General features: G+C 64.8%; 51 protein-coding genes (2 of these 51 only partly in view). 28 read left to right on the top strand and 23 right to left on the bottom strand.

The features are described from left to right. From FXN65_RS16720 to FXN65_RS16700, 5 genes are all read left to right on the top strand, one after another. Positions 1-183, top strand: partial view of an AAA family ATPase gene (locus FXN65_RS16720; protein WP_151134489.1) — the final stretch only. The gene continues 735 nt to the left of window position 1, outside the view; only the last 183 of its 918 coding nucleotides appear in the window; its start codon lies beyond the left edge, outside the window; the stop codon is at positions 181-183. Beyond that, the gene (locus FXN65_RS16715) at positions 183-1,130 is read left to right on the top strand and encodes a DUF58 domain-containing protein (RefSeq protein ID WP_151134487.1); all 948 of its coding nucleotides are present in this window, start codon (positions 183-185) and stop codon (positions 1,128-1,130) included. Before FXN65_RS16720 ends, FXN65_RS16715 begins: the two co-directional genes overlap by 1 nt. Next, positions 1,127-3,115 (top strand): transglutaminase TgpA family protein, encoded by a 1,989-nt coding sequence (locus tag FXN65_RS16710; protein ID WP_151134485.1) that lies wholly within the window; start codon positions 1,127-1,129, stop codon positions 3,113-3,115. Before FXN65_RS16715 ends, FXN65_RS16710 begins: the two co-directional genes overlap by 4 nt. Before the next feature lie 54 nt (positions 3,116-3,169). Continuing rightward, positions 3,170-3,931, top strand: coding sequence for a CHAD domain-containing protein (locus tag FXN65_RS16705; RefSeq protein WP_151134483.1), 762 nt, complete (start codon positions 3,170-3,172; stop codon positions 3,929-3,931). A 117-nt stretch (positions 3,932-4,048) separates the two neighbouring features. Then, entirely contained in the window at positions 4,049-4,846 is a 798-nt protein-coding gene (locus tag FXN65_RS16700) for an acyl-CoA thioesterase (RefSeq protein ID WP_151134481.1), read from the top strand. A gap of 79 nt (positions 4,847-4,925) precedes the next feature. Here the strand turns inward: FXN65_RS16700 and FXN65_RS16695 are convergent, their stop codons facing one another. From FXN65_RS16695 to FXN65_RS16685, 3 genes are all read right to left on the bottom strand, one after another. Beyond that, positions 4,926-5,285 carry a DUF962 domain-containing protein gene (locus FXN65_RS16695; RefSeq protein WP_151134479.1) on the bottom strand — a complete coding sequence of 120 codons (360 nt, stop codon included), beginning with the start codon at positions 5,283-5,285 and terminating at the stop codon, positions 4,926-4,928. Positions 5,286-5,414: 129 nt separating this feature from the next. Further along, the gene (locus FXN65_RS16690) at positions 5,415-6,896 is read right to left on the bottom strand and encodes a methyl-accepting chemotaxis protein (RefSeq protein WP_151134477.1); all 1,482 of its coding nucleotides are present in this window, start codon (positions 6,894-6,896) and stop codon (positions 5,415-5,417) included. Between the two features lie 106 nt (positions 6,897-7,002). Further along, positions 7,003-7,809: a TatD family hydrolase gene (locus tag FXN65_RS16685; protein WP_151134475.1), complete on the bottom strand. Its 807-nt coding sequence runs from the start codon at positions 7,807-7,809 to the stop codon at positions 7,003-7,005. A 231-nt stretch (positions 7,810-8,040) separates the two neighbouring features. On the opposite strand from FXN65_RS16685, the gene FXN65_RS16680 reads away from it, so the two are divergent. Together FXN65_RS16680 and FXN65_RS16675 are read left to right on the top strand one after the other, a co-directional pair. Continuing rightward, the gene (locus tag FXN65_RS16680; protein WP_151134473.1) at positions 8,041-9,462 is read left to right on the top strand and encodes an MltF family protein; all 1,422 of its coding nucleotides are present in this window, start codon (positions 8,041-8,043) and stop codon (positions 9,460-9,462) included. Between the two features lie 101 nt (positions 9,463-9,563). Next, entirely contained in the window at positions 9,564-9,998 is a 435-nt protein-coding gene (locus FXN65_RS16675) for a DoxX family protein (RefSeq protein WP_151134471.1), read from the top strand. Between the two features lie 45 nt (positions 9,999-10,043). Here the strand turns inward: FXN65_RS16675 and FXN65_RS16670 are convergent, their stop codons facing one another. From FXN65_RS16670 to thpR, 3 genes are all read right to left on the bottom strand, one after another. After that, on the bottom strand, positions 10,044-11,081 hold the full coding sequence (locus FXN65_RS16670) for a lipase secretion chaperone (RefSeq protein ID WP_151134469.1): 1,038 nt from the start codon (positions 11,079-11,081) through the stop codon (positions 10,044-10,046). 54 nt (positions 11,082-11,135) lie between these two features. After that, positions 11,136-12,080: a triacylglycerol lipase gene (locus FXN65_RS16665; protein WP_151134467.1), complete on the bottom strand. Its 945-nt coding sequence runs from the start codon at positions 12,078-12,080 to the stop codon at positions 11,136-11,138. A 210-nt stretch (positions 12,081-12,290) separates the two neighbouring features. Further along, positions 12,291-12,821 (bottom strand): RNA 2',3'-cyclic phosphodiesterase, encoded by a 531-nt coding sequence (gene thpR / locus FXN65_RS16660; RefSeq protein WP_151134464.1) that lies wholly within the window; start codon positions 12,819-12,821, stop codon positions 12,291-12,293. A gap of 197 nt (positions 12,822-13,018) precedes the next feature. Here thpR and FXN65_RS16655 point away from each other — a divergent pair, with 197 nt between their 5' ends. Further along, the gene (locus tag FXN65_RS16655) at positions 13,019-13,327 is read left to right on the top strand and encodes a class I SAM-dependent methyltransferase (protein ID WP_151134461.1); all 309 of its coding nucleotides are present in this window, start codon (positions 13,019-13,021) and stop codon (positions 13,325-13,327) included. Between the two features lie 12 nt (positions 13,328-13,339). Here the strand turns inward: FXN65_RS16655 and greB are convergent, their stop codons facing one another. From greB to FXN65_RS16640, 3 genes are read right to left on the bottom strand one after another with little or no spacing between them, the layout of a single operon-like run. Then, the gene (gene greB, locus FXN65_RS16650) at positions 13,340-13,837 is read right to left on the bottom strand and encodes a transcription elongation factor GreB (RefSeq protein ID WP_151134458.1); all 498 of its coding nucleotides are present in this window, start codon (positions 13,835-13,837) and stop codon (positions 13,340-13,342) included. 34 nt (positions 13,838-13,871) lie between these two features. Further along, a complete protein-coding gene (locus FXN65_RS16645; protein ID WP_151134455.1) occupies positions 13,872-16,376 on the bottom strand; it encodes an ABC transporter permease in 2,505 nt (834 codons plus the stop codon). Then, entirely contained in the window at positions 16,376-17,059 is a 684-nt protein-coding gene (locus FXN65_RS16640; protein ID WP_151134453.1) for an ABC transporter ATP-binding protein, read from the bottom strand. The genes FXN65_RS16645 and FXN65_RS16640 overlap by 1 nt, the downstream gene beginning before the upstream one ends. Positions 17,060-17,069: 10 nt before the next feature. On the opposite strand from FXN65_RS16640, the gene FXN65_RS16635 reads away from it, so the two are divergent. The 3 genes from FXN65_RS16635 (at position 17,070) to FXN65_RS16625 (ending at position 19,049) form a co-directional block, all read left to right on the top strand. After that, entirely contained in the window at positions 17,070-17,675 is a 606-nt protein-coding gene (locus tag FXN65_RS16635) for an arylesterase (protein WP_151134450.1), read from the top strand. A 56-nt stretch (positions 17,676-17,731) separates the two neighbouring features. Then, positions 17,732-18,013: a hypothetical protein gene (locus FXN65_RS16630; protein ID WP_151134447.1), complete on the top strand. Its 282-nt coding sequence runs from the start codon at positions 17,732-17,734 to the stop codon at positions 18,011-18,013. A 73-nt stretch (positions 18,014-18,086) separates the two neighbouring features. Further along, the gene (locus tag FXN65_RS16625; protein ID WP_151134444.1) at positions 18,087-19,049 is read left to right on the top strand and encodes a L,D-transpeptidase family protein; all 963 of its coding nucleotides are present in this window, start codon (positions 18,087-18,089) and stop codon (positions 19,047-19,049) included. Positions 19,050-19,232: 183 nt separating this feature from the next. Here FXN65_RS16625 and oprI read toward each other — a convergent pair whose 3' ends face one another. After that, entirely contained in the window at positions 19,233-19,484 is a 252-nt protein-coding gene (oprI, locus tag FXN65_RS16620; protein WP_003448337.1) for an outer membrane lipoprotei OprI, read from the bottom strand. A gap of 453 nt (positions 19,485-19,937) precedes the next feature. Here oprI and FXN65_RS16615 point away from each other — a divergent pair, with 453 nt between their 5' ends. Further along, on the top strand, positions 19,938-21,212 hold the full coding sequence (locus FXN65_RS16615) for a hypothetical protein (RefSeq protein WP_151134441.1): 1,275 nt from the start codon (positions 19,938-19,940) through the stop codon (positions 21,210-21,212). A 20-nt stretch (positions 21,213-21,232) separates the two neighbouring features. Next, positions 21,233-21,517: a GNAT family N-acetyltransferase gene (locus tag FXN65_RS16610; RefSeq protein ID WP_151134438.1), complete on the top strand. Its 285-nt coding sequence runs from the start codon at positions 21,233-21,235 to the stop codon at positions 21,515-21,517. Between the two features lie 59 nt (positions 21,518-21,576). Here FXN65_RS16610 and FXN65_RS16605 read toward each other — a convergent pair whose 3' ends face one another. After that, on the bottom strand, positions 21,577-22,650 hold the full coding sequence (locus FXN65_RS16605; protein ID WP_151134435.1) for a 3-deoxy-7-phosphoheptulonate synthase: 1,074 nt from the start codon (positions 22,648-22,650) through the stop codon (positions 21,577-21,579). 168 nt (positions 22,651-22,818) lie between these two features. Beyond that, positions 22,819-23,229 (bottom strand): PilZ domain-containing protein, encoded by a 411-nt coding sequence (locus FXN65_RS16600; protein WP_151134432.1) that lies wholly within the window; start codon positions 23,227-23,229, stop codon positions 22,819-22,821. Between FXN65_RS16600 and FXN65_RS16595 the strand changes: the two genes are divergently transcribed. From FXN65_RS16595 to cysB, 5 genes are all read left to right on the top strand, one after another. Beyond that, the gene (locus tag FXN65_RS16595) at positions 23,228-23,614 is read left to right on the top strand and encodes a thioredoxin family protein (RefSeq protein WP_151134429.1); all 387 of its coding nucleotides are present in this window, start codon (positions 23,228-23,230) and stop codon (positions 23,612-23,614) included. The two genes, FXN65_RS16600 and FXN65_RS16595, sit on opposite strands and share 2 nt — an antisense overlap. Further along, entirely contained in the window at positions 23,615-24,568 is a 954-nt protein-coding gene (locus FXN65_RS16590; protein ID WP_151134426.1) for a putative 2-dehydropantoate 2-reductase, read from the top strand. It begins immediately after the preceding gene. Between the two features lie 13 nt (positions 24,569-24,581). Next, positions 24,582-25,487, top strand: coding sequence for a 5'-nucleotidase (locus tag FXN65_RS16585; protein WP_151134423.1), 906 nt, complete (start codon positions 24,582-24,584; stop codon positions 25,485-25,487). 44 nt (positions 25,488-25,531) lie between these two features. Next, entirely contained in the window at positions 25,532-26,032 is a 501-nt protein-coding gene (locus tag FXN65_RS16580) for a universal stress protein (protein ID WP_151134420.1), read from the top strand. A 119-nt stretch (positions 26,033-26,151) separates the two neighbouring features. Continuing rightward, on the top strand, positions 26,152-27,126 hold the full coding sequence (gene cysB, locus FXN65_RS16575) for an HTH-type transcriptional regulator CysB (RefSeq protein WP_151134418.1): 975 nt from the start codon (positions 26,152-26,154) through the stop codon (positions 27,124-27,126). Positions 27,127-27,272: 146 nt separating this feature from the next. Here the strand turns inward: cysB and FXN65_RS16570 are convergent, their stop codons facing one another. Together FXN65_RS16570 and FXN65_RS16565 are read right to left on the bottom strand one after the other, a co-directional pair. Further along, positions 27,273-27,626, bottom strand: a complete 354-nt coding sequence (locus FXN65_RS16570) for a hypothetical protein (RefSeq protein WP_151134415.1) — start codon at positions 27,624-27,626, stop codon at positions 27,273-27,275. Between the two features lie 3 nt (positions 27,627-27,629). Then, positions 27,630-28,364 (bottom strand): phosphoadenylyl-sulfate reductase, encoded by a 735-nt coding sequence (locus FXN65_RS16565; protein ID WP_151134412.1) that lies wholly within the window; start codon positions 28,362-28,364, stop codon positions 27,630-27,632. 194 nt (positions 28,365-28,558) lie between these two features. Here FXN65_RS16565 and thrH point away from each other — a divergent pair, with 194 nt between their 5' ends. After that, positions 28,559-29,176, top strand: coding sequence for a bifunctional phosphoserine phosphatase/homoserine phosphotransferase ThrH (thrH, locus tag FXN65_RS16560; RefSeq protein ID WP_151134409.1), 618 nt, complete (start codon positions 28,559-28,561; stop codon positions 29,174-29,176). Between the two features lie 130 nt (positions 29,177-29,306). Here thrH and pabB read toward each other — a convergent pair whose 3' ends face one another. After that, positions 29,307-30,656 (bottom strand): aminodeoxychorismate synthase component I, encoded by a 1,350-nt coding sequence (gene pabB, locus FXN65_RS16555; RefSeq protein ID WP_151134406.1) that lies wholly within the window; start codon positions 30,654-30,656, stop codon positions 29,307-29,309. Between the two features lie 166 nt (positions 30,657-30,822). On the opposite strand from pabB, the gene FXN65_RS16550 reads away from it, so the two are divergent. The 8 genes from FXN65_RS16550 to FXN65_RS16515 all read left to right on the top strand — a co-directional run bounded on the left by FXN65_RS16550 (position 30,823) and on the right by FXN65_RS16515 (position 42,524). Next, entirely contained in the window at positions 30,823-33,537 is a 2,715-nt protein-coding gene (locus tag FXN65_RS16550) for a LuxR C-terminal-related transcriptional regulator (protein WP_151134403.1), read from the top strand. Beyond that, the gene (locus FXN65_RS16545; RefSeq protein WP_151134400.1) at positions 33,534-36,245 is read left to right on the top strand and encodes a helix-turn-helix transcriptional regulator; all 2,712 of its coding nucleotides are present in this window, start codon (positions 33,534-33,536) and stop codon (positions 36,243-36,245) included. The genes FXN65_RS16550 and FXN65_RS16545 overlap by 4 nt, the downstream gene beginning before the upstream one ends. Before the next feature lie 229 nt (positions 36,246-36,474). After that, positions 36,475-36,927, top strand: a complete 453-nt coding sequence (locus FXN65_RS16540; RefSeq protein WP_151134397.1) for a DUF6160 family protein — start codon at positions 36,475-36,477, stop codon at positions 36,925-36,927. Positions 36,928-37,015: 88 nt separating this feature from the next. Further along, positions 37,016-37,777: a C39 family peptidase gene (locus FXN65_RS16535; RefSeq protein ID WP_151134394.1), complete on the top strand. Its 762-nt coding sequence runs from the start codon at positions 37,016-37,018 to the stop codon at positions 37,775-37,777. 37 nt (positions 37,778-37,814) lie between these two features. Further along, on the top strand, positions 37,815-38,819 hold the full coding sequence (locus tag FXN65_RS16530; protein ID WP_394351243.1) for a transporter family protein: 1,005 nt from the start codon (positions 37,815-37,817) through the stop codon (positions 38,817-38,819). 24 nt (positions 38,820-38,843) lie between these two features. After that, the gene (locus tag FXN65_RS16525) at positions 38,844-40,430 is read left to right on the top strand and encodes an outer membrane protein transport protein (protein WP_394351304.1); all 1,587 of its coding nucleotides are present in this window, start codon (positions 38,844-38,846) and stop codon (positions 40,428-40,430) included. Beyond that, the gene (locus FXN65_RS16520) at positions 40,430-41,587 is read left to right on the top strand and encodes a MalM family protein (RefSeq protein ID WP_151134388.1); all 1,158 of its coding nucleotides are present in this window, start codon (positions 40,430-40,432) and stop codon (positions 41,585-41,587) included. The genes FXN65_RS16525 and FXN65_RS16520 overlap by 1 nt, the downstream gene beginning before the upstream one ends. A 187-nt stretch (positions 41,588-41,774) precedes the next feature. After that, complete coding sequence (locus tag FXN65_RS16515; protein WP_151134385.1) at positions 41,775-42,524, top strand: class I SAM-dependent methyltransferase; 750 nt, start codon at positions 41,775-41,777, stop codon at positions 42,522-42,524. A gap of 138 nt (positions 42,525-42,662) precedes the next feature. On the opposite strand, the gene FXN65_RS16510 is transcribed toward FXN65_RS16515, so the two are convergent. Both FXN65_RS16510 and FXN65_RS16505 read right to left on the bottom strand, forming a co-directional pair. Further along, on the bottom strand, positions 42,663-43,331 hold the full coding sequence (locus tag FXN65_RS16510; protein ID WP_151134382.1) for an SCO family protein: 669 nt from the start codon (positions 43,329-43,331) through the stop codon (positions 42,663-42,665). 36 nt (positions 43,332-43,367) lie between these two features. After that, positions 43,368-45,251, bottom strand: a complete 1,884-nt coding sequence (locus FXN65_RS16505; protein WP_151134379.1) for a multicopper oxidase family protein — start codon at positions 45,249-45,251, stop codon at positions 43,368-43,370. A gap of 323 nt (positions 45,252-45,574) precedes the next feature. Here FXN65_RS16505 and FXN65_RS16500 point away from each other — a divergent pair, with 323 nt between their 5' ends. Beyond that, complete coding sequence (locus FXN65_RS16500) at positions 45,575-46,285, top strand: lipoate--protein ligase family protein (RefSeq protein WP_151134376.1); 711 nt, start codon at positions 45,575-45,577, stop codon at positions 46,283-46,285. 599 nt (positions 46,286-46,884) lie between these two features. Here the strand turns inward: FXN65_RS16500 and FXN65_RS16495 are convergent. The 6 genes from FXN65_RS16495 to FXN65_RS16470 form a co-directional block, all read right to left on the bottom strand. Then, on the bottom strand, positions 46,885-48,114 hold the full coding sequence (locus tag FXN65_RS16495) for a DUF3422 domain-containing protein (RefSeq protein ID WP_151134373.1): 1,230 nt from the start codon (positions 48,112-48,114) through the stop codon (positions 46,885-46,887). Positions 48,115-48,294: 180 nt separating this feature from the next. Then, positions 48,295-50,439, bottom strand: coding sequence for a methyl-accepting chemotaxis protein (locus tag FXN65_RS16490; protein ID WP_151134371.1), 2,145 nt, complete (start codon positions 50,437-50,439; stop codon positions 48,295-48,297). 47 nt (positions 50,440-50,486) lie between these two features. Beyond that, positions 50,487-51,812 carry an alginate export family protein gene (locus FXN65_RS16485; RefSeq protein ID WP_151134368.1) on the bottom strand — a complete coding sequence of 442 codons (1,326 nt, stop codon included), beginning with the start codon at positions 51,810-51,812 and terminating at the stop codon, positions 50,487-50,489. A 314-nt stretch (positions 51,813-52,126) separates the two neighbouring features. Continuing rightward, positions 52,127-54,187, bottom strand: coding sequence for a phenylacetic acid degradation bifunctional protein PaaZ (gene paaZ, locus FXN65_RS16480; protein WP_151134365.1), 2,061 nt, complete (start codon positions 54,185-54,187; stop codon positions 52,127-52,129). A gap of 136 nt (positions 54,188-54,323) precedes the next feature. Continuing rightward, complete coding sequence (locus tag FXN65_RS16475) at positions 54,324-55,559, bottom strand: OprD family porin (RefSeq protein ID WP_151134362.1); 1,236 nt, start codon at positions 55,557-55,559, stop codon at positions 54,324-54,326. Between the two features lie 33 nt (positions 55,560-55,592). Next, positions 55,593-55,883 carry the end of a cation acetate symporter gene (locus FXN65_RS16470; RefSeq protein ID WP_151134359.1) on the bottom strand. The gene runs 1,356 nt beyond the window's last position, so the window shows 291 of its 1,647 coding nt (coding positions 1,357-1,647); its start codon lies beyond the right edge, outside the window; the stop codon is at positions 55,593-55,595.

Raw genomic sequence — 55,883 nt, 5'->3', positions numbered from 1 at the left:
GCGCTGCTGTCGGCTGCCCGTGCCTGGGCGCTACTGGCCGGGCGCGATTACGTGATTCCCGAAGACGTCCAGGCCGTGCTGCCCTCCGTCGTGGGGCACCGCCTGCGCGAGCGCGCAGATCCCTCAGGTCATGGCGGTGGCGCGCTGGTGCAGTGGTTGCTGCGCGAAGTGCCGGCGCTCTGATGCTGGAAGTCCAGGTCGATCGCTGGCTGGCCCGGCGCATCCCGCCGGCCAATCAGGTGCGGCTCGACCAGAGGCGCATCTTCATCCTGCCGACCCGTGCCGGCGCCGCCTTCGGCGTGGCGCTGGTGCCGATGCTGCTGGTGGCGATCAACTACCAGAACAGCCTGGCCTATGGGCTGACCTTCCTGCTGCTGTCGGTATTCCTGGTTGCCATTCTGCATACCTTCCGCAACCTGTCGGGGCTGAACCTCAAGGCGGCGGGCGGTGCCCCGGTATTCCTCGGCGAACAGGCGCACTTCCACGTCACGCTGGAAAGTACCCGCCGCGAACACCAGGCCATTGCCCTTGGTTGGCCACCTTTTCCCCTGCAGGTTCAGGACGTGGCGGCCAGGGGCGCCTGCGACGTGGAGCTGCACCTTCCCACCGAACGCCGTGGCTGGCTGCGCCCCAGGCGCCTTCGGGTAGAAAGCCGCTATCCCCTCGGTTTGCTGGTGGCCTGGAGCTGGGTGGACCTGGATCAGGCGCTGCTGGTCTACCCACGCCCGCTGGAGGGCGACCTGCCGTTGATGCCAGGGCGTGGCGAAGATGACGGTGATGACGGCCAGCACGTGCTTGGCGCCGGAGCGGACGACTATCAGGGATTGCGCGCCTACCAGCCGGGCGATTCGCGCCGGCGCTTGCACTGGAAGGCCTACTCGCGGGGGCAGGGCCTGTTCGTGAAGGATTTCGCCGCCCTGGCCGGACGTGATCTCTGGCTCGACCTGGACCCGTTGAGCGGTGACCTCGAAGAGCGCCTCGGCCTGTTGTGCCATTGGGTGTTGCAGTTGTCCGCCCGTGGCCAGCCCTTCGGCCTGCGACTGGGGGCGCAGGAGTTGGCAGTGGATTCCGGGGACGCCCACCGCGAAGCCTGCCTGCGCGCCCTGGCCCTGTTCGGGACGCCGCGATGAAAGCCAGCCTGCTCATCACCCGCATCGGCCTGATCTGGCTGCTGGTCGCCCAGGTGCTGGTGATCCTGCCACTGCTGCCGCACCTGCCGCTGTGGATCATCGCCATGTGGCTGGGGTGCGCCGGCTGGCGCATCCAGATTTTCCGCATGCGCGCCCAGTACCCCAGCGGTCTGGTCAAGACCGGGCTCATCCTCGCCGTGGCCCTCGGGGTATCCCTGTCCCGGGGCACGCTGGTGGGGCTGGATGCGGCTGTCGTGCTGCTGGTGGCGGTGTTCATCCTCAAACTGGTGGAGTTGCGCAGCCAGCGCGATGCGCTGGTGCTGGTGCTGCTGGGATTCTTCACCCAGGTCACCGCGTACCTGTTCAACGACGGTATGCTCGCGGCCCTCTACAGCCTGCTCCCCCTCTGCACCTTGCTGGCCGCCCTGGTGGGGTTGCAACAGAGCCGCTTCGCAGAGCATCCACTGGTACCGCTGAGGGCCGCCGGCAGCCTGCTCCTGCAGGCCGCGCCGCTGATGCTGCTGCTGTTCCTGTTCTTCCCGCGCCTGGGCCCGCTCTGGTCGCTGCCATTGCCGAACGACAAGGGCGTCACCGGCCTGGCGGACGCCATGAGCCCGGCGGACGTCGCCGAGCTCAGCCGTTCCGGTGAGCTGGCCTTCCGTGCCAGCTTCGAGGGCACGGTACCGCCCATGAGTCAGCTCTACTGGCGCGCGCTCACCCTGGAGCGCTTCGACGGCCGCCGCTGGTCGCAAACCCTGGGCTCCCAGTTCGGTCCGGCGGCCGATTGGCGCAAGGAGGGCGAGCCGCTGCGCTACAGCATCGTCATGCAGCCCAGCGGGCGGCCCTGGCTGTTCGGGCTGGATGTGGCCGAGACCCGCGAGCCGGACGTGCGCAGCCGGGCAGATTTCCGCCTGGAACGACGCCAGCCGGTGGATCGCACCTTGCTCTATCAGGTCACCTCCTGGCCGGGGGCGGTGCGCGAGCCGGCGGGAAACCCGGCGGCATTGCGCCGGGCCTTGCAATTGCCGGAGCAGGGCGAACCCCGTACCCGGGCCTGGGCAGCCGAGCTCAAGCGGCAGCATGCGAACCCGCAGCAACTGGTGGACGCGCTGTTGGCGCATTTCAATCGTGAGCCCTACGTCTACACCCTGAAGCCGCTGCCTCTGGGGGAAGACAACATCGACGCCTTCCTCTTCGATACCCGACGGGGCTTCTGCGCCCACTATGCCGGCGCCATGACCTACGTCCTGCGCGCGGCCGGCATCCCGGCGCGTGTGGTGGCCGGCTACCAGGGCGGAGAACTGAACCCCGCCGGCAACTACGTGCTGGTGCATCAGTTCGACGCCCATGCCTGGGTGGAGTACTGGCTGCCGGAGCGCGGCTGGATCAGCGTCGACCCCACCTTCCAGGTGGCGCCGAGCCGCATCGAACGCGGCCTGGAAGAGGCCATATCCGGCGAACAGAGCTTCCTTGAAGGTTCGCCCCTGTCCCCCCTGCGCTATCGGCAGGTGTCCTGGCTGAACCAGGTGCGCCTGGCCTGGGACAACCTCAACTACGGCTGGCAGCGCTGGGTGCTGGGTTATCAGGGCGAAGCCCAGGTGGAACTGGTACAGCGCTGGTTCGGTTCCCGGGACAGCCGCGTCCTTGGCGTCGGGCTGGTAGGGGCCGGGGCGGTGCTGATGGCGTTACTGGCGCTGTTCCTGTTCGCGCCCTGGCGCCGTGAGCGCGACCCGCAGTTGCGCCAGTTCCAGGCATTCGAGCGCCTGCTGGCGCGCCATGGCGTGTCGCGCGGAACCGGAGAGGGGCCGCGCGCCTTCGCCGAGCGCGCCAGTCGCGAGCTGCCTGGGCAGGCCGGGCAGATCCGTGCCTTCGCGGCTGCCTTCGAAGCCAGCCGCTATGCCGCTCACCAGGGGGCTGACCCGCAGCGGTTGCTGACAGCGTTGCGCAAGTCATTGCCCTGGCGCCTGCGACCTGTACGCGGATGATCCATGCTGAGTAATGCGCTGCCCGTCCGGGCCCGATTTCTGGAGAGACGCTAGATGGCCGCACTGCTGGACGACCTGATCGCTCAGGTCATTGCCCTCGAGATTCGTCTGCGTGCCTGTACCGAACGTCTGGTGGCGCGTACCGATGATGAGGCTTTGCACGACCTGCGGGTGGCGACGAGGCGATTGCGGAGTCTGTTGCGCCCGTTGCGTGGCCTGGCGGCGGTGGATGTGCTGGACCAGGCGGCGGCCGACCTGGCGAGGCTGAGCAGCCCGTTGCGGGATCTGGAAGTGCTGATCATCGAACTGCGCAGCCATCGCCTGGAGCGCCTGGTCCCGGCTCGCGAGCTGGCGCTGAACAGCGGCTATGCGCAGCTCCTTCTGGCGCCGGAGTTGACGCGTCTGTTGCAGGTGCTCGAAGCCTGGCCTCACCTGATGCGGGCGTATGATCGCGAAGGCCTGGTGACGGGGCTGCAGAAGAAGATCGAGAAATTTCTCGGCAAGAGTCGCCGGCAGGTCGAGCAGGCCCTGCGCGCGCCAGGCCATGATCGTCATCGTCTGCGCTTGCTGATCAAGCGGCTGCGCTATGGGCTGGACGTCTACCCGGATCGGGTCGAACTGTCCTCGCGGACCCGGCAGCTGCTGGTGGGTGCGCAGACCGCCTTGGGCAATTGGCACGATCATGTCCAATGGCTGGCCCGCGCGGAAAAAGAGCCGGACCTGCGGCCGCGGGTCCGCGCCTGGCAGGTCGCCATGCATGCCGCCGAAGTCCGTTCGGACCGGGTGCTGGAGAAGTTGCAGCGCCGCCTTGGTTGACCCGGCCTTGGCCGTTCTCCCCTTTGCCTTGGCGTGGCAGCCCTGCGCCGCGCCTTTCGGGCCGGCGAGGCAATGCCCTAAGATCGCCGCCTGGGCGTTTGACTACAGGGATTTCAGATGAATTTTTCCGAATTGATCCAGGCCGCTCGCCGCTATCCGGGCGAAATGGTTGTGCCTGCTACTTGGGGGCAGGGGCGTGCGGTATTCGGCGGCGTGGTCGCCGCGCTGGCATTCGAAGCCATGCGTGCCAAGGTCGAGCCGGGCAGGCCAGTGCGCTCCCTGGCCATGACCTTCGTCGGTCCATTGGAGCCGGAGGTGCCGGCCAACTTCGAGGCCGAATTGCTGCGCGAAGGCAAGGCGGTGAGCCAGGTGTTCTGCCGCGTGGTACAGAAGGGCCAGGTTGTGGCGCTGGTGCAGGGCAGTTTCGGCGGTTCGCGCCAATCGGTGGTGCAACTGGAAGCCGAGCCCGCGCCCGAGATGAAGCCGGTCGCCGACTGCTTCGAGCTGCCCTTCATCCCCGGCGTTACCCCGGAATTCACCCGCCACCTGGCCATGCGCTGGTCCATTGGCGGCCTGCCGTTCTCCAACAGCCGCGAGCGCGATATGGGGGGCTGGGTACGCTTCCGTGGCGATGTGGTTAAAGAGGTGGTCACCGAATCCCATCTGCTGGCCCTGGTGGATGCCTGGCCGCCAGCTACCGTGCCGCATCTGCCGTCCCCCGTGCCGGGCAGCACCCTGACCTGGACCATCGAGTTCGTGCAGCCGCTGCCGAAGCTGGATACCCACGACTGGTGCAAGTACCGCGCGCGCATCGAACATGCCCGTGATGGCTACGGCCATGCCGCAGCGGCGCTGTGGAGCCCCGAGGGCGAACTGGTCGCCATGAGCCGGCAGACGGTGGTGGTATTCGGCTGAGTCCTTGCCGACGATTCATCGCGGCGAACGACATTCCGGTGACGGGTGGATGACGCTTTTTTTCATCCACCCGGACTGATCAGCGCTTCTTGTTGCGCCAGTTGCGCCACCACTGGCCACTGAGCAGGAAGCGCGGGAAGGTGACGAACTGCTCCACCAGCAGCCGGCCGATGGCATCCTTGCGACCGCTGAAGGGTTCCGGCTGCACGGCTTCCAGCTTGTGGCCGCGGGCCTGCAGCGCCAGTGAGGCGAGAATGCCGATCACCCCCAGCACCAGCGCGCGGAAACTGAAGGTGAACAGGCCGTTCGCCAGGCTCAGTGCTGCGACGATGAAGATCGGCACCGCAATGATGTGCAGGATCAGGTTGGCGGGGTGCTGGTGGTTGTCGGAATAGGTCCGCCATTGCCACGCATGCAGATTGGGTAGTCGCTTGCCCATGACCGTCTCCTTGGGGGGAATGACGGCAGCATAGTCCGGCCCTTGCGGACCGGCGAATGCCTTCTTCCTATGGAGCGGATAGCCGCAAACCGAGAGGTTTTTGGCCTCGCAAGGCGCAGCAGATCCGGCTCAGGCGCGCAGCTTGAGCTTGCGAATGGCCTGTGAAAGCTCGCTGGCCAGCCCCGCCAGTTCATTGCTGGTAGAGGCGGACTCCACGGTCTGGCCGACGGTGAGCTCGGTGACGTCGCGAATGCCCACCACGGCGCGGGTCATTTCTTCGGCCACCTGGCTCTGTTGTTCGGCTGCCACGGCGATCTGGGTATTGCTCTCGCGCATCTGTGCCACCGCCCCGGTAATGGCGGCCAGGGCGGCGCCGGCCTCATGGGCAGCCTGCACGCAGTCGTCGGCCTTGATCGAACTTTCCCGCATGAATTCCACGGCGTCGCGGGTGCCGGACTGCAGCGCAGTGATCATGCTGGTGATCTCGTCGGTGGAGTCCTGTACGCGCTTGGCCAGGTTGCGCACTTCATCGGCCACTACGGCGAAGCCTCGGCCCATTTCCCCGGCGCGGGCGGCCTCGATCGCGGCGTTCAGCGCCAGCAGGTTGGTCTGTTCGGCGATGCCGTGGATGACGTTGACCACGCCGCTGATCTTCTGGCTGTCCTCGGCCAGCCGCTGGATCATTTCCGCGGTCTGCTGCACGCCGGAGGAAAGCCCGGAGATGGACTGTTCGACACGCTCCACCACGAGCTGTCCGGCGCCCGCCAACTGGTCGGCATTCTGCGATTGGTCGCGGGTGTCGGCGGCGTGCTGGGCGATGTGGTGGACGGTGGCCGACATCTCGTTGATGGCGGTGGCGGCCTGGTCGGTCTCGCTCTGTTGCCCGAGCATCCCCTGACGCACTTCACCCATGCTGGTGGCCAGCCGCGCGGCGCCTTCATCGAGGCGGGCGACAGCCTGGGCAACTGTGCTCACCACGCGCTCATAACCGGCCTGCATGGCGTTGAAGGCGCTGGCCATCTGGCCCACTTCATCCCGGCTGTCCAGCGGCACGCGGGCGGAAAGGTCGCCGCTGCGTTCGACGTGGAGCATCACGTCCTTGAGGGTATTGAGGTGGCTGAGCAGGAAGCGGATCAGCAATTGCGAGGCCGCCAGCAAGGCGACCATCAGCAGGAATACGGAGATCGCGTATTCCACGAGACGGGCACCGAATAGCTGGATCAGGCTTGGGCTGCTGGCCAGGACCGCGACACGCTGGCCATCGGCGCGATCGAATACCTGGGCGCCGGTGACGGGGTCATTGCCGAACAGCCCATCGTGTTCCAGGGCAACCCAGCCGCTGGCCTTGACCAGGGCCTGGCCGCCGGGCAATTGCGGTGCGCTGCCGGCGTCGAAGGCGAGGATCCGGGGCGAGGAGGGCAACGCCTGGCCGGCGGGCCAGGAACGCAGCAGCTGTGCCTGGGCTGCAGCTGCCGCGCGAGCATCCTCGGCGCGGCCCTGCTGCTCCAGGAAAAGGGCATGCAGGACCAGCAGGAGGGTGGTGAAGAAGGCCACCGCATTGACGGCCCAGAACTTGTATCTGAGGGAAATATCGCGAATCCAGGTACCCATGATGTTCTTCTTATGACTCGGACGGTGTTGGCAAGGTGCCAGCATTTTCTGACGGAAATTTCCTACCGAAGTTGATCCGAATCAAGAGGGCACTGGAAAGCCGCCTTCAGTCGATGGCTGGCAGGCCGAAGAAGGCGCGGGCGCAGGCGGTGGTGTGGCGCGCCAGCTCTTCCTGGCTCTCGCCGCGATGAAGGGCCACCTCCCGCAGCACTTCGGTGAGGAAGGCCGGCTCGTTGTGTCCGTGCCTGGGTTTCGGCCGCAGGCTGCGCGGCAACAGATAGGGGGCGTCGCTCTCCAGCATCAGGCGGCCGCGGGGAATGGCGCGCACCAGATCGTGCAGGTGGATGCCACGGCGTTCGTCGCAGATCCAGCCGGTGATGCCGATGTGCAGGTCGAGGTCCAGGTAGCCGTAGAGGGCGCGCTTCTCGCCGGTGAAGCAATGCACCACGGCGGCGGGGAGGCGATCACGAAACTCCCGCACGATGGCCAGCAGGCGTTCGTCGGCGTCGCGCTCATGGAGGAACACCGGCTTGCCCAGCTCGGCGGCCAGCGCGAGCTGCTCTTCCAGCGCCTTTTCCTGTTGCGGGCGTGGCGAGAAGTCGCGATTGAAGTCCAGCCCGCATTCGCCTACCGCACGCACCCGCGCTTCACCCAGGAGCACTCGAAGTTGGCGCTCGCAATCGCTGTTCCAGTCGCTCGCCTCGTGTGGGTGGACACCGGCGGTGCTGAACAGTCGCAGACCGCTTTCGTCCAATTGTTCGGCGGCCAGGAGGGCCTTTTCGCTGTCCTCCAGATTGGTGCCGGTCAGCACCAGTTGGCAGACGCCGGCTGCGTGGGCGCGCTCCAGCAAGGCGCGGACATCGCGGGCAAGGCTGGGATGGGTCAGATTGACGCCGATGTCGATGAGTTGCATGGTGCTACCTCGGATTGGAGCAGGGCAGCATAACAAAGCTCGAAATAATTCAAAAAAACCAATACTTACAGGAACTTGGCGGCGCATATTGAAGTCAATGCCACGCTTTGGCTGGCATCGGGGGCGAAGCTGTGACACTCTCCGCGCCCCTCGCTGACCAGCCAAGGATTCGCGGCGCAGCCCTGAACGCTCATGCGCGCGCTGACGCCAAGCCCCGTCCCTGGAGATCCGATGACGCGACCGCTGCTGATCCTGTTCTGCCTGCTCGCGTTGCTGCCCGCCGCGGCGAGCGCGCGTCTGGCGGGCCCGCCGGAAGTCTGGCAGCAACCGGCCGAAGCCCGTGACCTGGCGCAGATCCGCCGCAGTGGTGTGCTCAAGGTGCTGGTGAACCAGAGCCGCAACAGCTCGGGTGAGGTCAAGGGCGAACAGGTAGGCGTGGAATATCACCGCGTCCGCGCTTTCGAGCAGTACCTCAATCGCAATGCCCGCGACGGGCGCGAAATCAAACTGAAGCTCATCCCCAAGGCGAAGGACCAGCTACTCCCGGCACTGCAGCGCGGCGAGGGTGACCTGGTGGCGCCCGGCGAGTTGATGTACCCGGGCGTGGGCGCCGCCGTCAGCGCCAGTGCGCCGCTACGCAAGGACGTGCCGCTGGTGCTGGTCAGCCGCCAGGGACAGCGTCGTTACCAGCACCTGGAACAACTTTCCGGCCGCAGCATCGCGCTGCCGGTGGGCAGTGCCGCTGGTGAGGCGCTGCGCCAGGTCAACGAGAAGCTGGCCGGGCGCAAGCTGGCGCCCATCGTCATCGAATGGGTCGACCCGACCCTGGCGGTGGAGGATGTGCTGGAGATGGTCCAGGCCGGCATCTTTCCGCTGACGGCGGTAGAGCAGCCGATTGCCGAGCGCTGGGCCAAGGTGATGCCCAAGCTGCGCCTCGACAAGCATCTGGTGCTGGACCGGCAGGGCGACATGACCTGGTTCGTTCGCCGGGACGCACCGACCCTGCGGGCCAGCGTCGACCGCTTCCTGGCCGAGTACCGGGCTCCGGACGACCAGGATGCCGCCTTCCAGCGTGTCTACCGGCGTCTCTACAAGGTCCACAACCCCCTCGCGCACAGTGAGCGCCAGCGCCTGGAGCGCGTGCGCCCGGTGTTGCAGCGCTACGCCGACCAGCATGATTTCGACTGGCTGAACCTGGCGGCCCTGGCCTACAAGGAATCCAGCCTCAATCCGGCGGCCAGGGGCGCCAGCGGGGCCACCGGCCTGATGCAGATCACCCCTGGGGCGGCGCGCAGCGTCGGCGTGGGGAATATCCAGAAGCTGGATAACAACGTGCAGGCTTCCACCAAATACCTGGCAATGTTGCGGCGCAGCTTCTTCTCCAGCGCCCAGCTGGAAGAGCGCCAACGCATGGCCTTCGTGCTCGCCGCCTACAACCTGGGGCCGCAGCGGGTCCAGGGTATGCGCGCGGAGGCCCGGCGACGCGGCCTGAACCCCAACCAGTGGTTCTTCCAGGTGGAGCGAATTGCCGCCGAGCAGGCCGGGATGGGGGTGGTCAGCTATGTCAACAGCGTGAACAAGTACTACCTGGCCTTCGATCGCGAGCGTTATCTACTGGAACCTTCGAAAAAGGTCACCAAGGGGCGTAAATAATCGAATTATTCGATTTTTGCGCTGAGAATTTTCCGATTTTAATATCAAAAAATTCTACTAAGCTTGTGCTCATCTACTCCCACAACGCAAGGAACACCTCGATGAGCAACCCGATCAAACCCATTCTCGCCACCAACGCCGGTTATGGCATCACCCTGTTGCGCGTCATCACCGGCCTTACCTTCATGGCCCACGGTTCGCAAAAACTCTTCGGCATGTTTGGCGGTTACGGTCTGGCGGGCACCGGTCAATGGATGGAAAGCATCGGCCTGACCCCGGGTTACCTGATGGCCCTGATGGCCGGCAGCGCCGAGTTCTTCGGCGGCCTGGCCCTGGTGATCGGCTTGCTGGTGCGCCCGGCCGCGGTGGCGCTGATCGTCGCGATGGTGGTGGCGATCTTCAGCGTGCACTGGGCCAGTGGTTTCTTCATCACCAACGGCGGTTTCGAGTACGCGATGATCCTCGGCCTGATCAGTGCCACCCTGCTGGTGGAGGGCGCCGGCAAGATGTCCCTGGACCGCAACCTGGGCAACTGAACCTGTTAAAGAGAAAGGCCCGCTTCGGCGGGCCTTTCTGCGTTTTCAGGGCTGCTTTTTCCTGGCTGCCGCGAGTTCGGCGGCGGCCTGCAGGCGCAAACGCTCCTGCGGATTGAATCCTTCTTCCTCCAATTGGGCGATGGCCGCTGCCTTGTCGCCCTGGCTCAGTCCCTCGCTGGCTTCGATGCGAGACCTCTCCTTCAGATACGTCTGCAGCCGCTGTTGCCATTGCAGGCGTTGCTGGTCGAGGGCTTCCAGTCGAATAGTGGCTTCGGCGCCGACCAACTGCTGGCGGAGCTGGCGAATCTGTTCCGGAGTACCACCTGATTCCCTGAGCGCGCCGACCTGGACCCGAAGTTCAGCCTGCAGCTGGCTCGCCGCCAGGGCTTGCAACTCGTCGGGCAGGGTGCTGCGCAGCTGGTCGATGGCAGCAGCCTTGGTCGCCGGCTCCAGGCTGCTGTCCCGCTGGATGGCCAGGCGCTTCAGGGTGAAGGCGTTGTAGGCCTCCTCAAGGGCGAAGAATGCCTGGTGGGCATCGATGCTGAAGATCCGCCCCCGCAGCGCCTGCACCGCTGCTTCGCGTTGGCGCAGGGCATTCAGGTCGGCGAGCAGTGGCATGTCGCGCTCCAGTTGCACGAGCTGGCGCTTGTAATCGAGGTACTGGTCGAGCAACGCCAGGGCCTGGCCTTCCGCCGGGGCGTTCAGTTGTTCGGCTATGTAGCCGCGCAGCCGCCGGATGCTGCCGGTCAATGGTTCTTCGCCCTGGGTGCTGAGGAAGTAGTCGAAGATCCGCCGAATGTCTTCGGTGATCAGGAGACTGCCGCTGGAATCGAGATGGAAACGACCGTCCACCGCCGTTCCAGACAGTGAAGCCGGCATCGTCCTTGTGCCGATTGCCTCCGTTGATGGTGCGCGTGGTTCGCTCCGGCTGGCTGGCAGTGGCGCCGGGGGAGCAGACATGGCGCTGCTCATGACTGCAGGAGCCATGCTGGACGCCGCCGGGGCGGGTTTGCCGCCCCATTGCAGCAGGATGGCCAGGGCGCCGGCGAAGGCGATCGGGAGCAGCAGCAGGAGTCTTCTCACAGGGGCTCTCGGCAGGCAGGGGAAGTGCGGGGCCGAAGGCCCCGCGGGCAGGGCTCATAGGCCGTCGTTCTTCAGCCGGTTGGCCTGTTGACGATAGACGGTGACCGGATCGGTTTCGAACAAACTGGTCAGCCCCAGGGTCTGGTTGACCTCGTCCAGGTGATTCATCCGGTAGTCGTCGCGGATCACCTTGCCCATGTGCGAGCTGCAACGCCCCACGAGTCCGTCGTTGGCTTCGCTGCCGAAGGTCAGGGAACTGGCGCCGAGCATGGCATCACTGACATCCAGTACGTTGGTCAGTGGGCTGGTGCCACTCCAGGAGTAGTAGCGCACGCCGTTGACCTGGTAGGCACCTTCGCCGCAGGCCGTAGTGGGCAGGCCCTGCGGGAAGCGTGCGTTGAAGGCTGCCGCGCCCTGGCTGTTCAGCGATTCCAGAGAGCCGAGGGCATTCTGCTCCAGGTCGCTGCTGCTGCCCGAGAGGAAGTTGATCAGTGCCCCCAGACCGTTGACGATGCCTGCAAGCAAGACCTCGCCGGCCGAGCCCGGCGGCACGTTGCGGATGAAGTCGGCAGCGGCCGAGCCCTTGTGCGGAGCGCCCACGCTGGTGGCCGATGCGACCAGATCTGGCCTTACCGCCGCCACGTAGCGAATGGTCGGGCCGCCATGACTGTGGCCGATCAGGTTGACCTTGGGGCTGCCGCTGATGGCGACGATTTCTTCCACCTGTTCCAGCAGCTCTTCGCCGCGGGCTTCGGTGGTGTTCAGTTGGCTGACCTCGGTGACGTAGACGCGCGCGCCATCGCGGCGCAGCGCTGAGGGAACGCCATACCAGTAGTCGACGCCGAGGATGCTGTCGAAACCAAGCATGCCGTGGGTGAGGACGATGGGGTAGCGGGTCTGGGTATAACCGCTGGAACCGAACCAGAGTGCCTGGGCCTGTTCCGAGGCGGCGAGCCCGGCGGCAAGGCAGAGGGCGAGCAGGGTCTTGTTGTTCTTCATGTGCGCTCTCGATGTTGTGCGTGGGTGGGCCTGTCTGCATTCCCTGGCATGGCCACGCCCCTCCTGGGCGTGCACTTCAAGCAGGGCCGAGGGCAGGAACCATGCCATTCAGCACATGTCGCGGATGAGCGCTCTGGATCGGGCTTTTCGCGGAGGTTTACATCCGTTCACCCGAAGATGTCTGCCACTTCGCTGTTACGCGGCGAAACGTCAGGCTGGGGCCGGAGGCCGCAATGGCCAGTGTCCGAGGGCGTGGTAGCGCGTGCCTTTGGCGGTGTTTTCCGAGGCGTAGAGGGCGAATTCGGTCGCCGGCCAATCAAAGGTTGGGGTGGGAGTCGAGGGCAGTCTTGGGCAGTGCCGGGCCAGGGTCAGGTGCGGTTTGAAATGACGTGTCTCCAGGTTGAAGCCCGAGATCAGCAACTGCTCGCGGAGGCTGCGCTCCAGGTCGGCCAGGGCTGGCGGGACCTGGCTCGGGGCCAGGTGCAGCAAGCCGTTCTTCCAGCGCGCCAGGCGGTCCAGGTGCAGGATGAATGTCCTGGGGGTCAGGCTTGCGGCCAGTGCTGCCAGGGCTTCCACCTGGCCGCGGGGTTGCGAGCCGAGGAAGGCGAGGGTGAGGTGCAGGTTCTCCGGCGCGACCGGCTTGCCTTCGACCGGGTTCTGGGCGCGCCAATCAACGATCTCATGGGCCAGTTGGGGGCAGCAGGGAATGGCGAAGAACAGGCGCAGCGGCGGAGTGCTCATGGGCGTCTCCCAAGGCGAAATGGTCGCCTTGACAGTATTGCGCGGGCTTCTCTAGGATGTCGCCCCATGCGCCGATTTAGTCAGCTACTTGCGGGGCGCGGAAGTCATCAGAGGCTTCTAAATACCGCTAAAACGCTGGTTCGGTGTCGCCTCTCACCGCTGCCCAGCGGGACCCAACGAGGCGGAGACATGACACCATGACCTGTCCCCAACCCCTGCTCCGACTAGCCCCGATCACCACTGGGCTGGCATTGCGCAATCCGCGAATCCTGCTCGGCGGCTCCCACCAGCCGACACTCCTGCGTTATCTCGAAGGCTGGCCCAAGCGTTGGGGCCGTCCACGCAACTTCCTCATCCAGTTCGCCCATGAAGGTGAATCACTCGCCCGTTTTGCCAGTGACAGTTTCGACATGGCCGTGATCCAGGCGCCGTCGGCCGAAGCGCTGCCGGAAGTGCTGGGTCAACTGGTGCGGGTGGCGCGGCAGGGGCTCATCACCCGCCGCTGATATCCGGCGGCGTTACGGGTAGTCGATCTCGACCACGTACCAGGTCTTTTCCCCGGTGGGCGCGTTGACCCGTACTTCGGCATCCAGCGCCTTGCCCACCAGGGCGCGAGCGAGAGGGGAGTCGATGCTGATCAGGTTCTGCTTCAGGTCGAATTCATCAGGCCCGACGATGCGGTAGCGGGCCTGCTCGCCATCGTCGTCTTCCAGCGTCACCCAGGCGCCGAAGTAGACCTTGCCGGGATCGGCCGGTCGATCACGCACCACCTTGAGGTTCTCCAGCCGCTTGGTCAGGAAGCGTACGCGGCTGTCGATTTCCCGCAGCATCTTCTTGCCGTAGGTGTACTCGGCGTTCTCCGAACGGTCGCCCTGGGCAGCCGCTTCGCTCACGGCCTGGGTGACCTTGGGCCGGCGCACGTGCCACAGCTCGTGGAGTTCGGCGCGCAGGCGGGCTTCGCCTTCCGGGGTGATCAGGGGGGTGCCGGCGGTGCGGGGCGGGCGATAACGGCTCATGGCGGTCCTGCGGAAATTCGGGAGGCAAAGCCTATCAAGCTTCGCGCAGGACCGTCAGTGGGCTGGCGTTGAGTGCGCGGCGAGTGCCCATCACGCCAGCGGTACCCACCAGCACGGCGCCCAGCAGCGGCAGCATCAGCAGCCAGGGATGGGGTTGCCAGCTGAGGTCGAAGGCGAAGCGGTAGAGCAGGGCGCTGACCAGTTCGCAGCCGAGCGCCGCCAGCACGCCGCTGCAAGCGCCGAGCAGGGCGAACTCGGCGCGCCGCGCCTTCATCAGCAGCTGGCGCTCGGCGCCGAGGGCACGCAGCAGCGCGCCCTGACGGATGCGTTCGTCCAGGGTGGATTGCAAGCCGGCGAACAACACGGCCAGGCCCGCTGCAAGCACGAAGAGCAGCACGAACTCCACGGCCAGGGTGACCTGGGCGAGTATGCTGCGCAGCTGCGCCAGGATCGCCTCCACCTGCAGCAGCGTGACCGCCGGGAAAGCGCGGGACAACTCCACCAGTTCGCGGTCATGGCGCGGCGGCAGGTAGAAACTGGTGAGGTAGGTGACGGGAAGGTCGGCCAGGGTATCCGGGGCGAAGATCATGTAGAAGTTCGGCTGGAAGCTGTCCCAATCCACCTCGCGCAGGCTGGTTACCTGGGCGTCGCGCTGCAAGCCGCCAACGCTGAAAGTGAGCCGGTCGCCCAGCTTGAGGCCAAGGCTTTCGGCAAGCTTGGCTTCTACCGATACGCCGGGCAGTCCTCCGCCGTGGAGGTCGCTCCACCAATGTCCGGCCACGAGGCGATTGTCGCTGGGCAGCTGGGCGGACCACGTCAGGCTAAGGTCGCGCTGAACCGCGCGTTCGCCCTGGGAGTCCTTGCTCACCAGTTGGCGCACGGCCTCGCCATTGATCGCGGTGAGACGGCCGGGCACCACCGGGTAGAGCGGTGCGGGATGGGGCGACAGACTGGCGAGGCGGCTGGCGAAGGCGTCTTTCTCGGCCGGCAGTACATTGAGGGCGAAATGGTTGGGGGCGTTCTCCGGTAACTGGTTCTGCCAGGTGTCCAGCAGCTCCCCGCGCAGCAGCGCGATCAGTGCCATGGCCAGCAGGATCAGGCCGAAGGCAAGGGATTGTCCGGCCGCCGCCAGTGGGTGGCGCAGCAGTTGGCCGAGGCCCAGGCGCCAGGGCAGGGCGGCGCTGGCCAGGAGCCGGCGCAGGCCTTTCAGTCCGGCCAGTAGTGCGCCACCCAGAAGCAGGGCCGCGATCAGGCCGCCGCCGAGCAGGGCGAGGGTCAGTTTCAGGTCCAGGCTCAGGCGCCACATGATCAGCCCGAGGGCCAGCAGCGCGGCTCCATATATAAGCCAGGCGCTGGGTGGCAGTGGCAGCAGATCGCGGCGAAGGACTCGCAGTGGCGGCACCCGGCCCAGCGCAGCCAGGGGGGGCAGGGCGAATCCGGCCAGGGCCAGCAGGCCGGTGGCGATACCCGCCAGCGCCGGTACCAGTCCGCCGGACGGAATCACTGCCGGGAGCAATCCTCCCAGCAGTTTGAACAGGACCGCTTGAGCGAGCCAGCCGAGAACCACGCCCAGGGCGCTGGCCAGCAGCCCGAGCAGCGCCAGCTGCATGCCAAATAGAAAGAGGGCTTCGCGACGGGACAGGCCGAGACAGCGCAGCAGGGCGCTGGCGTCGTAGCGGCGCGCGGCGAAGCGCGCGGCGGAGAGGGCGACCGCGACGCCCGCGAGCAGTACGGCGGCGAGGCTGGCCAGGTTCAGGTAGCGTTCGGCGCGACCGAGGGCGCCGCCGATCTGGCGATTGCCCTGGCGGGCGTCTTCCAGACGCTGGCTGGCTTCCAGGCCGGGTTCGATCAGTGCCCGGTACTGGTTCAGGGCTTCGTTGGGGCCACTCCAGAGCTCGCGGTAGCGCACACGGCTGCCGGGCTGCACCACGCCGGTGGCTTCGAGGTCACCCCGGCTGATCAGCACTCGTGGGGTGAGACTGTAGAAGTCGCCGGCGCGGTCCGGCTCGTAAGTGAGCACGCGGGTCAGGCGCAGGGTCTTCTGCCCGACGTCGATGCTGTCGCCGGGCTTGAGATCCAGTGTTGCGAACAGTCGCGCTTCGGCCCAGGCTTCGCCCGGTTTCGGGCCACTGCCAACGGTTTCCTCGCCATAGGGCTGGGCGGCACTCTTGAGTTCGCCGCGCAGTGGATAGGCGGGGTCGACCGCCTTGACGCTGGAGAGCTGGATGCCGTTGTCGGCGGCGATCACGCTGGAGAACTCCACGGCGCTGGAGTGCTTCAGGCCGAGTTGACGCCCGCGATCGAGCTGCTCCGCGCTGGCCGGAGACGAACCGCTCAGCAGCAGGTCCGCGCCGAGGAATTCAGTGGCGCGCAGCAACATGGCGGCGTTGAGACGGGCACTGAAGTAGCCGATTGCACTGCTGGCGGCGACGGCGACCAACAGGGAAAAGAACAGCACCCGTAACTCGCCGCTGTGGGTGTCGCGCCACAATTGGCGGGCAGCCATTGCCAGCAGGCGGGCAAGGGGAAGGCGTCCCATCAGGGTTCCACCTGGTCGACGAGACGGCCACCTTCAAGGCGGATCAGGCGCCGGCAGCGATGAGCCAGGCGCTCGTCGTGGGTTACCAGAACCAGGGTGGTGCCGCGCTCCTGGTTGAGCTGGAAGAGCAGGTCGCTTATGCGCTCGCCTGTGTGGCTGTCGAGGTTGCCGGTAGGCTCGTCGGCGAACAGCACGTCGGGTTCGGCGGCAAAGGCGCGGGCAATGGCGACGCGTTGCTGCTCGCCACCGGAGAGTTGGCGCGGATAGTGGCTGAGGCGCTGACCCAGGCCGACCCGATCCAGCAGTTGGCGGGCGCGGGCGCGGGCGTCGCGGTGGCCCTCCAGCTCCAGGGGCAGCATGACGTTTTCCAGGGCATTGAGGTTGTCCAGCAGCTGGAATGACTGGAAGACGAAGCCGACGTGTTCGGCACGGACCCGGGCGCGCTGGTCCTCATCCAGGCTCGACAGGGCGCGGCCGGCCAGGTGCACTTCGCCCGCGCTGGGCAGGTCGAGGCCGGCGAGCAGGCCGAGGAGGGTGGATTTGCCGGACCCGGAGCTGCCGACGATGGCCAGGCTGTCGCCTTTGCCAAGGTTGAGGGAGAGGTCGTGAAGGATGATCAGCTCGCCTTCCGCGCTGGGAACCACTTTGCTAAGGTTCCGCGCATCGAGAATGCTTGCGCTCATGGAGAATCCAATGCGTGCCTGGTTGTTGGGCGGCTGCCTGTCACTGTTGATTCTGGCGCAGGAGGCCATGGCGGGGACCGTGCTGGTCGTCGGCGATAGTATCAGCGCCGCTTTCGGGCTGGAATCCAGCCAGGGCTGGGTCTCCCTGCTGCAAAAACGCCTGGATGAGAAGGGCTTCAAACAGCGCGTGGTGAATGCCTCGATCAGCGGCGATACCAGCGCTGGCGGGGTCTCCAGGCTTCCGAACCTGCTCGCCGAGCACAAGCCGGAGCTGGTGATCATCGAACTCGGCGGCAATGATGGATTGCGCGGTCAGCCGCCTGCGCAATTGCAACAGAATCTTGCCAGCATGATCGACAGCTCCAAGGCGCAGGGGGCGTCGGTCCTGCTGCTTGGCATGCGTCTGCCACCCAATTACGGGGCGCGTTACACCACGGCTTTCGCCAACGTCTTCAGTAACCTGGCCGCCGAGAAACAGGTGCCGCTGGTGCCGTTCTTTCTCGAAGGTGTGGGTGGCGTGCCGGGGATGATGCAGTCCGATGGCCTGCATCCGGCGTTGCAGGCCCAGCCGAAGTTGCTGGACAACGTCTGGCCGACCCTGGAACCCATGCTCTGACGCTTTTCCCGAGGCCCGCTTTCGGCTAATGTTGCGCACCCTCCCTGGAGTCCTCCATGCCGCGCCCCGTCTGGTCCCTGTTTGGCTACAAAGTGATTGAGCCCGACGAGCAACTCGACCTGTTCGCATGCCGCGAAGTGCGCCTGCACCTGGTGGCTCGCCAGCTGGAACTGGGTGGATTCGCCGACCGGACCCTCTGTGGTGGCCTGCTGCCAGCCCAGCCCCGCTGGAGTAATCTGGAGCAGGGCCTGTTGCGTGACCGTCGCCTGTGCACCAACTGCCGCTCGACCCTCGAGGCCCAGCGTCAGGGGCAGCACTCGGTCTGGTCGGGAGCCTGAGGGCTCCCGACACGGCTCGCGCCAGTGTAGAATTCCGAGTCTTTCAATCAGTCAGTTTGTCAAGGATTCCCGGATGTTGCCGCGCTTTACAGCCGTCGCCCGCTCCCTGTCGTTAGCATCCCTGCTGGTGGCGGGGCCCGTCGCAGCCCTCGAGCTGCCCCTGCCTCCGCCCGGCGAAGACATCGTCGGCCAGGTCCAGGTGATCAAGGCCAAGTACGAAGACACCTTCGCCGATATCGGTGTCGCCAATGACCTGGGCTACCTGGAGATGGTCGCCGCCAACCCCGGCGTCGATCCCTGGCTCCCGGGCGTTGGCACCGAGATCATCCTGCCGACCCGCTACATCCTGCCGCCGGGTCCGCGCGAGGGTATCGTGATCAACCTCGCCGAGTACCGGATGTACTACTTCCCGAAAGGGCAGAATGTGGTTCATACCTACCCGCTGGGTATCGGTCGTGAAGGTTGGGGTTCGCCCATCGCGCACACCACCATCACTGCCAAGACTTCCAATCCGGCCTGGTATCCCCCGAAGTCGATCCGCGAAGAGCATGCCGCCGACGGCGATCCGCTGCCCACCGTGGTGCCGCCGGGTCCGGACAACCCCCTTGGTCCATTCAAGTTCAACCTGGGCGTGCCGGGTTACCTGATTCACGGCTCGAACAAGAAGTTCGGCATCGGCATGCGCGTCAGCCACGGCTGCTTCCGTATGCTGAACAACAACGTGCTGGCCCTGGCGGCGATGGCGCCGGTAGGTACTTCGGTGCGCATCGTCAACGAGCCCTACAAGTTTGGCGTCAGCGGCGGCAAGGTCTACCTGGAAGCCCACGCGCCGCTGGATGACAATGGCGACCCGTCGGTGGTGGACAAGCACACTGCCGTGATCAATGCGCTGCTCAAGCGTGAAGAGCTGGTGAATACCATCCGGCTGGACTGGGATGTGGTGCGCGAAGTAGTTGCAGCTGAAGACGGCCTGCCGGTGGAAATCGCCGAGCCCAACTCCGCAGTTGCGGCGACTGTGCCCAATACTGAGCTCTGATCGAACTCCTGCTTCAACGAAGCCCGCTGAGCGATTCGCCAGCGGGCTTTTTCTTTTGCCTGCAACATGGCGTTCATGTAACTCGGAGAGGGAGGCCGGGTCGATTGAAGAGCGTGGTGGAAAATGGCGGGCAATAAAAAAGCCGACCCGTTTGACCGGGTCGGCTTAATAGCCAGAAGGCTATTACTTGCGGCTGGCTTTTTCCAGCATGCGCAGGGCGCGCTCGTTAGCCTCGTCAGCGGTCTGCTGGGCTTTCTGAGCGGCGGCCAGAGCTTCGTCAGCCTTGCGGTAGGCTTCGTCAGCACGAGCCTGAGCGCGAGCAGCTGCGTCTTCAGTAGCAGTCAGACGAGCTTCGGTTTCTTTGGATACGCTGCTGCAACCGGTGGCCAGAACTGCGGCCAGAGCCAGAGCAGAGAATTTCAGAACGTTGTTCATCGTGTTCCCCTTAAGGTGGACATTTCCATAAAGCAATTCCCCGAGCTTGGGAAATTAGCCGGCGTACATACTACCCATAACTTGTAGTAAGTAAACTGACCTTGTGCAAGGCAGGCACATTTTTTTCAGCTTGCCGGCTAGTTCACGAGCAAATAACGAGGTCGCTGATCAAAAAATGGCCAGACTGATTGTTCTTTGATCAGTCGAGTAAGCAAGTGTAGGCCCACGCCGGTCATGTGCGCGGATTCCTCACCATCTTCGGACAGGCGTTACTCCGACCCGAGTACGGATGTTGCCCGCGCTAAAAAAATGCTTGGAAAAGGGAACTTTTTCAGGGATTCGTAAAATATCTTCGCCCATTCAAAGTGTCCGCGTGGTTGTGATTGCTGCCCACTGATAAGCTTGCGCTGCTTCCGATATCCAAGGCGAAGCGCAGACTTCAAGGACGTCACTATGTCGAAGATTCTCAAGTGGGGATTGCTCGCGGTTCTGGCCGTCGGGTTGATCATCAAGTTGTCGCTCTGGTGGTCGGTCAGATCGATCATGGATGACGCTATCAGCAAGTTGTCGCCGGTGATGGATGTCACCTATGGCGGGATTACTTCTTCTTTCGATGGCCGGGTCGGCCTGGAGAACCTCCAGATTCGTATTCCCGCCATTGGCGATAGCCTGGGCGTGCAGCGAGCCGAACTGAAGTTCAAGGGGCTGGGCGAACTCCTCAGCTTCAAGGAGCGCCTTGCCGAGGGCAAGTTTCCCGAACAGATGGCGTTGAGCCTGAAGGGCATTGCCCTGGAAGTGCACGGGCCATTCATGCAGCAGCTCTACAACACGCCGCCTGAACGCAGCCTGTTCACGGCAATGAGCGAAGTGGCCTGCGGCACTGTGCGCAACATTGGCACCGACGAACTTCTGGAGATGGGCTACCGCACCCTGGAAACGGATGCGGAGTTCTCTTACCTGTTCCAGCCGGGCGCGCAGAAACTCAATCTGAACCTGACTTCCGATACCCGCGACATGGGTGAAGTGCGCCTCAGCCTGTCCTTGTCTAACATGCCAGAGACACCGGGCGATCTGCAGGTGAATCCGCCGCACATGTCCAGCGTGATCTTCGAGCTGAACGACAACCAGTATCAGCGCAAGATCCAGCAGTTCTGCGCGGGCAAGCTCGGCCAGTCGCCTGAGGAGTACCTGAAAACCGCAGTGCGGAAGTTCGATACCGTGCTGCGCAGCCAGAAGATCGCACTGGCGCAGCCGATGCTCGATGCCTACGGCCGCTATCTGAAGGACCCGCAGTCGCTGCGGGTGGAGCTGATGCCAAGCGAAGGCATGGCGTGGGATGGCTTGCAGTTCTTCGAGCCCAAGGACGTGATGTCCATGTTGCGTCCGGCGGTGCTGGTGAACCAGGAGCTGGTGCAGTCGGTCGAATTTGCCTGGGTCGATCCGATGGTGGCACGAAACGAACCTGTCGGTCTCGAGAGAGTCACGGCGACCCAGGAAAACGAAGAAGACGGACGTGCCGTGCAGCAGTATGAGTTCGTCAATGTTGCCGATCTGCCGGGATATGCCGGCAAGCGTCTGCAGTTCATCACCTTCGATGGCGCCTATTACCAGGGTGTATTACACAAGGTGGAGAACGGAAAGGCGTATCTCAGCGTGCAATTCGGTTCCGGCACGGCAGAGATGTTCCTTCGGCTGGAAAAGATAGATAAGGTACGGGTAAGGTTTTAGACCCCCTCAGAGGAGTAGTGATGAGCGAGGCAATGTCCATCCACCATGACCAGGCAGGTCATCAGTTCGAGACCACCGTGGACGGTCATCGTGCATACCTGGCCTATATGGACCTGGGTAAACAGACGCTGGACATCTATCGCACTTTCGTGCCGAACGTCCTGCGTGGTCGCGGGATCGCGGCAGCACTGACTGAGTCCGCCCTGGAATATGCCGAGGACAATGGTTACACCGTGATCCCGTCCTGCTCCTACGTCGAGCGCTACATCGAGCGTCGCCAGCGCCAGTCGCAACATAGCGCCTGAGCGGACGCACAATGAAAAACGCCGGGCAATTGCCCGGCGTTCTCGTTTCTGGCTGTCAATCAGCGCTGGCGCTTGGGCAGTACGTCCTTGAGCTTGGCGTGCATGCTGCGCAGTGCTTTCTCGGTGGTATCCCAGTCGATGCAGGCATCGGTGATGGAAACGCCGTACTTGAGCTGGTCGAGATCTTTCGGAATCGACTGGTTGCCCCAGCCCAGGTGGCTTTCCACCATCAGGCCGACGATGGAGTTGTTGCCTTCCAGGATCTGGTTGGCGACGTTGTCCATGACCAGGGGCTGCAGGGCCGGGTCCTTGTTGGAGTTGGCGTGGCTGCAGTCGACCATGATGTTCGGGCGGATGCCGGCCTTGGTCAGCTCTTGTTCGCAGATGGCGACGCTGACCGAGTCGTAGTTCGGCTTGCCGTTGCCACCGCGCAGCACCACGTGGCCGTAGGCGTTGCCCTTGGTGGTGACGATGGACACGCCACCTTCCTGGTTGATGCCGAGGAAGCGGTGCGGGCTGGAGACTGACTGCAGGGCGTTGATCGCCACGGTCAGGCTACCGTCGGTGCCGTTCTTGAAGCCGACCGCGGAAGACAGGCCGGAAGCCATTTCGCGGTGGGTCTGGGATTCGGTGGTGCGGGCGCCGATGGCCGACCAGCTGATCAGGTCCTGCAGGTATTGCGGGGAGATCGGGTCCAGGGCCTCGGTGGCGGTGGGCAGGCCTTTCTCGGCCAGGTCACGCAGCAACTGGCGGCCGATGTGCAGGCCGTCCTGGATCTTGAAGGAGTCATCCAGGTAGGGGTCGTTGATCAGGCCTTTCCAGCCGACAGTGGTGCGCGGCTTCTCGAAGTACACGCGCATCACCAGGAAGAGGGTATCGGACAGCTCAGCGGCCAGCCCTTTCAGGCGGTCGGCGTACTCGTGAGCGGCCTTGATGTCGTGGATGGAGCAGGGGCCCACGACCACGAACAGGCGATGGTCCTTGCCATCGAGGATATTGCGGACCACCTGGCGGCCGTTGGCGACGGTGCCCAGGGCTTCATCGGTCAGGGGAATTTCGCGCTTCAACTGCTCCGGCGTGATCAGGGTCTCGTTGGAGGCAACGTTAAGGTCGTCGATCTGTAAATCAGCCATCGTGCTTTTCATCGGTCAGGGTCGTCAGGTCACGGGTGCCGGCCGCCAGCGATCCCCGTTTGGCGGAGAGCACAGCAGTAAAAACGCAGCGGGGACGGGAACCTTAACGCTTTCCACGCAACCTCGACAATGGCGAATGCGTGCGTAGAACGTGGAATTTGCACGATTTCAGACCGGGGCGAAGTCCGCCGCGTGGAGGGCGATCCATTCCTGCGCCACCTCTTCCGGTACCAGGGCGTGGCCGACGACATCTTCCTGCTGCTTGCGGTACTGCTCGATCAGGCAGATTTGCTCCACCATGCGTGCGCGGAACATGTTCTCTTCGTCGGTGAAAGCGATGCCGATCATGTAGTCGTGCGTTTCCTTGCGGCACCAGGCCACGGTTCCTGAGAAGCGTGCCTGCTCGCCGAGCAGAGGGATGCACAGTTCTATGGCGGTGCCGCGCCGAAACGCGCGGGCGGAGTTGCACGCCACCCCTCCCAGGCTGATATCGTGCAGCCGCTGCAGGGGCAGGTGCCTGCCCTTGCGCGGAACCAGCTCCACGGGCATTTCCGTGGGGTGACGCAGGAACTGACGCATGACCGCGAACTCCCGGAGCCTCGAATCCGGCATTGCCCAAGACACTATAGTGCCCGAGGTGGAATTGTCCGACCTGGATGCCGACCACCGTCTGCTCGAGCTTCCCGGCACTTCCCTGGTGATCTTCACGAGCACGGGCTGTGCCAGTTGTCGCTGGGCCCGTGAGCATCTGCCGGGCGCGGGCCTGCCAGTGGAACGATTGTGCTGGATAGATGCCGGCAATAATGGTGGGCTGGTGCAGCGCTATGAGGTATTCCACCTCCCTGCGTTGTTCGTGGTCCGAAATGGCGATTTCCATGGCGCGCTGCATTCCAGCCTGCGGCGCGATGATCTGATTCAAGCCCTGGACCGGGCGCTGGCCCGGCCGGCAGAGGAGCTTCCCTAGATGAATTCAAGCAAACCACGCATCGGCATCATCGGTACCGGTGCCATCGGCGGCTTTTATGGCGTGATGCTGGCCCGTGCCGGCTTCGACGTGCATTTCCTGCTGCGCAGCGAGTACGACGCCGTGGCCGCACGCGGCCTGCAGCTGAACAGCGTGGTGCACGGTGCCCAGGCACTGTTCCCGGCCCAGGCCTACCGCGACGTTGCCGACATGCCGCCCTGCGACTGGCTGCTGGTGGGGGCCAAGACCACCAGCAACGCCGCGCTGGCACCGGTGATTGCCCAGGCCGCGGCACCCGGTGCCAAGGTGGTCCTGCTGCAGAACGGCCTGGCCGTGGAGGATGAGCTGCGTCCGCTGCTGCCCGAGACCCTGCATCTGCTCGGTGGGCTCTGCTACATCTGCGTGCACCGCTCGGCGCCAGGGGTGATCGAGCATCAGTCCCTGGGAGCGGTGAACCTCGGCTATCACTCCGGCCCGGCCGGTGATGACGTGGAGCGGCAAGCGCTGGCGGAGGAGGGCTCGGCCATGTTCAAGTCGGCTGGCATCGATTCGGCCGCAGTCGCCAACCTGGATCAGGCGCGCTGGCAGAAGCTGGTGTGGAACGTGCCTTACAACGGCCTGTCGGTGCTGCTGAATGCCGGCACCACCGCGCTCATGGGGAACGCCGATATCCGCGAGCTGATCCAGGCCATCATGCAGGAAGTGGTGGATGCCGCCACCGCCGTCGGCCATCGCATTCCGGACAACTTCGCCGCCAAGCTGCTGGCTTCCACCGACCGCATGCCCGATTACCTGCCGAGCATGTACCACGACTTCGTGCAGAAGCGCCCGCTGGAGCTCGGTGCCATCTACGAGGCCGCGCTGGCTGCTGCCGCTGCGGCAGGCTTCGAGATGCCGCGCATTCGCGCGCTCTACCAGGCGCTACGCTTCATCGACGCGCGCAACCAGGGCTGAGAGGCAAACCTCCATGGGCAAGGGATTGGGTGACAAGCTGGTATTGGCGATTTCGTCGCGGGCGCTGTTCGATCTGGACGAAAGTCACCGGGTCTACGAGGCGGAAGGCATAGAAGCCTACCGCCAGTACCAGATCGAGCACGAGGACGAGGTGCTGGAGCCCGGTGATGCCTATCCGCTGGTGGAAAAACTGCTGGGCCTGAACGAACAGCTCGGCCAGCCGCGGGTGGAGGTCATCCTGGTGTCGCGCAACAGCGCCGACACCGGCCTGCGGGCGTTCAATTCCATCCAGCACTATGGCCTTGGCATCTCCCGCGCGGCTTTCGTTGGCGGGCGCAGCCCGGAACCCTATCTGCGTGCGTTCGGTTGCCACCTGTTCCTGTCCACTCACGCCGAAGACGTGCGCCGGGCCCTGCAGAGCGGCTTTGCCTCCGCCACCATTCTTTCCGGCGGTCCGCGCCGGGCGGCGAGCAATGAATTACGCATCGCCTTCGATGGCGATGCGGTGCTCTTTTCCGATCATTCCGAGCGCATCTACCAGACCGGTGGCCTCGAGGCTTTCCAGGCCCACGAGCGCGACTCGGCCCGCGAACCGCTGGATGGCGGCCCCTTCAAACCCTTCCTCTCGGCGCTGAACCGGCTGCAGCAGGAGTTCCCGCCCGATGCCTGCCCGATCCGCACGGCGTTGGTGACCGCGCGCTCGGCGCCGGCCCACGAGCGGGTCATCCGCACCCTGCGCGAGTGGGATATCCGACTGGACGAGTCCTTCTTCCTTGGTGGGCTGGAAAAGGCCTCGATCCTCGAGACTTTCGGTGCGGATGTGTTCTTCGACGATCAGGCCGGGCACTGCGAAAAAGCCCGCGACGTAGTGGCTACCGGGCACGTGCCCCATGGCGTAAGCAACGAATCGCAGTTGTGACTAAGCTCTGGTGAGGCCAGCCATGCAAGGCGGTAGGAGGCCTCATGATTCGTTCCATTCTCTATGCCACGGACCTCGGTCTCTATGCTCCCTACGTACTGCAACACGCTCTGTCCCTCGCCAGGGCCTACAACGCCCAACTCTATGTAGTGCACGCGGTCGAACCGCTAGGCCTGTTCGCCGAGTCGGTGCTGCAGACCTATCTCGATGACGACACTCTGAAAGAACTGCGTGCCAAGGGGCTGGGCACCGTCATGTCGAGCATCGAGCAAAGGGTGCTGGAGGGCTTTCGCGACGAAATGGGCGAAGCTGTCCAGGACCTCGACATGATTCGCGCCGTACGGGTGGTCCAGGGCGATCCGCCGCTGGTCATCCTCGAAGAAGTGCAAAAGCTTTCGGTGGACCTGCTCGTGGTGGGGAGCCACAGCCACGGGACGCCGCTGGAGACTCCGCTTGGCCGCACCGCGGCGCGCCTTGTGCAGTTATCCGAGGTGCCGGTGTATCTGGTGCCGATGCTCCAGCATCGTGGGCGCAACGACTTCTGACCGCCGCTGGTCGCACGTTGGGCAAAGCAGAAAAAAACGTCTAGTTTTATTCAGCAAACCATTAATATGGTTATAAACGCCGTCGACATCCTGCGGCGTAATCGCTTTGAGGATTGCCTATGAAGCTCCAGCAATTGCGCTACATCTGGGAAGTGGCGCACCACGACCTCAACGTGTCCGCCACTGCGCAAAGTCTCTATACGTCGCAGCCGGGCATCAGCAAGCAGATTCGTTTGCTGGAAGACGAACTGGGCGTCGAAGTCTTCGCCCGCAGCGGCAAGCACCTCACCCGTGTCACCCCCGCCGGCGAGCGCATCATCACCACCGCAGGCGAAATCCTGCGCAAGGTCGAGAGCATCAAGCAGATCGCCCAGGAGTTCTCCAACGAGAAGAAGGGCACCCTGTCCATCGCCACCACCCACACCCAGGCGCGCTATGCGCTGCCACCGGTGATCGGCAATTTCATCAAGCAATACCCCGACGTCTCTCTGCACATGCACCAGGGTACCCCGATGCAGATCGCGGAAATGGCTGCTGACGGCACCGTCGACTTCGCCATCGCGACAGAAGCACTGGAGCTCTTCGGTGATCTGGTGATGATGCCGTGCTATCGCTGGAACCGCTGCGTCATCGTTCCTCAGGGGCACCCGCTGGCCAAGCTGCCCAAGCTGACCCTCGAAGCCCTGGCCGAGCATCCCATCGTCACCTACGTATTCGGTTTCACCGGCCGTTCCAAGCTGGACGAAGCCTTCAGCCACCGTGGCCTGACCCCGAAAGTGGTGTTCACCGCCGCCGATGCCGACGTGATCAAGACGTACGTGCGGCTGGGGCTGGGTGTGGGCATCGTGGCCAAGATGGCGGTGGACGCCAAGCTCGACAGTGACCTGGTGGTACTGGATGCCAGCGAACTGTTCGAAGCCAGCGTGACCAAGATCGGTTTCCGCCGTGGCACCTTCCTGCGCGGATTCATGTGCGACTTCATCGAGAAATTCGCCCCGCACCTGACCCGCGATGTCCAGGCCAAGGCCGTGCAGTGCCACAACAAGGCCGAGCTGGATGACCTGTTCCATGACGTGGAGCTGCCCACCTACTGACTGGCATCCCAAAGAAAAGCCCGGCAAATGCCGGGCTTTTCTTTTGCGCTTTCGTAGGGGGGGCGGAGTGGGGCGATACCCATCGCAACCACTGGCCTTTGGGGTTGGCCGCTTCGCGAATGAGTTCGCTCCCACATGGGTGGGATTCAGAGCCGATCCAGGCCGTCGCGATTGGCCAGGTTCCTGAGTTGACCCACTTCCTCGCTCGCGGGCGCAGCGGCGGGGGAGAGTGGCTTCAAAACGTTGCGGACGAAGGCGAGGAACACGGTGTAGACCTGCTCGCGGCCATCGTCGTCACGCACCACGAAGAAAGGTGCGGTATCCACGCCGTAATGCTGCGCCGCCATCCAGCCGGCGCTGGCCGGGTTGCGCTCGTCGGCCACGAGGATGCGGTCGATCCGCCCCAGGTGGCCGTCGCGCTCCAGCCGTTCCATCACATCCTGGCATTTGCGGCAGTCCTGGCCATCGGCCAGGACTTTCTTCACCAGGGTGATGCGCATGGCTCAAGCCTTGCTGATCAGGTTGCCGGCGTGCAGGCCGCATTCCTTCTGGGTGGCTTCTTCCCACCACCAGCGGCCTTCACGCTCGTGCTGGTTCGGCAGCACCGGGCGGGTGCAGGGTTCGCAGCCGATGCTGATGAAACCGCGCTCATGCAGCGGGTTGTAGGGAATCTCCAGCATGCGGATATAGGCCCAGACTTCCTCGCTGGTCATCTGCGCCAGCGGGTTGAACTTGTACAGCGGCTTGTCCGGGGTGGAGAAGGCGCCATCCACTTCCAGCACCGCCACCTGCGAACGGGTGCCCGGGCTCTGGTCGCGGCGCTGGCCGGTGGCCCAGGCGGTCACGGTAGCGAGTTTGCGCCGCAGCGGTTCGATCTTGCGGATGCCGCAGCATTCGCCGTGACCGTCCTTGAAGAAGCTGAACAGGCCCTTTTCCTTGACGAAGGGCTCCAGCAGGCGCGGGTCCGGCGACAGCACCTCGATGGCGATGCCGTAGTGCTCGCGCACCTGCTCGATGAAACGGTAGGTCTCCGGGTGCAGGCGGCCGGTATCCAGGCTGAACACCTTGACGTTCTTGTTCAGTTTCCAGGCCATGTCCACCAGCACCACGTCTTCGGCGCCGCTGAAGGAAATCCACAGTTCGTCGCCGAAATGCTCGAAGGCGAGCTTGAGGATGTCCTGGGGGGACTTGCTGGCATAGCTCGCCGCCAGCTCGGCGACGTCGAAGGGTTGGCTCATCAGGCAGGCTTCCTTATAGGAGTTGGCGCTGGGCGCGCTCTATGGCGCGCATCTTAGCAAAGGGCGGATATGCCACTAAATAACCTTGAGGAAGCACCACTGCTGTTTCTGGGTATAAGCATCGCATTGCGTGGTACCGGGCGAGCGGCTAGAGTGCCGCCTCCAATCAAAAAAGCCATGCGGGGAAATTGCTCGTGGAAATCGCCTGTCTCGACCTTGAAGGTGTATTGGTTCCGGAAATCTGGATCGCCTTTGCGGAAAAAACCGGAATCGAAGCGCTGAAGGCGACCACCCGGGACATCCCGGACTACGACGTGCTGATGAAGCAGCGCCTGCGCATCCTCGACGAGCATGGCCTGAAGCTGTCCGATATCCAGGAAGTGATCGCCACCCTGAAGCCCCTGGATGGCGCCGTCGAGTTCGTCGACTGGCTGCGTGAGCGCTTCCAGGTAGTCATCCTTTCCGACACCTTCTACGAATTCTCCCAGCCGCTGATGCGCCAACTGGGCTTCCCGACGCTGCTCTGCCACCGCCTGATCACCGATGACACTGATCGCGTGGTGGGCTATCAGCTGCGCCAGAAGGACCCCAAGCGTCAGTCCGTGATCGCCTTCAAGAGCCTCTACTACCGCGTGATCGCCGCCGGCGACTCCTACAACGACACCACCATGCTCAGCGAAGCCCATGCCGGCATCCTGTTCCATGCCCCGGAAAACGTGATTCGCGAATTCCCGCAGTTCCCGGCGGTGCATACCTACGAAGACCTCAAGCGCGAGTTCATCAAGGCCTCCAGCCGTCAGCTGAGCCTCTGAGCCTACCGCCCTTGAAAAAGCCCGCGAAAGCGGGCTTTTTTTGCTCCCCTCTCCCTCTGGGAGCTGGGCTGGAGGGGTTGTCTCCCGGCTCGGCGATCCATTTCGCGAATGAATTCGCTCCCACACGGTTTTACTCGCCCATTCCCTCCAGCGTCTGCATCAGCACCTTCACCTTGGTGATGGACTCCCGGTACTCCTCCTGCCAGTCGGAGTCGGCGACTATGCCGCCGCCACCCCAGCAACTGGCCTGTCCGTCCTTCACCAGCACGGTGCGGATGGCGATGGAGCTGTCGAGCTCGCCGCGCACGTCCAGGTAGAGGAGGGAGCCGCAGTAGATCGAGCGGCGGTTGGGTTCCAGCTCGTCGATGATCTGCATGGCGCGAATCTTCGGTGCGCCGGTGATCGAGCCGCCGGGGAAGCTGCCGGTAATCAGGTCCAGCGCGTCCTTGTCGTCGGCCAGGCGACCGGTGATGGCGCTCACCAGGTGATGCACGTTGGGGTAGCTTTCCAGCGCGAACAGTTCGGGCACCCGCACCGAGCCGATGGCGCAGCTGCGCCCCAGGTCGTTGCGCAGCAGGTCCACGATCATCAGGTTCTCGGCGCGGTCCTTGCGGCTGGCCAGCAGCTCGTCGGCCTGGGCGCGGTCTTCTTCGGGGGTGCGACCGCGCGGCCGGGTGCCCTTGATCGGACGGGTTTCCACCTGGCCCTGGCTGACCTTGATGAAGCGTTCCGGCGACAGGCTGAGAATGGCGCCGCCGTCATCCAGGGCCTGGTAGCCGGCGAAAGGGGTCGGACAGGCCAGGCGCAGAGCCTGGTAAGCGGTCCAGGGGTCACCCTCGCAGGGCGCCTGGAAGCGCTGGGTGAAGTTCACCTGGTAGCAATCGCCGGCCTGGATGTACGCCTGCACCCGCTCGATGGCGCTGTTGTAGCGCTCTTTCGTCAGGTTGGCGCTGAACGGCGCCCGCAGGCGGAAGGGGGCGGACGGCGGCGGCTCCGGCTCGCTGAACAGGGTGATCAGGCGGGCGCGCTCGGCGTCTTCGAGGCTGGGGTGGAACACCAGTTGGCTGGTGCGCAACTGGTGGTCGCTGACCAGCGCCCAGGCATAGAGGCCCAGTCGAGCATCCGGCAGTTGCAGGTCGTCGATGGCCTGTTCCGGCAACTGCTCCACCCGACGGCCGAAGTCATAGGACAGGTAGCCGATCAGTCCGCCGACGAACGGCAGCTCGATTCCCGCGGGAAGACCGGCTTCGCCAAGGCTGGCCAGAGCCTTCCGCAGGCGCTGGGCGAAATCGTTGGCCGATTCGCCCGGCATCGCTGCAAATGCTGCCAATGGCCAGGCGCTGAATAGGTCATAGCGTCCACGCTCGGCGACCGGGCGGCCAGCGTCCAGCAGCACGGCGCCCGGCGCTTGGCGCACCAGGGCGAAGCGTTCGCAGGGAGATTCTTGATAGGGAAGGACGTGTAGATGGCAGTCAGGCATAGGGGCGGCGCGGGCAGGATGCAGGAGCGGATTCTAGTCTGCCTGTAGTGTCGATCCTAGAGCCTTTTCTGACGTTTACGTAGGAAAAGCATTCTGTTACTTATGTACCAATCCCACGGAGATGTACCTCCGATCCACAACGATAACGACATAAGGGATTCAGGCAGTGGACGCAGTTCTCAACCCCGCAGCCGGTAGCCGCCAGCGCTCCAAGCTCGTAACACCCCAGGCATCCGCCGATTACCTGCCCAGGTCCCAGGTTCAGGCCGCCCTGGCCGCTCATCCCCATGCTCGCCTGCTGCTGTTCTCGGCCCCCGCCGGGTTCGGCAAGACCACCGCCCTTGCGGCCCTGGCCGAGCAGCGCCGCACCGCCGGGAGCGCAGTGGCCTGGTTCTCCCTGGAGGCCGAGGACGACGACCCCGCGCGTTTTTTCCTGCAACTGCTCAAGACCCTCGGCGAAGCCGCGCCGGGCCTTGGCGACTACGCCCGTGGCTACCTGCAGAACACCATGCAGGTGCCGGTCAACGCCGTGCTGGAAAGCCTGCTGGTGGACCTCGCCCGGCACAACGGTTCGCTCCTGCTGGTGCTGGACGACCTGCACCTGCTGAAAGACCCGGAACTCTTTTCCGCCCTCGGCCGCCTGGTGCGCCTGGCTCCGGCCACCTTCACCCTGGCGGTCGGCAGCCGCTCCCTGCCGCCGCTGAACCTGGCCACCCTGCGCGCCAAGGGCTGGCTGCTGGAAATCGGCCTCGACGAGCTGCGCCTGTCGGCCGAGGAAACCCGCGACTACCTGGCCCGCACCGGCCTGCAGCTGGATGATGCCGTACTGGCGGCACTTCACAGCCATACCGAAGGGTGGGCGATAGGCGTGCAGCTGGCGAGCCTGTGGCTGCGCCACCAGCCCCAGGCCAGCGAACAGATGGAATGCCTGGGCAGCGACCAGGCCACCGTGGGCCAGTACCTGCTGTCCAGCGTCTTCGAACACCTGCCCGCCGATCTGCAGGACGCCCTGCTGGCCCTGGGCATCGCCAGCCAGCTCAGCGGCGACCTGGCCAACGCCCTGACCGGTCGCCACGACGGCCAGGCCCTGCTGGAGCGGCTGGAAACCCTGCAGCTGTTCCTCCTGCCGCTGGATCGCGAGCGCCAGTGGTATCGCTTCCACCACCTGTTCGCCGATTTCCTCCGTAGCCGGCTCAAGGCCCGTGATCCGGAGCGCCTGAAGCAACTGCACTTCAATGCCAGCCTCTGGTTCACCAACCATCACATGCAGAACCTCGCCATCGAGCACGCCAGCCTGGCCGAGGACCCGGAGATGCTCGCGGCGCTGGTGGACGGCTGCGGCCTGGAACTGATCAACCGTGGCCAGTTGAACAAGATCTATCGCTGGCGGCAGAAGGTGCCGGACGAGATCGCCGAGCGTTATCCGACCCTGGTGCTGGCCGACGTCTGGAACCGCGCCACGGAAATGGCCCTGCCCGAAGCCAACCAGATGCTCGACGAGCTGCTGGCGCGCTGGGGCACCGCCCGTGCCGAGACCCAGCTCAGTGACAAGTACCTGGCCACCCTGGCGGTGAAGGCCGCCCTTGCCCTGCAGAAGGACGACCTCGAACTCTGCGTGTCCATCGCGCGGCGGGTCGAGGCCCAGCTCGGGCGCAACCAGGCCTTCCTCGAAGTGGCCATCCTGGTGATCGGCGCCATGGCGCTGGTGACCCTTGCCCAGCCCGACCAGGCGCGGCGCCTGCTGGCCTTGGCGCAGCAGCGCAACCACTTCCTCGAAGGCCGCTACCTGGACATGCAGCTGGCCAACGTGGAAATCCTCCTCGCCCTGGAGCAGGGCCAGGTGAAGCAGGCACAGATGCTCTTCGACCAGATGCGCTCCCAGGTCATGCCGCACCTGGGCGAGAAGTCCCGTGCCATGGCGCTGCCGGTCATCGTCGAGGCCCTCATCGCCTATCAGCAGGGGCGACTCGACGGTCTGGAAGAGCGCCTTGGAGCGGCCCTGACCCATATCGACGTCATCCGTCCGATCGACATCTATGCCCAGGGCATGCTGTTCCTCGCACGCATCCAGCGCATGCAGGACAAGCCCAAGGAAGCCCAGGCCACCCTGGTGCTGATGCAGAATCTCGCCGCGCGCAACCAGTCCTGGCGCTTCTACGCGCGGGCGGTAGCCGACGAGATTTCGCTGACGCTCCAGGAGCCCGGCACGGACCGCATCAAACGGGCCGAACAGCGCTTCAAGGGGGTGGACTGGAACAAGCTGGCCAGCGGCAGTACCCACCAAGGCGCCAATTCGGCGCTCTGGGTGCAGGGCCTGATCCGCGTGCGCCTGCAGCAGGCCCGTGGCCACTTCAGCGAAGCCCTGCACGAAATCACCCAGCTGCGCGGCAAGCTCCAGCCCAACTGGCACGGCTTGCAGCGCCTGCGCCTGGACCTGCTGGCGGCCCTCAGCTACCAGCGGCTGGGCTACCAGGAGCGGGCCCACAGCCTGCTGGTGCAATGTCTGCTCAGCGCCGAGCGCGAAGGTGTGCGCAGCCTGTTCATCGAAGAGGGCGAGGCGATTCGCCAGTTGCTCCAGCAGCTGGAGTCGGCCGAGCGCCAGCCCGCTCTGCAGGGGTTCATCCGCGACCTGCTGGCCTCCTGGCCGGGGCAGGAGGCGCGCAAATCCCTGGACGTGCTCGAAGAGGGCCTCACCGACCGTGAGCGCGAAGTGGTCTGCCTGGCCGCCAAGGGACTTTCCAACGAAGAGATCGGTCAGCAGCTGGCCCTGGCGCTGGGGACCGTCAAATGGCACCTGCACAACATCTACGAAAAGCTCAAGGTGCGTAACCGGACCCAGGCGATCCGGCGTGCCCGCGAGCTGGGGCTGCTCGAACCATGACCGACCTCTGCCTGTCACGTCCGCACCAGATTCCCCTGTTGCGCACCAAGCTGTTCCCGGCCGACGCCGGCGGCCGTCCGGTGTTGCCGCGTCGCGCCCTGATCGAGCGCCTGAAGCTCGCCCGCCAGCGCCGTGTGCTGGTCCTCAGCGCTCCGGCCGGGTTCGGCAAGAGCACCGTGCTCAGCCTGTTCCGCCAGCAGCTGCAGGCCGACGGCGCGCACGTCGCCTGGCTGTCCTGCGATGAGGCCGACAGCGAGCCGCTGCGCCTGCTGCAATACCTGGTCGCTGCCGTCGATGCTTGCTTGCCCGGCTTCGGCGGCAATACCGTCGGGCTGCTGCAAGGCGAGATGAACTGGCCCATAGAAGCGGTGATCGACGCCTTCATCGGCGACCTCAAGCGCATCGACGGCGACCTCTACCTGATGCTCGATGACTTCCATCGCATCCGCCATGTCGCCCTGGATCAGGGCGCGCGCTATCTCATCGAGAACCTGCCGGCCAACGTCCACCTGGTCAGCAGCACCCGCTTCACGCCGCGCATGCTGTTCAGCGAGTCGGAGTCGCTGCTGCTGAAGGCGGAAGACCTGCGCCTGACCCTCGACGAGACCGGAGCCTACTTCCGCGAAGTGCGTCAGCTGCCGCTGTCCGACGGCGAAGTGCGCCTGCTGCACGCCCGCACCGAAGGTTGGATCACCGCCCTGCACCTGGCGAGCCTGGCGCTGGCCCGGCACCCGGACCGCGCGGCCTTCCTCGCCAGCCTGAGCGGTACCGAGCGCAATATCGCCGACTACCTGACCGAGGATGTGCTCGACAGCCTGCCGCAGCCGCTGCAGCAGTTCCTCGACCAGACCTCGGTGCTGGACGATTTCTGCGCCGACCTCTGCAACGCCCTGACCGGGCGCCGCGATGGCCTCGACATGCTGATGCGCTTGCAGCGCGAGCAACTCTTCATCATTCCCCTTGACGAGCAGGGCGAGTGGTTCCGCTACCATCACCTGTTCGCCGAATTCCTCCAGGGCCGGCTGGCGCGACAGACCGACCCGGCGACCTTGCTGCACGCCGCCGCCCGCTGGTGCGAAGCCCACGACATGCCCGACCGCGCCATCAAGTACGCCCTGCGCGGCCGCGACTTCGCCTTCGCCGCCGAGATGCTGGAACGCCAGGGTGCGCGCCTGATCGCCGGCAACCGCGTGTACGGCATTCTCTCGATGCTCAAGGAAGTACCTTCCGAGGTCATTCGCGAGCATCCGGTGTTCCAGATCTTCTATGCCTGGCAACTGGCCTTCGAGCAGCGTTTCGCCGAGTCCGAGGCGCTGATCGAGGAAGTCAGCACACGCCTGCTGCAAGGGCGTGGCAAGGTGATCCACTTCGGCCTCGGCGAGTTGCTGGCGGCCTCCCAGGTGCTCAAGGCCCTGGTGATGCTCTATCAGGACAAGCTCGAAGCCTGCCTCAAGGTCGCGCGCCAGTGGCTCGCCATGGTGCCGGACAACCAGCCGGTGTTCCGCGCCAGCCTGGCCTGTGTGCAGGCGGCGGCCTATGCGCTGATGGGTGAATTCGGCGAAGCCGCCAAGGCCATAGCCGTCGCACGCGACAACCTCAAGCTGGCGGACAGCGAATACCTGCACGTCATGACCAGCCTGATCGAGGCCTTGATCTGCAAGGAAAGTGGCGAGCTGGAACGCGGCCGCGCCATCGCCGAGACCGCCCGCGCGCGGGTGGAGCGGGTGTTCGGCCGGCGCAGCCGGGTGGGCGGACCCTTGGCCCTGGCTTATGCCGATCTCTTGTACGAGCAGGACCGCCAGGCGGCGATCCTCGCCGAACTGCCGCTTGCCACCACCTGGCGTGATGTGGCGACCCCGGTGGAACTGATCAGCCGCGGCCAGTTGGTGATGGCGCGGGCGCGCTTTTTCGCAGGCGAAGCGGAGCAGGCGCTGGTCCAGCTCGACGAATGGTTGGCTGGTCTCCAGGGCGCGGGCTATGAACGGGTCTTCGCCCATGGCATGGCGTGCAAGGTGCAGTTCCTGCTCTGGTTGCGCCGGCCCAATGAGGCCGAGCGCATCTGCCTGCAGCTGCAGCAGCACCTGTCCGTGCTGCCGCTGGCGCGCTACGCCGATGCTCACACGGTGCTGGCCCTCACCGAAGCGCGCCTCGCACTGACCGAGCGGCGTCCCGAACGGGCCCAGGCCAGCCTGGAGAATTGCCTGGTACGGCAGCAGGACGAGCACCAGCGTGACCGGCGCCTGCGCCTGTCGCTGTTACTTTCTGTGGCGTATTGGCGCAAAGGTAACAGCGAAAAGGCCTTCAACCTGTTCCAGAACACCCTGGAAGAGGCCTGGAATCGCGGCTATCGCCGGCTGTTCCAGGACGATGCGTTGTGGCTGCTGCCGCTCTGGGATGCCTGGCGCACCGCCGAGCCCAAGCGCGCCGGCGCCTGGCAAGGGGTGGCCGAGAGCCTGCGCGAGCAGTGTCGCCGGCTCTCCGTTGATCCTGAAACTTTCGATGAAAATCAAGATGTTAGCCACCGTGAGCGGGAGATCCTGCGCTACGTCGCGGCCGGACTTTCCAACCGCGACATCGCCCAGGCCGTGCACCTGTCGGAGGCCACCATCAAGTGGCACCTGCACAACCTGTTCGCCAAGCTCGGGGTGCGTAGCCGCACCCAGGCGGTACTGAAAGGCAAGAGCATGGGCCTGTTGAGCGAGGCCTGAGGTGGGGAGCCCAGCTGCCCTCCATCCCTTGGATGGGCTGGCAGCGGGGGAGGGGCTCAGTAGTTTTGTTCCCAGATCGAGAAGCATGGTGCTTCACGAATCCTCGCCGGATGCACTTAGGGAAGCAGTGTCCGGCCTGGAGATCGGCGTGAGCCGGTCCAACTGCCGATGACAGGAGTCGACGGCAGGCCCTGGGGCAACCCACCTGTGAACTTTGGAGATAAAAAGAATGAAAAGCTTCAAACAACTGGCTCTGGCCGCAGCTGTACTCGCCGCTCCGTTCATGGCCCAGGCCGACCTCAAGGCCATGGACGATTCCGCTCTGTCCGGTGTGACCGGTCAGGACGGCATCAGCATCTCCGGTAGCTTCAACGGCTCCATCGGCAGCATCGTCTACACCGACTCCGAAACCACTGGTGGCACCACCACCGCTGGCAGCCTGCGTCTGGAAACCGTGTCCTTCACCGGCTTCGACATCCTCGACAGTGACCCGCTGAAGATCGACGTGATCGACGGTGGCGCCGGTGGCAACGACAAGCTGCAGATCAGCCTGCCGGCAATCACCGGCCAGCTGTCGGTCGGCGCTATCCGCGTCGGCGACTCCAGCGCCGCCAGCATCGGTTCCCTGGCCATCAACAACATGAACATGTCCGGTTCCACCATCAAGGTCTGGGGTCACTGACAGACGCGTTCATCCTGTAATCCGGAAAGCCCCGCCGACCCCGTCGGCGGGGCCTTTCCCCGCAAAGAGTCGAGAAGTCGGAACGGCAATGATCGAAATCCTGGTTGGCAGTTTGCTCGGTCTGTTCGGCTTCACCCAGGCGGTGGACACCAAGCCGCAACCGCAAGGGGCGGTGAACATCAGCCAGCCCCTTTCGCCCAACGGCCCGTATCGCGAAACGGCCGTGGTCGAGCCGATGAGCCAGCTGCAGTTCCGCAACGTCATTCGCCAGGCCTACGACTACAGCTGCGGCTCCGCTGCGCTGACCTCGCTGCTGGACTATTACCTGGGTCGCAACCTGGAAGAACGCCAGGTGATGGAAGGCCTGCTGCGCTATGGCGAAGCCGACAAGATCGTCGAGCGCCGTGGCTTTTCGCTGTTGGACATGAAGCGTTTCGTCGGCGCCCTGGGTTACAAGAGTGGCGGCTTCCGTGCCGAGTTCGCCGACCTCGACGCCCTTGAGCATCCGGCCATCGTTCCGATCCACTACGGCGGTTTCAAGCATTTCGTGGTGGTGCGCGACGTCTACAACGACCACGTGTTCGTCGCGGACCCCGCACTGGGCAACATCAGTTTCACCCGTGCCCGTTTCGAGGAGATCTGGGACCAGAACGTCCTTTTCGTGATCTTTCCCACGGGCAATGAACCACAGAACGCCATGGCCCTCACCGAGCGCGACCTGCGCCTGGTGGACGATCGCATCGTCAGCCTGCTGGCGTTCCAGGAGTTTCCGCAGATCACCAAATTCACCCAGAACGAAATCGACGAACTGGGTTCGGGGGGCGATATCCGCTACATCCGTCGCAAGTGACACCCGCTCATAACAAGAAAGACCTGGGGATTGCACCATGGGACCAAGGGAATACGCATGGCTGGCCATGCTGGTGCTTTGTACCAGTCTGCCGCTGCACGCCGAGGAAACCTCGGTGGACGATGCGCGTGACGCGCTGAGCAAGAAGGACGACGACGCCGACAGCGCCAAGGCGCTGGAAGAAGTGTTCCAGGCCTCCGAGAAGAGCTACACGCTGCTGAAGAAAGGCGAGCGCACGCTCACCTACGGTTTCGACTACTCGCTGGTACGCGACACCCAGATCGAGACCTTCCGTACCGGCCAGAACGTCTACAGCGTGCTCAGCCAGAGCGAGGCCCAGCACACCTTCACCAACTCCTTCACCTTCGACTACGGGGTGTGGGACAACCTGACCTTCAGCGTGCGCCTGCCGTTCGTGGCCAAGTACGACACCGAGCGCGACCTGAACGTCTACAGCCTCGGCGACATTTCCGCGTCGCTGCGCTGGCAACCCTGGGCGTCCACCCGCGGCCGCCCGGTCACCACGCTGTTCGCCACCCTCGGCCTGCCCACCGGCGAGAGCCCCTACGACATCAACTCGGAGAATGATCTCTCCACCGGTAACGGCTACTACAGCCTCGGCGTGGGCGCCAACATGTCCTACGTGATAGACCCGGTCGTGCTGTTCGGCTCGGTGGGGTACACCTACAACATGCCGGTGCACGACATCCACCAGATGCGCGGCGGGCGCATCCTGCAGGACGTGGAGCCGGGCGACACCATCAACTTCAGCATGGGCTTCGCCTATGCGCTGTCCTACGACGTGTCCCTGGCCACCTCCTACCAGATGGCGTACACGACCAAGCCGACCTACAAGTTCGGCGACGTGAATCTGGAGGGGACCGAGCAGACCAGTTCGATCATGAACTTCTCCCTCGGCCTGCGAACGTCGCCGGACTACATCGTCAACGTCAACGCCGGCTTCGGCATGACCGAGGATTCGCCCGACGTGCTCCTGGGGCTTTCCGTTCCCCTCGACATCAAAGGCCTCAAGGCCCAGTAACCGACGAGCGAACACCTCATGAGCATGCATCTTTCGCCGCTTGCGCGGACGATCGCCGGGGTCGGTCTGTGCTGGGCGGGTCTGGCCCAGGCCCAACTGGCCAACGACCTGACCATCGGCAACCCCAAGGCCATGGCCATGGCCAACGCCATCACCGCCGATTCCTCGGGGATCGACGCCGTGCACTACAACCCGGCCGCCCTGACCAAACTCAAGGGCCGCCAGACCACGGTGAAGTTCCTCACCGGGGTGATGGACATCCGCGCCAGGTTCGAAGCCCCCGAGGACTACGGCTTCCTGGGCTTCGACGACGACCCGGTGGCCAACTCCAGCAGCCGTACCCTGACCCCGGCCATGTACCTGCCCGGCATGGGCGGCATGACCGAAGTACCGGTGCTGTTCGCTCCGTTGGCGGGCTTGTCGATCAATCCGCCGGGCTCCAAATTCACCTTCGCCACCAACGTCTACGCGCCGATGGCCCTGGGTTATTCGCGGGATTCCGACAGCGATCCGGGGCGCTACCAGGGGCGTGAAGTCGCCTTGCAGCGCATCACCTACTTCTCGCCCTCTGTGGGCTACCAGATGAACGACGAGCTGGCGGTCGGCCTGTCCATCGGCTTCTCCCACCAGGCCATGGCGCTCAACCAGGACTTCCGCAACCCGGGCTTCCTCACCGGGCTGACGCGGCTGTTCAACGAATTCCTCTGCCTGCCGGGGATGGGTGAGGTCGTCTCCGGAATCATCAACGTCTGCGGCGGCAAGATCGGCCCCTTCGACACCCTGGCCAACATGGACCTGGACCTGCAGCAATCGCTGTCGCCGACCTGGAACATCGGCGTGCTCTGGGAACCCACCGACTGGTTCGCCTGGGGCGCCACCTACCAGAGCGAGGCGCGCATGCACCTGCAGGGCAAGTACCGGGTGGACTACAGCCAGCAATGGCAGGGCTTCTGGTCCGGCATGCAGTCCTCGCTTTTCGGTCAGGTGTTGAGCCCGCTGTTCCCCCTCGGCAATGTCGACGAGGAAGTCGGCAACGCGTCCCTGGACATGACCTACCCGGACAACTTCTCCACCGGCATCAAGCTCAAGCCCTTCGAGCGCTGGCAGTTCAACTTTGATGTGAAGTGGAGCGGCTACAGCGATTGGAACGAGTTCGAGATCGAGTTCGACCGCGAACTGGACCTGCTGCGCATCGCCAAGAACTTCGGCGGCGGCAAGGCCACCGACCGCAGCATCATCCTCGACCGCGGCTACCGCGATACCTGGAGCTGGGCACTGGGCATGCAGTACCAGTGGACCGACCGCCTTGCGGTGCGTGCCGGCTACGAGTGGCGCCCGTCAGCCATCCCCGACGACAAGGCCGACGTGCTGGCACCGATCGGCGATGCGCACCTGTATGGACTTGGCCTGGGTTATCGGTGGGACAAGGACACCAACATCGACATCGGCTTCAACTACTTCACCACCAAGCAGAGCACCAAGGCCAACACCAGTTGCAACCTCAACTGCACCGGCATCGACAACCTGGTCTACAACCCCTACGCCGGGCAAAACGTCGAGACCTCGGTGAAGGCTTACATCCTGGCCCTGACCTACCAGACGACCTTCTGATGAAAGCGCCCATCCTGCTCCTCGCCCTGATCCTCGCCGGCATCGCCCACGCCAGCAACGGCCGCTACCTGACCTGGATCGACGACCAGGGCAGGGTGCACAACACCTTCGTCGATGGCCGCTACAGCGAGCAGCAGCGCCAGGCCGCCAAACGCATCGCCCAGAGCGACCAGGCGCGCCTCAAGGATGGCGACGGCACGCTCTGGCCCGGCAATGCCAAGGCCGGCGAAAGCAAGCGGCGCTACTTCACCTGGGTGGATGCCAGCGGCAATCTGCAGAACAGCTTCTACGCGGCGGGGCAGGTGGAATCGGGGCAACGCAACTTCGTCCTGCCCAACGGCCAGCGCTCGGAGGAGTACGTCGACTCGGACGTGCTCGAAGGCCGTGGCTATTCGCGCCCGGAGCAGGGGCCGGCGTATTTCACCTGGGTCGACGAACAGGGTCGCACCCACAACTCGCCGGTGCCCGCGCGCGGCAAGGAAAACGGCGACGACGAAGAACGTCCCGGCCCTATCGCCTACACCGAGGCGCGGGAACTGGAGTTCAAGCGCAAGGCCGCGCTGCTGCCTTCCCTGGACGGCCAGCCCACGGCCGCCATGAAGGCCCTGCTGGAAGGCAGCGAAGAGCAGGGCGAGGCGCTCTACCAGAGCCTGGTGGACCGCTGCTGCGGCCAGCTCCCGGATGACGCCTTCACCGAGGTTTCGGTCGAGGAACCGCGCTTCGAGGAGCTGAACAACCTGTCGCCCAGTTTCGATTTCCCCATGGGCCGCAGTTACTACAGCGCCCTGAAACTACCGCGCTCGCAACACAGCTATGGCCTGCGCATCCGCAGCTTCGCCAATCGCCAGGTGGTCTACCCGTCGCTGCTGTTCCTCGATGAAGCCAAGCGCCCGACACGCCTGGTGAGCGACGCCGTCTACCAGCTCCATGGCGAAACCTGGTACCGCTACGCCTTCATCGAAGGCACCGTGCAGGTACGCGCCAACCAGGGCGAACGCTACGTGCTGCTGCTGACCACCGACGAAGACCGCAGCCTGCAGACCCTGGACAACAAACCCTTCAAGCGCCCCCTGCAGGACCTCGCCCTGAGCGAGGCGGGGATGCAGGTGCACGAGCATGCCGACCAGGGCTCGTTCGAGCTGGCCATCGTGAAGTAGCGATGTGGGGATGCCGGGGCACCTACCTGTAGGAGCGGCTTCAATCGCGAAGGACTGCAGCGCAGTCCGTGTTCTGATCCGCCCGCGCGGTTTCGCGAATGAATTCGCGCCCACAAAAGCCCCGTCACTGCTGACAGACCACCCGCGCTATGCTGGCAATCCCAGCGACCCGAAGCAGATTCCTGCCATGTCCGATACCCGCGCGCTCTTCACCCGCCAGTCCGACGCCTATCGTGCCAATCGCCCCACCTATGACCCCGCCCTGATCGCCTGGCTCAGTCAGCAGGCGCCGGACCAGGCCCTGGCCTGGGACTGCGGTTGCGGCACTGGCCAGGCCACCACTGACCTGGCCAGGCACTTCCAGCAGGTGGTCGGCACCGATGTCAGTGCCCAGCAACTGGCGCGGGCCGAGCCGGCGTCCAACATCGACTACCGCTGCGAACCAGCGGAACAGACCTCGCTGGCCGCCGGCAGCGTGTCCCTGACCCTGGTCGCCCAGGCACTGCACTGGTTCGACCTGGACCGCTTTTATGCAGAAGTGCGCCGCGTGAGCCGGCCGGGTGGGTTGCTGGCGGTGATCTCCTACAACCGCTCGACAATCGCGCCACAAGTCGATGCACTGGTCGATCACCTCTATAGCGATATCCTCGGTAGCTACTGGGCGGAGGGGCGCAAGCACGTGGAGCAGGGCTATCGCACCCTGCCGTTCCCGTTCGAGCGCATCGAGGTGCCGCCCTTCACCCTGGATGCCGAGTGGGACCTGGCGCGCCTGCTGGGTTACCTGGAAAGCTGGTCGGCGCTGGGCACTTACAAATCCGCCCACGGCAGCGACCCCCTGGACCCGTTGCGCGAACGTTTCCAGCAGGCCTGGGGCGACCCGGCCAGCACCCGCCGGGTGAGCTGGCCGTTGACGGTGAGTCTGGGGCGGGTGCGCTGAGCAGTGACGAGCTCCTCCCCTGTGGGAGCGAATTCATCCGCGGAAAGGGCGCTGTAGCCGCTCTGGTATTCCCGGCAGGACTGCGTCCTGCATCGCGATTGAAATCGCTCCCACACGTGAAGCCTCCCTGGTTTCGCTTCAAACCCGCAGGCTCGCATCCTTCCCGTCGTGCGACGTGAAGTCCACCGTCCGGTCCACCATGTTGATCACCGCCACCAGCTGCTCGGGCTGGGAGCGCGCCGAGGCCATGGTCCACTGGTCATAGCGGTCATTGCCGATGCGCACCATGCGGATGTGCGTGGTGCGGTCGGCATCCACCACCGGGTCCGGGTCGAAGAAGCCGAGCTTGCGCCGCAGCTTCTCCAGGTCAGCCGGGTCGCCGGTGAGGAACAGCCAGCCCGGCCCGACATGATGGGACTCGGCGTATTCCCTGAGGATCTCCGGCGTGTCCAGTTCCGGCTGCAGCGTGATGGAGTACATGAAGACATTCCTCCCGGCACGGTCGCCCAAGAGCTTCTGGGTGCCGCGCAGGTTGGCGGTCATGGTGGGGCAGAGGCCGCCGCACATCGTGTACATCATGTTGAAGGCCACCACCTTGTCACGCATGAGGTCGTCGTAGAGCTTCACGCGCTTACCCAGGTGCGTGTAGAGCGTGAGGTTGGGGAAGTAGCGGGCGCCGAAGCTGTCGCCCTCGGCGTACTCGGATTCCGGGGCGGCCCAGTTGCGGCCCGCCAGGCCGGTGCCCAGCGCGGCCAGGCCCGCGGCAGCCATACCGGCGCCGAGCAGCAGGTTTCTGCGAGTGTTCATCTGGCATCTCCAGTCACGATCGAGGATTGGCGGTGATCAGCTGGCGCCGCATCCGGCTGGCGGTTCGGGGGGCGTGTCGTCCTCGATGTCCCAGCGCAGCATCATGCCGTGGTCCTCGTGGATCACGTTGTGGCAGTGCATGACGTACTTGCCGGTGAAATCGCGGAAGCGCAGGAACACCCTGACCGCCTCGTTCTTGCCGAGCACATAGACGTCCTTGCGCCCTCGCTCGTGTTCCGGAAGGGCCACCGGCAGGCCGTTGACCGTCTTGCTGAGGATGCGGCCTTCCTCGAAGTGGATATGCACGGGGTGCTGCCAGCCGCCGCTTTCGTTGACCAGTTCCCAGATCTCGCACTCGCCTTTGTCGATCTTGGCGCTGGTGTCGAGGATGTTTTCCGGTTTGCCGTTGACCGCCCATTCGCCGCCCTTGCGGTCGAACACCCAGCGGCGCACCTTGGCCCGCGCGATTTCCTCGTCGCACAGCGGGCGCAGCGGCCGCAGTGCATCGGGCACCTGGCTGAGGTCCTGTTCCGGCGGGTCGCGATCCACCAGCAGCTTGAGCACCCTGGTGCCGGAGCCGTCCACCTTGTCCGGGCCCTTGGTGGTCTCCTGGATCAGGCGGTTGGTGAGGAACAGCTCGGTGCCGATGGGGTACTTGGAGAAGTCCACCACCAGGTCGGCACGCTCGGCGACGCCCAGATGCACCTTGCCCATGTTGCGGATCGGTGCCGGCAGCAGGTTGCCGTCGTTGGCGATGTAGGTGAAGGTCTGCGCCTTGCCCTTGCTGTCATTCAGGTAGAACTCGTAGAAGCGCGACGGGCCGGCGTTGAGCAGGCGCAGGCGGTACTTGCGGCGGGCCACCCGCAGCACCGGCTCGATCTTGCCGTTGACCAGGATCTTGTCGCCCAGGGTGCCGTCGGGGCTGAAACGGTCGAAGACGAGCTGGCCCTTCGAGTCGAAGCGCATGTCGTTGAAGCTCAGCATGTAGTCGTACGGGTAGCTGGGCAGACGCAGGGCTTCGGGGCTCGGGTCCTTCTCGTTGCCCGAGTCGAGATGGTCGAAGAGGACGTAGAAGCCGAACATCCCGCGCACCACGTTCTGCGAGGTGGCCTGCCAGGTGTGGTCGTGGAACCACAGGGTGCCCAGGGCTTCGCGGAAGTCGCCGATGCCGTTCTGCATCTCATCCAGGCCTGCATAGACGTTGGGGTAGAAGTGGTCCTTGTACTCGCCCTTGTAGTCCAGGGTCAGGCCCTGCTTGTGGGCGCTGAAGAAGTCGCCGGGGAAACCGTCACTTTCCGAAGGGCAGTGCAGGTTGTGCAGGTGCACGGAGATATAGGGGACGCCCACGCCGACGTGATCCTTGGGCAGCTTGCAGTGGAAGCGGCAGAGCACCGGCTGGCCGTAGCGGGCGAAGATGATCGGACTGAAGCTGTCTGGCGTCGAGTCGGCGGCACGGTAGCTCCAGACCCTGGTTTCCGGCAGGTCGGGATGGGCTTTCCACGGGCGTTCCACCACGTTGATTTCATACATCGTGGGGTCGGCACCCAGCTCGTCGTAGCGTTGGTGCGGTTTGCGGCCGCACTCACCGTGTTCGGCGTCTGCGCCTGGAGTTGGCGCGACTTCCTGCACCCCGTCGGCGCCATGCAGGACGCTGACCGGGTTCAGCGGGCTCATCTGGTTGGGAAGGAATTCCTTCCACGGCGTGGTCTTCGGGCTGGTGACTGCCGAAGTGTCGCTATCCTTGGCCTGGCTGTCGCGTTCGGTGAGCAGCAAGGGCAGGGCGCTGGCGGCAGCGGACCATTTCAGGAAAGCGCGGCGGTTGGTGCCGGCGAGGGGCTGTTCTGATTGTTGCTTCGCGTCGTCGGTGTCATTCCGGGCGACAAGCGAGATTCCCCTGGAACTCAAGCGATAGGTCTTCACGGCTGCGGTCCTCCACAGCTTGATGGACAGTGAGATTTCGATCGCTCTGACTGCTCCTGGAGCACCTCGTACCGGTTGGCCTTGTTGGCTCTGTAGTGATTGCCGGTCGAAGCCCGAACTGCGCTCTGGAAACAGGTTGCAACAAAGTTATAGGAGGCGATCGCCGGGTGCCATCATTGATCTGGGTGAAAACCACCCCTGGCGGACTGGCGGCCAAACAAGCGTCATGAGCGGCAAGAAAGTGCAAGTGGATTAATGGCTTGGAACGGCAGTGCGCGAGCTGCAAGTGTTCGCTGGAAATTTGACGTTGTGCGGGAGGAGACATGCACCAGGTTTCACGATTCGCGGTGGGCGAGGGGCTGGACGCGGAGCGCCAGCTGCTGGAACGCATCCAGCAGGGCGAGCAGGAGTGCGCATTGCTGCTGTGGCGACCGCAGGAGGCGGCGCTGGTAATGCCGCAACGCATGAGCCGCCTGGCGGGGTTCGCAGAGGCCGAGGCCGAATGCCAGGCACTGGGCTGGCCAGTGGCCCTGCGCGACAGCGGCGGCGAGCCCGTGCCGCAATCGCCCGCCGTGCTGAACGTGGCGCTGGCCTACGCCTTGCCGCCTCGCGAGAGCGAAATGACCCGCATCGAGAACGCCTATCTGCGGCTCTGCCATCCGATGCTGGACTGGCTGGCCGGCATGGGGCTGGAAGGGGGGCTGGGCGAAGTGGACGGCGCCTTCTGCGACGGCCGCTACAACGTCACCCTGGCGTCGCGCAAGTTGGTCGGCACCGCACAACGCTGGCGCCGCCGCCACGGCGATAGCCGCCATGTGGTGCTGGCCCACGCCGCGGTGCTGATGGAAAACCAGCGCGAACCCATGGTCGATGTGGTGAATGCGTTCTATCGGGGATGCGGCCTGGATGACCGCGTGCGCGCCAGCAGCCATATCGCCCTGGATGAATGCGCGGGGCAGGTGTGGAGCCGCCTGGAACCGCTGCGCGAATGCTATCGCCGGACGCTGGCGGAGGTGGGGCTGGAGCTGACGTGAGAAGGTCGGGAGGCCGGACCATTGGTCGGTAAATGGAATTGATTCACATCTGTTGGCAAATTTCGCTTGACCAAAAAATGAGAATCATTATTATTCGCCTCACTGGCCCCGCGGCCAGCTGGATAAGCTGACAAGCCCAGATTTCGGACTCATCAGATTATCTCCTCATCAGGCTAATCACGGTTATTGACCCGGCAAATTGCCGGGTCTTTTTTTGCCTGCGATTTCTGCCGCTGCCGAAAACGGCCCTTGGTGAGCAGGGTGGATCATGCTTCATCGATCCACCATCGGTGCCAGTTCCGAGGTCCGCTGGTGGACGTAACAAGCGAGTTCCGCCCCACGGCGGTTCCAGAGTGCCGGCGCAATATCCGGCACGGAATGGCTCCCTCTCACTTCGGGAAAGGGCTGGGTCGAGGGCGTGGTCAATCGCGAATCAATCCACCCATCCAGCCTCCGGCCATCCCGTGCTGCTGGCGCTCATTTATGGGGGCCAATTCATTCGCCAGGCAGGCCGCAGGCCTGCCCATCGGACGTGCAGGGGGCGGCTTCGCTGCCCTTGGCGATTGAAATCGCCCCTGCAGGCCTTTCTGGTAACAGGATCAGTGCCCCTTCGCCTTCCTGATCCGCAGGACGATCGCGCCCAGGATCAGCGCCACCACCGGCGTCATCACCAGGATCGCGGTCTTCGGTGATACATCCAGGCCGAGAGTATGCAGGCCGCCGTAGAACAGCTTGAACAGGCTCAGCAGGTAGTAGCTGATGGCGATGATCGACAGGCCTTCCACCGCCTTCTGGATCTTGATCTGGGTATCGGCGCGGGCATTCAGGCTGCGCAGGATTTCCGAGTTCTGTTCTTCCACCTCCACATTGACCCGTGCCCGCAGCAGGTCACTGAGATTCGCCACGCTCTGGCCCAGGCGCACCAGGCGCTGGTCGGTGGCGGCGCAGTAGCGCACCGTGGGTCGGAAACGTCGTTCGATGAAGACTCCCAGGCGCTGGCATTCGTCGATGTGGGATTCACGCAGCTCGTTGATGCGCTCGAAAACGATCTGCGCGTAGGCCTCCGTGGCACTGAAGCGCTGGCGGGTGCGGGCGGTGCTGCGCACGATACGGGCGGAAAGGGCGGCGATATCCGTCGACAGCTCCTTGGCGCTGCCCTTGCCCTCGGCATTGCGGTCGGAGAGGTTGGTCAGCTCCTTGTCGTACTCCTTCAACTGCAGGCTCACCGCCTGGGCCACCGGCAGGGTGAGGGAGGCCATCATGCGGTAGGTCTCGATTTCCAGCAGGCGGCGGATCATCCGGCCCAGGCGATAGGCATTGAGCCGGCGGTTGACCAGCAGGATGCGGTTGACGCCGTCCTCGGTGAGGCGGAAGTCCGACCAGGCGATGGCATCGCCGCCCCCCAGGGTGGACCCGGACGGGTCCTTGAATCCGTAGGCTGCCGTGTCACCCGCCCAGTTCGCGTCCGACTCCACCAGCACCTGGTCGGCATTGATCAGCAGATTGCGGTGCTCGCTCACCAGGCTTTCCAGCGTTTCCGGCAGCGGCGGCCACAACGGGTCGCCCGGCGCACGCGGTACCACCAGGGTGAGAGTGAAGAACTCGGTATGGCGCTCCCATTTCAGGGTGTTCTCGCCCATGCGCAGCAGGCCTTGCGAGCCATTGCTGGCCAGTGGCGCGTCGGCGGCCTGGTTGAGGCGGTCCACCAGGGCGTCGCAGACGTCCTCGGCATCGGAAAAGGCGAAGTGATAGACGTTGGCCGGATCACGGAAGTAGATCGACGGCCGCGAGTGCAGCTCGTTGTGCAGCGCTTTGCGAAGTGGATGCATGGGGACTTCTGTGGGCAGGGAGGTTTTCTTCGATGACGCGGCCTGCCCGGGAGGCGGTCACACCTGCGCGACTGGAAAGTTGGAGTGCCACCGACCAGTCGGGACGGATAGTCCTTCAGGCCGGCGGCGGCGGGGAGTGGCGGACGGGCCGCCCAAGAGCGCGCCAGGGCCTTTTGAGCCCTAGGCGCGAAACTGCTGCATCAGCCCCTGCTGATGGTTGGCCAGGTCATTGAGCTGACGACTGACCTGCGCCGACTGCTCGGCCTGGCCGGACAGGGATTCGGTCACGTCGCGGATGGCCTCGACGTTGCGGTTGATCTCATCTGCGACGCTGCTTTGTTCCTCGGCGGCACTGGCAATTTGCAGATTCATCTCGGTGATGAGGTTGACCGCGTGGCCGATGCGTTCCAGCGCGGTGACCGCCTGCTGCACCTGGCTGACGTTTTCCTGGGCCAGGCCGTGGCTGCCTTGCATGGCCCGGGTCACATCGCGGGTACCGTTCTGCAGGTCGAGGATCACCTGGCGGATCTCTTCCACCGAATCCTGGGTCCGGCGCGCCAGGCTGCGCACCTCATCGGCCACCACGGCGAAGCCACGTCCGGCGTCACCGGCGCGGGCCGCTTCGATGGCGGCGTTCAAGGCCAGCAGGTTGGTCTGCCCGGCGATGGAAAGGATCACCTCCAGCACCGAACCGATCTGCTCGCTGCTCTGGGCCAGCGTCTGGAGCTGAGCCATGGCCTCGCTCATATCCCGCGCCTGGGCTTGGATGGCGTCGGTAGTGCGGGTGATCACGTCCAGGCCTTCGCGGCTGGCCTGGTCGGCGTTGCGCGCGGCGTCGGCAGCCTGCGCCGCGCTCTGAGCCGAGGCGTTGGCAGTCGCGGACATTTCATGCAGGGCGGTGGCGACCTGGTCGATCTCGCGGAACTGCTGCTGCATGCCTTCGCTGGTCTGGCGGGCGATCAGCGCCGACTGGTCGGCGGTGTCACGGGCGTCTCGCACCGAGCCCTGGACCTTGGCGATCACCGGTTGCAGCTTGTCGAGAAAACGATTGAAAGCCAGCGCCAGGCGGCCCAGCTCGTCACGTCGGGCGTAGGTCAGGCGCCGGGTGAGGTCGCCTTCACCGTCGGCAATGTTTTCCAGCATGGCGGCCAGGCGCAGCAGCGGGCGGGTGACGCCACGGGCGGCCAGCCAGATCATGGCGACCCCGAGCAGGGCCGCGACGGAGCCGAGGGTGAACTCCAGCATCGAGCTTTGCAGGCGCTCGTCGTCCATCTGCACCTTCAAGGCTTCGGCAGGTGCCAGCAGCACCTGTTGCGGCACGCCCAGCAGCACGCCCCAGGGCTTTGCCCCGGCGATAGGGGAGAGCGGCTGCAGTACGCTGATCCGGCCCTTGTCGATGAACGCATGGGGTTCGTTGCGGCCGAGGAAGTCCAGGACCCCGCTTGCCTGTTCCGGCAGCACGGCCTGCACGCGCTTGCCGAGCTGGCCGGCATCCTGGCTGTGACCGGCAACCACGCCCGACGGGCTGATGATGCTGACGCGACCGTTGCCTTCATAGAGCTCGCGGCTGCTGGCCAGGGCGTCCTGTTGCAGGCTGTCGAGGCTTATATCCAGTCCGATCACCGCCAGTACCTTGCCGTGCTCCAGCAGTGGGAAGGCGACGCTGGTGACCAGCTTGCGGCTGCCCGAAGACTCGTCGAAATAGGGCTCCAGCAAGCACAGTTGCCCGCTGTCTCGCGGGCAGGTGAAGAACGCGTTGAAGGGCGCGCCGCTGGGGCCGGGGGCGGTATCGGCCAGCAGCTTTTCGTCGCCTGGCACGGCTTGCAACTCACCCGGCCTGGCTTGCAGCCAGTACAGCGCGAAGCGCCCGGCGTCGTTGCTGCCGAGGTCGCCGCGGCCTTTGAACTCGGCGTCGCGCCCATCGAGGGCATCGGGCTGGAAGATGAGGAACAGGCCGAGCAGCTCCGGACGTAGTTCGACGGCCTTGCGCAGTTCGCCGGTCAGTTCGGAACGCAGGGTTTCGGCATTCATCTCGCCACGGGCGGCGCGCTCACGCAGGTAGAGCAGGTGCCGCGCCAGGCCCAGGCCATATTCGTGGGTGCGGGTGAAGCTGCGCTGGATCTGCAGGGCCTGGACCTTGCCCTGGGCCTGCAGGTTGAGGCGCGCGGCTTCGGCCAGCATGGCTCCACTGGAATCCTTGACCCGTTCGGTACTGGCGCGGGTCTGGTATAGCGACAGGCCGACCAGCAGGCCCACCACCAGGATCAGGCAGAGGCTTGCCAGCAGGGTGATCTTGCTTTGGATGCTGAGGCTGGGGCTGGACATGGGGAACGGCCGCATGAGGAACCGGGGCGTCACCGCCCCGGATGGGTTCAGAAAGTGGTGACGAACACCAGTTGGCTGTAGAGGTTGCTGTCGTCGCCACCGAGCTGGGTGCCACCTTCTTCCGCGCTGCGGTCAGGCTTGTAGAGGCCGACCAGCGGCATGACGATCAGGTTGTCGCTCACCGCCCATTCGGCGTAGAGATCCAGTTCGCGGCCGTCGGTATTGCCCAGGTCGCGGTCCAGGGTGTTGAAGTCGAACCACAGGGCACCGAGGCTCAGGTTCTCCAGCGGCGACACCTTGAAGGCGACGTGGTGGACCTGGGTGTTGGTGTTGAACGGGCCGGCGTAGTTGGCCGCCACCTCACCCTGGAACCAGGTGCCGTAGCCACGGCTGAAACCGGTGAACAGCGCGTCGTAACCTTCCGAGAAACGGCTGTAGCGGTAGCTGACGTATGGGCTCCAGGCCACCTCGGAGAAGGTCCAGCCGGCTTCCAGGTACCAGGCGTTCTCGTCGTCGACGTTCTTCTTGTCCTGCCAGGCGTACTCACCGGAAAGGAACAGGTTCTCGACCCCGGCATTGCCCTGGCCGCGCACGCTGTAGGTCTTCATGCCGTCGCGCTCGGCCTGGAAGGGCGATGCGAACTCTTCGTCGATATCGCGGATGTCGATGGCGGTCAGGCCCAGGGTGCCGGCTGCGGATACATGCTCCAGGTTGCCCACCAGCATTTCGGGCTTGGCCTGGGCGCGGTTGTCGGACTTGAGCCACATCAGGTCGCCACGCAGGCCATCCTTGCCGCCGAGGCGCAGCACGGCGGTCTGGTCGAACGCCTTGCGTGCGGCCAGCCAATAGGCGCCACCCCGGTTGAACTCGCCGTCGGCAAGGCCCTTGCCGAGGTTCAGGGCATCGCCGTTGATGAGAAAACCGTCGCCGATCATCAGGTTCTGGCGGCCGAAGGAAAAGTCCACGCCGTCCTCACCCAGTGCCTCGAACGACTGGCCGGAACGCCAGCCGAGGTAGGCGTCTTCGATCTTGGTCGTGCGCTCGGAACCATCGGTGAAGCCCGCCGCGTCACCATCACCCCAGGTGCCGGAGCTGAGCATGTTGAAGGCGCCGTAACTGGTGCCGGCCCCCGCCAGCCCCTGGTCGAAGCTGATGCCGTACTTGGCGTAGCCCTCGCGCCAGGACGACGATCCCTCGCTCTTCGAGCCCGTGATGGCGTAGTTCTCCTGGCTGTGGAAGAAGCCGTACACGGCCTCCAGGGTAGCGTTCAGGTGAGTGTCTTCATCGGCGTACAGCTCATAGGCGCCAGCCTGGGTAGCGGCGCCCACCAGCAGCGCGAGGGTGGAGAGTCGGAACAGGTTCGACCGGGACATCGCAAGGCTTCCTTCTTCTTGATATTGGCAGGGGAGCGTTTCTGCGACCGGATACTAAGGAGTTGCCGAATGCCGGCCTTGTGCCTGCTTGCCAAGGGCTTGAGCCTGCGTGCCAGATTCGGAACGCCAGCGCCTTGTCGGGGCTGCCGGGCATTCCTGTGGGAGCGAATTTATTCGCGAATGGACGGCGCAGCTGTTCCCGGCAAATCTTCGATTTGAATCGCGATTGAAATCGCTCCCACAAGTGAGCGTGTCCGAGCAGGGTAAAAAAAACCGGCCCGAAGGCCGGTCGTAAACTCACGCAGCGACTCGGTTCAAACAGCTTCCGGGCGTTTCAGCACCAGGGTGAGGATGTCGTAGCTGGCCACCAGCTCGCCGTTCTGGTTGGTGACTTCCACGTCCCAGGCGACTACGCCTTGCGGCTCGCCTTTGGGGCTCTTCTTGCCCTGGTCGATCTTGCGCTTGCAGGTCAGGCGCGCCTGGATGGTGTCGCCGATGCCCACCGGGGTGATGAAGCGCAGGCTGTCCAGGCCGTAGTTGGCCAGTACCGGGCCCGGAGCCGGGGAGACGAACAGGCCGGCGGCGGCGGAAAGCACGAAGTAGCCGTGGGCGATGCGCTTGCCGAACTGGGATTCCCTGGCGGCCAGCTCGTCGAAGTGCATGTAGAAGTGATCGCCTGACAGGCAGCCGAAGTTGACGATGTCGGCCTCGGTCACGGTGCGACGGTGGGTCAGCAGGGATTCGCCGATCTGCAGCTCGTCGAAGTAGCGGCGGAACGGATGCACTTCGGTCTCGATCACCTTGGCGCCGCGGACGTACTCGCGGGTCACGGCAGCCAGCATGGTGGGCGAGCCCTGGACAGCGGTGCGCTGCAGGTAGTGCTTCACCGCGCGCAGGCCACCCAGTTCTTCACCACCACCGGCGCGGCCGGGGCCGCCGTGCTTGAGTACCGGCAGGGGCGAGCCGTGGCCGGTGGATTCGGCGGCGGACTCGCGGTCGAGGATGTGCAGGCGGCCGTGCAGGGCGGCGGTTTGCGGCACTACGCGGGCGGCGACGGCCGGGTCCTTGGTGACCAGGCTGGCCACCAGGCTGCCCTTGCCACGGGCCGCCAGGGCGATGGCTTCGTCGATATCGTCGTAGGCCATCAGGGTGCTCACCGGGCCGAAGGCCTCGATGTCGTGGGCACCGCCTTCGGCGTGCGGGTCACGGGAGCGCAGCAGGGTCGGGGCGAAGAAGGCGCCTTCGTTCACGCCGTCGCCGCGCGGGGCGAAACCGTCACGGGCACCGAACAGCAGGTCGCTGCTCTGCAGGAGGGCATCCAGGCGCTCGGCCACGTCGGCCTGCTGGGCGTGGGATGCCAGGGCACCCATCTTCACGCCTTCCACGGCCGGGTCACCGACCACCACCTTGGACAGGCGATCGCGCAGGCGTTCGGCCACGGCGTCGATGTGCTTGGCGGGGACGATGGCACGGCGGATGGCGGTGCACTTCTGGCCGGCCTTGACGGTCATCTCGCGGGCCACTTCCTTGACGAAGAGGTCGAACTCCGGATCGTCCGGGGTGATTTCCGGGGCGAGGATGGCGCAGTTCAGCGAGTCCGCCTCAGCGTTGAAGGGTACGGAGTTGCGAATCAAGTTGGCGTTCACCCGCAGCCTGGCAGCGGTGTCGGCGGAGCCGGTGAAGGTCACCACGTCCTGGCCTTGCAGGCGGTCCAGCAGGTCACCGGTGCTGCCGATGATCAGTTGCAGGCTGCCTTCCGGGAGCAGGCCGGATTCATGCATCAGGCGCACGGCGGCTTCGGTCAGGTAGCTGGTGGCGGTGGCCGGCTTGACGATGCAGGGCATGCCGGCGAGGAAACTCGGGGCGAACTTCTCCAGCATCCCCCAGATGGGGAAGTTGAAGGCGTTGATGTGCACGGCCAGGCCGCCACGGGGCACCAGGATGTGGGTGCCGGCAAAGGTGCCCTGCTTGCCGAGCGGCATGGCCGGGCCTTCATGGACGATGTTGCCGGAGGGCAGCTCGCGGGCGCCGACGCCGGCGTAGCTGAACAGGGTGGCGGCGCCGCCCTCGATGTCGATCCAGCTGTCGGCGCGGGTGGCGCCGCTGTGGCGGGACAGCGTGTAGAGCTGTTCCTTGTGTTCGGTCAGGTACAGCGCCAGGGCCTTGAGGCGAGCCGCGCGCTGTTGGAAGTCCATGGCCATGAGGCTGGCGATGCCGCGCTTGCGGCCATGTTCGACGGCTTCGGAGAAGTCCAGGGCTTCCTCGTGGGTGCGGAAGAGGGTGCTGCCGTCGATGGCGCTGCGCAGTGCCTGGGAACCGTGTTGGCCGATCCAGCGACCGCCGATGAAGCTTTGCAGCGTGGAGGCGTTACTCATGGGGAAATCTCCGTGAAGGCCAGTGCAGGGGCACCGGCGTCGGTTTGGTGTTCATGTAGGAGCGAGCTTGCTCGCGCACCGGGAGCTGGCTTTGGTGAGCAAGCTCGTTCCTACAAGGGTTCGGTTTTTCTGCTGTTCACCAGAGGGTCAGGGTGTAGCCGAGGATCAGGCGATTTTCATCGAGGTCGGTCGTCAGCCCGTTGCCGGAGCGGAAGGTGACATTGCGCCAGCGCAGGCTCAGGCCCTTGAGGGAACCGCTCTGGATCACATAGGCCAGGTCGCTGTCGCGTTCCCATTCCTCACCATCGTCGCCGCTGGCGGTCTTGACGTTGCCGCCGTCGACGTAGCGGGTCATGAAGGTCAGACCTGGAACGCCCAGTGCGGCGAAGTCGTAGTCGTAGCGCAGTTGCCAGGCATCTTCCTCGGCGCGGGTGAAGGTGTTGAAGGTCACCAGGTTGACCACGTAGGGGTCGCCGCCATTGAGGAAGGGGAAGGCGCTGTCGCCGGACATGCGCTGGAACGCCGCGCTGAACCGGTGGGCGCCCTTGCCCAGGCTGAACATGCCGTTGAAGTTGCGGTTGTCGATCTCCCCCGCGCGCTCGACGCCATCGCCCCGGCTGTCGAAGTAGCGGATGTCGCTTTTCAGGTTGAAGCCGCCGGACAGCGGCAGCGTGTGCACCAGACCAACGAACTGCTGGCGGTAGATGTCGTCCAGCAGGCCGTAGTAGTAGCTCACCGCCAGCTGCGGGTTGATGGCGTAGGTGCCGCCGGCGAAGTTGAAGGCGTCGCTGGTGGCGGCGCCGAAACCGATGTCGTCGCGGCCGGAGGAGTCGCGCAGGTTGGTGCGGGTCAGGCGGCCGCCGTTGAAGGTCAGGCCGCTGATTTCCTGGCTGGTCAGCATGCCACCCTGGAAGGTTGAAGAGAGCAGACGGGTGTCGTTGTAGGTCGCCACCGGCAGCAGCGGCTGCAGGGTGCCCAGGCGCAGCACGCTCTGGGAGGCGCGCAGTTTGGCGGTCAGGCCCAGCTCGCTGTAGTCGTCCACCGGCTCCTTCGACACCGGGCCGAAGGGCAGCAGGCCGGTGCCACGACGGTCGCGGCTGGCGTCCAGCTTCACGCCCAGTTCACCGATGGCGTCCAGGCCGACGCCCACGGTGCCTTCGGTGAAACCCGACTCGATGCGCGCGGTGAAGCCCTGGCCCCATTCCTCGGCCTTGGACTGAGGTGCGCCGTCCTGGCGGAAGTCGCGGTTGATGTAGTGGTTGCGCAGCTCGAGGCTGCCCTTGCTGTCTTCGATGAAATCCGCCAGCGCCGAGGTGGCTAGGGGCAGGGTGAGCGTCGCAACGAGCGGCGCGAGTGTGCGACTGTGGGGCATTGTTCTTCTATCCATTGTCCGGTTGCTCAGGGCTCAGTGGCGGCTGGCGGCGGCTGCGCCGATGCCGGTCATGGAGCGGATGAACTGGGCCAGGTAACGGCCGCGCTCTTGCTTGGCACGCTCGGAGGCGTCGGTCACCGAGAACAGCCAGGCACTGAGGAAGGCCAGGCCCATGGAGAACAGCGCCGGGTTGGAGTAGGGGAACAGCGCCTTGTCGTGGTGCAGCACGTTGACCCAGACGGCGGGGCTCAACACCAGCAGGGCGATGGCGGACACCAGGCCGGCCAAACTGCCGGCGACGGCGCCACGGGTGGTCAGGCCTTT

Source organism: Pseudomonas lalkuanensis, assembly GCF_008807375.1.
Classification (GTDB): Bacteria; Pseudomonadota; Gammaproteobacteria; order Pseudomonadales; family Pseudomonadaceae; genus Metapseudomonas; species Metapseudomonas lalkuanensis.
This window is presented reverse-complemented; position numbering and strand designations above follow the sequence as displayed.

What these genes read in the sequence shown, in the direction of transcription:
- FXN65_RS16580 (WP_151134420.1), top strand. Translation starts at nt 25,532, where the DNA reads ATGATTCGTTCCATTCTCTATGCCACGGACCTCGGTCTCTATGCTCCC.
- FXN65_RS16570 (WP_151134415.1), bottom strand. Translation starts at nt 27,626, where the DNA reads ATGCGCATCACCCTGGTGAAGAAAGTCCTGGCCGATGGCCAGGACTGC.
- FXN65_RS16590 (WP_151134426.1), top strand. Translation starts at nt 23,615, where the DNA reads ATGAATTCAAGCAAACCACGCATCGGCATCATCGGTACCGGTGCCATC.
- FXN65_RS16520 (WP_151134388.1), top strand. Translation starts at nt 40,430, where the DNA reads ATGAAAGCGCCCATCCTGCTCCTCGCCCTGATCCTCGCCGGCATCGCC.
- FXN65_RS16510 (WP_151134382.1), bottom strand. Translation starts at nt 43,331, where the DNA reads ATGAACACTCGCAGAAACCTGCTGCTCGGCGCCGGTATGGCTGCCGCG.
- FXN65_RS16615 (WP_151134441.1), top strand. Translation starts at nt 19,938, where the DNA reads ATGTCGAAGATTCTCAAGTGGGGATTGCTCGCGGTTCTGGCCGTCGGG.
- FXN65_RS16490 (WP_151134371.1), bottom strand. Translation starts at nt 50,439, where the DNA reads ATGTCCAGCCCCAGCCTCAGCATCCAAAGCAAGATCACCCTGCTGGCA.
- FXN65_RS16525 (WP_394351304.1), top strand. Translation starts at nt 38,844, where the DNA reads ATGCATCTTTCGCCGCTTGCGCGGACGATCGCCGGGGTCGGTCTGTGC.
- oprI (WP_003448337.1), bottom strand. Translation starts at nt 19,484, where the DNA reads ATGAACAACGTTCTGAAATTCTCTGCTCTGGCTCTGGCCGCAGTTCTG.
- FXN65_RS16695 (WP_151134479.1), bottom strand. Translation starts at nt 5,285, where the DNA reads ATGGGCAAGCGACTACCCAATCTGCATGCGTGGCAATGGCGGACCTAT.
- FXN65_RS16640 (WP_151134453.1), bottom strand. Translation starts at nt 17,059, where the DNA reads ATGAGCGCAAGCATTCTCGATGCGCGGAACCTTAGCAAAGTGGTTCCC.
- FXN65_RS16485 (WP_151134368.1), bottom strand. Translation starts at nt 51,812, where the DNA reads ATGTCCCGGTCGAACCTGTTCCGACTCTCCACCCTCGCGCTGCTGGTG.
- FXN65_RS16530 (WP_394351243.1), top strand. Translation starts at nt 37,815, where the DNA reads ATGGGACCAAGGGAATACGCATGGCTGGCCATGCTGGTGCTTTGTACC.
- FXN65_RS16545 (WP_151134400.1), top strand. Translation starts at nt 33,534, where the DNA reads ATGACCGACCTCTGCCTGTCACGTCCGCACCAGATTCCCCTGTTGCGC.
- FXN65_RS16565 (WP_151134412.1), bottom strand. Translation starts at nt 28,364, where the DNA reads ATGAGCCAACCCTTCGACGTCGCCGAGCTGGCGGCGAGCTATGCCAGC.
- FXN65_RS16710 (WP_151134485.1), top strand. Translation starts at nt 1,127, where the DNA reads ATGAAAGCCAGCCTGCTCATCACCCGCATCGGCCTGATCTGGCTGCTG.
- FXN65_RS16600 (WP_151134432.1), bottom strand. Translation starts at nt 23,229, where the DNA reads ATGCGTCAGTTCCTGCGTCACCCCACGGAAATGCCCGTGGAGCTGGTT.
- FXN65_RS16495 (WP_151134373.1), bottom strand. Translation starts at nt 48,114, where the DNA reads ATGCATCCACTTCGCAAAGCGCTGCACAACGAGCTGCACTCGCGGCCG.
- FXN65_RS16645 (WP_151134455.1), bottom strand. Translation starts at nt 16,376, where the DNA reads ATGGGACGCCTTCCCCTTGCCCGCCTGCTGGCAATGGCTGCCCGCCAA.
- FXN65_RS16675 (WP_151134471.1), top strand. Translation starts at nt 9,564, where the DNA reads ATGAGCAACCCGATCAAACCCATTCTCGCCACCAACGCCGGTTATGGC.
- FXN65_RS16685 (WP_151134475.1), bottom strand. Translation starts at nt 7,809, where the DNA reads ATGCAACTCATCGACATCGGCGTCAATCTGACCCATCCCAGCCTTGCC.
- FXN65_RS16475 (WP_151134362.1), bottom strand. Translation starts at nt 55,559, where the DNA reads ATGCCCCACAGTCGCACACTCGCGCCGCTCGTTGCGACGCTCACCCTG.
- greB (WP_151134458.1), bottom strand. Translation starts at nt 13,837, where the DNA reads ATGAGCCGTTATCGCCCGCCCCGCACCGCCGGCACCCCCCTGATCACC.
- FXN65_RS16655 (WP_151134461.1), top strand. Translation starts at nt 13,019, where the DNA reads ATGACCTGTCCCCAACCCCTGCTCCGACTAGCCCCGATCACCACTGGG.
- FXN65_RS16635 (WP_151134450.1), top strand. Translation starts at nt 17,070, where the DNA reads ATGCGTGCCTGGTTGTTGGGCGGCTGCCTGTCACTGTTGATTCTGGCG.
- FXN65_RS16690 (WP_151134477.1), bottom strand. Translation starts at nt 6,896, where the DNA reads ATGGGTACCTGGATTCGCGATATTTCCCTCAGATACAAGTTCTGGGCC.
- FXN65_RS16625 (WP_151134444.1), top strand. Translation starts at nt 18,087, where the DNA reads ATGTTGCCGCGCTTTACAGCCGTCGCCCGCTCCCTGTCGTTAGCATCC.
- FXN65_RS16515 (WP_151134385.1), top strand. Translation starts at nt 41,775, where the DNA reads ATGTCCGATACCCGCGCGCTCTTCACCCGCCAGTCCGACGCCTATCGT.
- thpR (WP_151134464.1), bottom strand. Translation starts at nt 12,821, where the DNA reads ATGAGCACTCCGCCGCTGCGCCTGTTCTTCGCCATTCCCTGCTGCCCC.
- FXN65_RS16540 (WP_151134397.1), top strand. Translation starts at nt 36,475, where the DNA reads ATGAAAAGCTTCAAACAACTGGCTCTGGCCGCAGCTGTACTCGCCGCT.
- FXN65_RS16715 (WP_151134487.1), top strand. Translation starts at nt 183, where the DNA reads ATGCTGGAAGTCCAGGTCGATCGCTGGCTGGCCCGGCGCATCCCGCCG.
- FXN65_RS16700 (WP_151134481.1), top strand. Translation starts at nt 4,049, where the DNA reads ATGAATTTTTCCGAATTGATCCAGGCCGCTCGCCGCTATCCGGGCGAA.
- FXN65_RS16585 (WP_151134423.1), top strand. Translation starts at nt 24,582, where the DNA reads ATGGGCAAGGGATTGGGTGACAAGCTGGTATTGGCGATTTCGTCGCGG.
- FXN65_RS16705 (WP_151134483.1), top strand. Translation starts at nt 3,170, where the DNA reads ATGGCCGCACTGCTGGACGACCTGATCGCTCAGGTCATTGCCCTCGAG.
- FXN65_RS16500 (WP_151134376.1), top strand. Translation starts at nt 45,575, where the DNA reads ATGCACCAGGTTTCACGATTCGCGGTGGGCGAGGGGCTGGACGCGGAG.
- FXN65_RS16605 (WP_151134435.1), bottom strand. Translation starts at nt 22,650, where the DNA reads ATGGCTGATTTACAGATCGACGACCTTAACGTTGCCTCCAACGAGACC.
- FXN65_RS16630 (WP_151134447.1), top strand. Translation starts at nt 17,732, where the DNA reads ATGCCGCGCCCCGTCTGGTCCCTGTTTGGCTACAAAGTGATTGAGCCC.
- pabB (WP_151134406.1), bottom strand. Translation starts at nt 30,656, where the DNA reads ATGCCTGACTGCCATCTACACGTCCTTCCCTATCAAGAATCTCCCTGC.
- FXN65_RS16535 (WP_151134394.1), top strand. Translation starts at nt 37,016, where the DNA reads ATGATCGAAATCCTGGTTGGCAGTTTGCTCGGTCTGTTCGGCTTCACC.
- FXN65_RS16665 (WP_151134467.1), bottom strand. Translation starts at nt 12,080, where the DNA reads ATGAAGAACAACAAGACCCTGCTCGCCCTCTGCCTTGCCGCCGGGCTC.
- cysB (WP_151134418.1), top strand. Translation starts at nt 26,152, where the DNA reads ATGAAGCTCCAGCAATTGCGCTACATCTGGGAAGTGGCGCACCACGAC.
- FXN65_RS16595 (WP_151134429.1), top strand. Translation starts at nt 23,228, where the DNA reads ATGACCGCGAACTCCCGGAGCCTCGAATCCGGCATTGCCCAAGACACT.
- FXN65_RS16610 (WP_151134438.1), top strand. Translation starts at nt 21,233, where the DNA reads ATGAGCGAGGCAATGTCCATCCACCATGACCAGGCAGGTCATCAGTTC.
- paaZ (WP_151134365.1), bottom strand. Translation starts at nt 54,187, where the DNA reads ATGAGTAACGCCTCCACGCTGCAAAGCTTCATCGGCGGTCGCTGGATC.
- FXN65_RS16680 (WP_151134473.1), top strand. Translation starts at nt 8,041, where the DNA reads ATGACGCGACCGCTGCTGATCCTGTTCTGCCTGCTCGCGTTGCTGCCC.